Here is a 57,671-nt window from a genome sequence, read left to right on the forward strand (position 1 = left end):
TTATCGCATTACTCTTCCTCCTTTTTGGTATTCTCTTTGGATTCCGTTTATAATATATTCTTGATACATTGTTTTTTTATGGGCTCCTAATGCGGATAAGCATGCATATTGAACTACATTCATAATCTCTGCACCAGATAATTCATACCGCTGTGCAATAGCCTCTAGATTAACACCCTGATGGATTCTTATTTTAGAAGGAAACGCATTTTTCCATAGTATTAGTCTTTCTGATGCCTTAGGAAGTGGAAAGTGTACAATCGACTGAAAACGTCGCACAAATGCATCGTCTATGTTACTTTTTAGATTAGATGCTAGAATAACTAATCCTTTATAGCTTTCTATGCGTTGTAAAAGATAGGAGACTTCTTGATTTGCATACTTATCGTGGGCATCTCTAACATTGGTACGTTTACCAAATAGTGCATCTGCTTCATCAAAAAAGAGGATATTTTCTGTTTTTTCGGCTTTAGCAAGAAGATTCGCTAAGTTTTTTTCGGTTTCACCGATAAACTTAGATACCACCATAGAAAGATCTATCTTATACACATCCTTACCTGTATGTTTTCCTAATAAACTTGCTGTTAATGTTTTTCCAGTTCCTGGTGGGCCATAAAATAATGCACTATACCCTGGTTTTAATTTTTTATACATTCCCCAATCATTAAGCAAAGTGTCTCCATGTGTAATCCAGGTTTGTAATTCTTGGATTTGCTGATGTGTTTCTTCACCCAATATCAGGTCATCCCACTCTAGTTTGGTTTCTATAATCTGAGCAGGAAATTTCATGCTAAAAGCGGGTTTACTGACCTTACCTAATACGAATAGCTCTGCATACTCCTGCGAAAGTACTATTTTACCACTCATCCAAGGTTCTCCATTAGGGGATTCTTCTAACCATAGGATATGGTTTTTTGCAAAAAAATGATCTGGAGTAAAGAATTCTAGAATCTCTTTTCTTTTTATAAAATCTGTTCCTGTTAGTACAAATAATGCGGTTTCTCCTGTGGGGAGAAATCCTCTAAAATTTTTACCTCGTGATCCTCCCAATTGTGGAAAATCTCCTGTAGATTCTAATTTATCTTGTATAATTCCGTCTAAAAATCCGCTATCAATATGTGGGCTTACTGCAAGGAGTAATAGTGTATGTTCCTCGGTACTTAGATTAGCGTTTTTTATTACTTCTGGAACAATAATATCCCAATGATCTAAAGAAGGAATCTTAGGCAGCTCTACATCTGATTCTTGATTAAAATAAGTCTCTAAACGGTATTCTATGAGCTCTCTGAGATAATTGAATTCTGGTAAGTTGGTCATGTATACTTGTTAGTTTTGTTTTACTGTAAGATCGTGAAATTATAGTGATAATTCATATATAGTTTATAAATTAGATTACATTCTATTTCTTATATATGGTATATTCTTGTATTATTTTATCTATTCGTATTTGAGTTTAAAAATTTATCTAATCTGGTTTTAGAGGATAACAGCATTTATATGTTGCTTTAGCTAAACAGTCATGTAGCCATTTTTTTAAATCTTCTTTTGTTTTATACTTGTATGAAAAACTACCTAAATTCATAAAAGAAACTGTGTATCTATTATCGGTTCCTTTTTTCTTTATCATTACTTTTAAATTCACTTTCTGTATACCTTCCCTCTTAAGTGAATACACAATCGCATACCTACATTCCTTTTTAAACTCTGGAGAAACTATAATATGTGTTTTTAGAGTATCATTTTTTGATACCTTTAAAGATCGATAATATTTTACTTTTCCGGATTTATATTTTGTTATTAAATAATCTGTAAAGCCATTACTGTAAATTATATCATCTTCTTGAGCAAAGACTTTAAAATGCATCGTACCTTCATCATACTTGTTATCAGAGCATTGAAAAAACAAATTCAATAAAAGCAGTAAAATTCCTATTTTATAAAATACCTTAGTCATAAACTGTAATTGTTCCAACGCTTTCATTATTTACTGCAATATAAATATCATTATTGTACACAGATAGTGCAGTACTCTTACCATTAAACAATCGTAATGATGATTCTTCCTTAATATTGTAAATTCCATTTTATCAAATGAGCATTCCATTGTCCTACAGCATTATTACCATCCATATTTTTTGTCTTTTTTGAACAGGCCAAAAGAAGAAAAGAACAGCACAGCATTATAATACTCTTCATAATTAATATGTTACTTTAGTTTCAAAATTTTTCTTTTTCGGTTATAAGTAATTATTATATTTTCTTAATTTTTAATTGAATAGGGATTTTAGGGATGCTTGTACCACTAGATATTTCTTCTTTTTCGTAATCGATTTCATATTCTGCGCTGTAAATTTTATTATCTGATAGTATATACTGTTTGTTCAATTCTGAATTAATTTGTTGACTTTGCATATCCTTAAATACAGAAAGTTTAATATACCCTCCTAAATAAGCTGGCGGGAATAACACATGGAATTTCTCTTGATCAACTTGGATCGTATCAATCGATGAAGAACTCTTCAATATATTTTCATTTGTTGTATTCATCCTTATTCCTTTATTAACAAGAATAATAGTCCCAATTGGAAAGCTTGTTTTACACTTCATCTCAATTATTTCTTGTTTTGAATTATTAATAAATAAATCGAGATTGTTATCAACAATCTTAAAGTCATCAACTGTAATGTACAACTCTTTAGCTTCTTTATTACATGAATACATAAACAAAATCATTAACAATAGTATTGGATTAAAAATAATCCTGTTCGATAAATGTTTAATATGACACCCTTGGTTTGTGTTTATTTTTTTTCCCATGTGCACTTTTTGCTTCATTTCTTCTTTTAATAACATTCGATTTATAATTCACCGCTCTTGATCCTCTCCCATTGTAAGCTCTAACTGCTTCAGCCCAACTTAAAACTGATTTTCTTTTTTCGAAAACCCATCTAATTCCGGTTCTTACCCAAAAATCATAATCTATATTTCTATCTTTTCCTATTGGTTTTTTATTAAATTCTTTCCACGCTCCATAAAATCTAGTATCTGACCAATAGAAGTAATCCCAAGTTTTACCATTACCAGACCTTTTTTGAAGTCCTGATAGTTTAAGCTTTTCTGAAGAAGTTAAAGATGCTTTTTTTTGTAAATCTTTATATTCCTTTTGAGCTTTATATAAATCTTTTTTTACATCGTTTATTTTATATTTTGCTGCTAATGCAGCATCCATTTCATTCATCATTAATGTCAAGATACTACCGGAACTATCAATAGCTTGCATTAAATTAAATCGAGTCATTGGATCTCCTTCATACCTTTGAGATTCATATAAATATTGACCCGATGTTCCCATCTGAGATTCCTGAAAAATCATAGATTTCACAATATTTGGGTCAAGCTTGTCCCATTTATTAGGTGCTCCTATTTGCTTATGATAATAATCTGTCCATTTTTTAATACTTGCATCAAAAGCATTAAACATTGTTTCTTGTATAAGTTTTCTATTTAACGTTTTTTGTCTGATTTCTTGTACTCCTTTTAATCGTTTTAATTCGGCTTCATACCCTCTTAAATTATTAAACTTCTTATATTCTGGTTTCTTCTTTTCCCAATCTGCTATTTTTTGCTCTCCTTTCTCAACAGATGCTACTTGACCTTCAACCCCAGCATTATATTGATAGAGTCCTGATGTACCTCCTTTTGGTTGGATGTAAGATTTTTTTAAGATAATAGTGTGTACTTTTTTATCACTCCCTACTGCTTTTCCATGAACTACTGTTTTATTATTATCCCAGCTCGTAATAGTTAATTCTGTACCTTCAGGATATTTTACTTTTCCTCCACTAGAAATTAAACCTGTATTTAAGATAAATACCTTACCTATCATTTCTGCAGAAGCCTTCTCAGGAGTAAATTGTTGTTGTATATTAGGTTTTTCAGCATCCTTATTCTGCTGCACCACATGTGTTAACTCATGTGCTAGTAATCGTTTTCCTTGGGTGGTTTCGGGATTATATTTTCCTGAGTTAAAATACACATCTTTACCATGGGTAAATGCTTGTGCTCCTAGTTCTTTATTCATCGTTACAGCATCCTGATCGGTATGGATACTAACATCACTAAAGTCCCTCCCAAAAGAAGCTCCCATTTCTGCTTGCAGGTTTTTTGACATCTTTTTACCTCCTCCTGCTTTACTTTTGATCTGATTGGATAATCGTGTACTTGCTGTTGGTGTAGTCCCAGAAGTATGTTTTGCCTGTACCGTTTCTTCCTCTTCTTTTTTCTGTATAGATTCCTCTTCTTCTCCTTCCATCTTATTAATCATTTCTTCTTCTGGAGCTTCTTTTGTATTTACCATACCTTCCTCTTCTTCTTTTTTTTGTATGGCTTCCTCCTCTTCTGCTTCCTTTTTATTCACCATCTCTTCTTCTGGAGCTTCTTCTCTTTGGATTTCGGGTTTTTCTTGTATGAGTTTATCTTGTTCTACTCGCTGTTCTGCTGTTCCTAGTTTTTCATCTTCTTGGGGGGTTGCTAATGATTCTCGCTGTATGCTACTTATTTCTTTATTTTGTATCTCTGGTTTTGAGCTTTTACTGACTACAGCATCTGCTACACTATCTGCTTCTTTTTCATACTTATCGCCTGGTTGTCCTACGGTAAGTTTGGTCTGAACTGCTCCACCTTTTGCAATATTAAAAAAAGGGTTCTTAGTTTCTTTAGAAAAGAATGGGGTTTCTTTAGTTTCTCTCCCTTCATTATGATGTGGGCTCTTGTGACGGCGACTGGAAAATATACTTTTCATCGTTCTACATTTTTTAAATCCTAATTTATGCTACTCAATTTTTATGGAGATCTCTGCGAAATGTATACTAAGCGTAAACAAGGTGCTGAAATGAGATTACATTTCCTTTTAATCTTACTTACTACTTTACATAAACTTAGACAGAAATTCTATAGTAAACTCACTATAATCTTTAGCTCCATTGGCATTTTTATCATAGGTAAAAATATCTTTACCCTGTTCTTGAGCATTTGCCAATGCGATATTGCTTCGAATATGTGTCTTAAAGATCATTGCCTCAGAAAACTCTTCTTGGAGCTGTGACTTAATCTCTTGGTTCATTTTTTTTCTATAATCGTATTTGGTTAATACGAATCCTAATAGTTTAATTTTTTTATTTAGTTTTTTTACAAGTTCAAAGTGTTTTAAAAAACTTCGTACTCCTTTTAGAGGTAAAAATTCTGCTTGTAATGGTATCAAAACAAAATCACTACTTACCAATGCATTGATGGTTAACATACTCATTGATGGCGGACAGTCAATAAATACAAAGTCATATCCTTGTAATGGTTGTATTAATTGCGAGAGTATTTGTTCTCTACCATATACACTGGCTAACTCTAATTCTGCTCCTGCAAGATCTAATGACGAAGGGATTAGGTCTAATCCAGAAGCATTAAGTAGTACATCTGTAATATTGGTTTCTTCTCCAAAGGCTTCTTGTCTTAATATGGTATATATTGATTTTTCTATATCTTCTGTAATCCCTAATGATTGCGTAAGGTTTGCTTGTGGATCTACATCTATCAATAGTACTTTTTTGCCTTTCTTTTGTAATCCCGCAGCAAGATTAATTGCTGTAGTTGTTTTACCTACTCCTCCTTTAAAATTTGCTATTGAGATTACGTTCATAAGATTTTTATCCTTTTAAAAAAGGAATTTTTATTGTTTATCGTATACAATTTAACTATTTACACCTTTGTTTTCTAACAGTTTAACACCTCTTTTTAAAAATAATCAATAATCTCGAAACTCCGCTATTAACTTATGCTTGTAAAAGCAAAAGAGGCATTTGTTTCCATCATGGATTCCAACCTACACTGTAATGACAAACAGAAAGTATTTCTTTTTTAGTAGCCTTGTCATTCTGTTTCAGGTCAGAATCCATAATTAAGACCTTTTAGTCAATAACTTAAACCCTTAACCTAATAACATTATCCGAGTAATTAAGGGTGCTATGAATCTTTAAAAAAAAGGGCATTTTTTAGATTCTAGCCTACACTGGAATAAAGTTATAGCGTATCAAAACTTATCCAAGTTCTGCATTAAAATACTGACATACTTTGTCCCATACTTTGCATCCTATTCTATTTCCTAGTTTACGCCCTTCTAGATCACCATTTTTAAAATGGATTCCTCCGTATAATCTAGAAATCCCTGCTTCATTAGCGCAATGTTTTATTGTAGGCCATTCTATAGTTACCTCTTCTGCGGGAGTGCATCCTGGTTCTATTTTAGAACCTCCTTTAGGAATTGTTACTGATTCTCCGTATGTATTGCTATCACAAAAACAAGATAATACCTCTTCTGCTGCTGCACTAAAGGTACTATGCCCAGAGACGTATTCTGCAAATGGTGGTGTAGGAATATACGGAGTCCAATTTTCGCCTTCTATGGTTTTTGTTCCTTCGCAAGGACCTCCCCATGCTTCTATAGTCTTACCTCTATAAATATCTTGGATTACTGATATTGGTCGTATATAGTCGTAATATACTTTGCTGTCCCAAGCGGCGATTCCTGCATCTAATAGTGCATTACTTAATGCAAAAAACATTTTGATATCATATGCATTTTTATATCCATACATTTTGGATAGGTATCGGGCTTGTCTACAGCATTGTTCGGGTGGGGTTGCACTGCGCTCTCCGCCATCTTTTGGGGAGTCTACAAATTTATCTTCATGCATTCCTGCCCAAAACTCTGCCATAAGCTTTTGCTCATCGGTTAATTCTGCACTGTATTCTAATACTAGGTCTGCTTGTCGTTTATATTCTCGCTGATCACAGAATGCTGGTGATGGGGGTCTGCATTGCCCTGCCCAAGATAGTGCGAATGGTCGTACTAATCCCCAATGTGGTGTAAGAAATTCTTGTGGCTTATGGTTTACTAATTGTGGTTGCCAGTTTTCTTCATATTTTAAGGGTTGTGGTACGGGAGGATTTAGGGGGCGATAATTCGTGTAATCAGCATATCGTCCTTCTTCTAACGTAGCATATTGGTTGGCTCCATCTCCTGCACGACTTTCTATAATGAGTTTAGCGGATAGGTTTCCTAATCCTACTGCATTATTAGGTTCTAAGTCTTTGTTATCGGGATCAAAATCACAGCTACACATAAAATCTCTAAACATATTTTTTTTCTCTGGTGGTAACTGTAACCAGAATAGCTCTTGTGCTACGGTATATGCTGCATGACTGTATGCTGTTTCTCGATTTCTGGAAGTACATTCTGCTTCTGATTGCTTAAAATAGCTCCCTGTAGTAGTACTTACTTCACAACCTCCATCGTTATAATTAGTCCATGCATCATACATGGCTGTATGTACCATTGCTAATGCTCTTGCTGCTACTGTAGGTGACATCCCAACATAATGGATGGCATCACAGGTTAATCGGTTCCATTGATGTGCTTTACTAAGTGTGTGTGTGTCATTTGCTGCCATTGGTTATTATTTTTTATATATTCTTATTATGTGTTTATTTGTTTATCCTTTATAATTCTATATATCTTCTTCTTTTCCTACAAAATGTAGCTCCTATCATTCTTTTTATACTTCTGAGGTATCCATAATGCCTTTCTTTTCCTACAAACACCCTTCCCGCTCCTACACTACTACCTCCCTGCTTCATTTTTATCGACCATCGGTATGCCATATCCTTTCCCAGTCCTACAAATAGGCTTCCTTATGACTATTATACCGACCATCGGTACATTAAGTGCTTTCCCTGTACATAAAACCTTATTCCCAGCACTATTTTTATCGACCATTGGTCATTGGATATTTTATCTTTATCAAAACATACCTTTCTGCTTATTGTTTTTATCGATTATTGGTATATCCTGTTTTGTTTTTTTGTTTGCTCTTATCATTACTATCATAGACTAATGGGATCGAGTTTTCATTATTTTTTTGACAATCGTAATGATTCATACTTCTCTACAAAAATTTCCCAACTAAAATCAGAAAAAAGCTGAAGCATATCCGTTTGAAAACTTTTTATCAAATCATTCTCTAATTGATCATCCTGAATGTAAAGTAAAATTTGAGGCCAGTTCTTATATGCTTTTGCTTCATAAAGCATTGTAATATATCCTTCAAAATTTACATCGAGATACGATAAACTAACACTACCTGAATTGTGTAAATAAATAGAATCAAAAACCTCATCTGATTTCATTATAAAACCACAAAGAATTTCTGGGCTTACTTGATCAAATGGTCTAAAAAACTTTAGATTCTCATTAATCTTCAAATCCCTATTTTCATATACAACACCTTCCCAACTCGACTGTACTACGTCTAATTCTAAAAACTCTACATTTCCATATGCTTGATCAACTTCTTTGGCTTTCCAATTTATTTTAAATCCATTTACATGTTTTAAAATATTCAAATAAGATTCATCTAACAAAGTTCCTTTTTCATTCTCTATATCTATTGAACTTGAAAACCAAAAATCAAAATCTATTTTTTTTTGAAGCTTAGACTCATAAAGCTTAACTTGTAAATTTTCATAAAACAACATATTCAAATCAATTAAATTTTATTATACTTCTATCCATTCCACTTATCTTATCAAGTGCAATTTGATATAGGATTTTTTTCTCTTCCATGTATCCGTCAGCTTTTGGTAATTTGTTTTTTATTTGCCCAATATTAAAAATAGTACCTGGAACCAAAATGGCTGAATTTTTAATCACAGAAATAATATCTCCTGCTATACCTGTTGCATCCTTTAATTCTTGAATTGAAGATGATTTGATTCCAACTGCTTTTACTATAACTCTTTTAGTTGTCTTATAACTACTTAAATTTGTATCAATTGGATTAATAATTCCTCTTCCCGAAACAATAGTCTTATCTTTTACCCATTTACCATTTGAATTTTTCTTAAGTACATCAGCACCTAACATTAAACCAGAAGGAATCTTATTCTCTATTTTTCTAATTTTTTTAACATTTCCTCTTTCTTCTTCTGGTATTCCTGCTCTTTCAAATTCATCATCAGTAATTGTCTCTGATGATATTTTTGGTCTATCATATTTAGCAGAAACAGTATATCGAACAACAGCTCCTGCCCTTACAGCTATCTTTACGGGGTCTTCTGCTGCTTTTAAATGATTTTTATTCCCTTTTACTGACAAAGGAGTTAAATTTTTCAATTTACCTGGACCATGAAGATGTTCATTTATCATATGCCCTCTAACGTAATAAATACCATTGCCTAGCTTTCTCATAAATAAGGTTTCGTAAGCTGTATTAGTTTCTTGTGGAGTTGATCCAGGTTCTCCTTCTCTAGATAATGTTCTTCCTTCTACTCTTTTTGCAAATCCTTCACTTGTTTGACCATTATACACAATGATAGATTTAGGCAACTCACCTTCTTGTATTCCCATCAAAATAGCTGTCAATGGGGCAAGCTCTGTTAAAAACGCTTTAACTCTAAATTTCTTTTTCTTACTATCTTTTTCTTTTTCTTTTTCATTAGCTCCTTTTAGAGGTCTTTTAGATTCTTTATCAACCTCAACAGCCTTTGCTTTAGCATTTATTTTGGTATTTAAGGCAGATTTATTCTCTTTAGGTATCTTAATTCTTTTAATAAAATCTAAATAATTTTCAGGAGTACTTGCCACCATAAGTACTGCGCTTTTCTCAGAACCTTTAAAGAACAACTTATGCTGTTTTCCATCTTTACCTTTAAACTTCTTCTTAGCTTTCCACCACTTGATAATTCCTGCAACAGCTCCTTTCACCTTTGCTTTTCCTTTTCTTACTAATTTTTTAAAGGCTTTTTTAGCTTTTAGAAGTAGTTTATTGATCGCCTTATCGATACGCTTACGTACCTTTTTAACGATCTTTTGTACTTTGGATGCTATTTTACTAATCCCTAATAATGCGGCTAAGAATCCTATCACTACAGGAAGTGCGGTTGCTAGTGCTTTTTCTATGGTCTGAGCTACTTTTTGTACTGATCCTGAGGCCACGGCTTTAATACCTGCTATAAAGGCGTTAACGAGTTCTAAGATCTGACTCCCTCGCTCTACAAAGAATTTAACGATCTCTATAATTGCCATGGCTGCTTTTACAAAGGCTCCTGCTGGATTCATTAAACCTAATACCCATTTGATACCTGCTTCAATCACTGTGGTAATCACCATACTCTTTATCGCATCGAGAACTGTTTCTTTAAGATCCTGAAATTCTTCTTTGAGGTGTTTCCACAGTCCTGAAATCCCTTCGTTTTTGAGCACTAAAAATAACTCAAATCCTGTCTCCATAGCGGATACCATTTTCTCCCCCATTACCTTAACGGCTTTTCTGCGTATAAAATCCCAAGTCACTCCTAATATCTGACTGACAAGGCTGAAAATCCCTTCGAGACTAAAGAGGTTTTCGGGCATGGTAATCCCCACTGGTCCTAATGTACCTGTAAGCCATTTGATTAATCCTGATTGTAGGTGGGCAAAGATATTTTTTCCAAAATTGGTAAACCCTAGGCTAATTCCTGAAATTAGATTGCTTAAGAATCCTATAGGGTCCCTGATAATAGCGCCTATAGCTTCTAATGCTGTGCTTAGTAAGTTGGTCAATACGTTTTTGATCTGCATGATCACTTTGATCACTGCTCCAATCGCATCGAGTGCCATATCGATAAGCCCTCGGTTGGCGGATTTCATCTCTTCGATACGAGCGTCTACGACTTGTAATTGCTCATTGTATTGTTCTGCCAGACTATCAATCAATTCTTCTTGCTTACTATCTACGGATTCTGTTAATTCATCAAACTTATTTTGTATCCCATCTGCGGCTTCTTTACCTATATTTTGTAATTCTTGTGGTAAGGCAGTTACATACTCTTGGACTTCTTGCTGTCCTTTAGTTATTCGGGTTTTGGCTTCGGTTAGTTTATCTGCCACTACAGTAGCAATGGTCGTAATAACCGAATCCATCTTATCTATAAATACTTGTCTTCCTTCTACAAAAAATTTATTTACCTCATCGGGTAATCCTGTAAATACGTCTCCTATCCTACGGAAAAAACCGCTTACTCCTCCGTATCGCTCCTCGCGATACTTATCCATTTTCTTTTCTATAAAATCTTCGAATGCTTGCTTGGCAAGAGAGGCTCCTGCTTTAAACAAAAGGTGAACCTTAGAATCAAGATCACTAAGAATGGTTTCTACATCGGTTTTGGTGGTTTCGTACAGGGTATTGATTTCATTGGCTATACGAGTACGTTCTGCTGTATCAGTTTGGCTGGTTTGCTGTTGATTGCCTTGTACTTGCCCTAAGACTTGTGTTCGATCACCATGCATTCCTACTATGGCTTGCTGACCTTTATTTTCTGCAGTAACACGGGCATTGGCTAATATTCCTTGCTCTTGTTGTCTAAATTGATTTGGTGCGTTTTGGGTATGGCTTTTTGCTTTTTGTTTTTCGCCTAATGCTCCTGTAAATTGTGGCTCATTAGAGTTTGCCAATTGCTCATCTGTAATCTGATTATCAGACATCTGCTGATCTACCTCACTCATGTTATCGGTAAGCGGTTGATTAACCTCTGCATTGCCTCTGGAGGGGGGCATGGCTTGATTGGCACCTACACTTGCTGGTAATCCTCCTGATTGCTCTGCTTGGAGTGGTGTGATCTGTCGTTCTGGTACGGCAGATGTATTGGGTGCTGCCTGGGTTGTCGATGCTATAGCGCCTGCTGCATTATCGCGCTCTGCTGATGCATCTTGGGTTCCTTGTTCGACAACTTCATTGATGTTATTATTGTTTTCAAAATCATCTGCCTGATCTTCATCTTTAGGCAATTCCATGCTTTCTATACGTTGCATCAATTGTGCCTTAAAGGTTGCTGCATTAAACTCTCCTGCTTCTTGCTCCTCCATAGTCTCTACCTGAGCTGCTTGTGCTGTACTTGCTCGCTCATTGGTAGGGGATACTGCTGCTGCTTGTGCTGCTGATGATGCCGTGGTAGCTGGCTGATGTGTTTGTTGCTCTGTCGCAGTAGTGCCTACTCTATGTTCTAATTTCTTAAAATTAGGGTCTTCCTCGGCACTTCTTGGGGTTGTGGTGGCTGGTTGTTTTCCCCCCTCTGAGGGCTGTTGTGCTTCTCCTTTTGCTGGTACGACTTCTGATGCTTCTTTTTTATCTGATACTGTAGTTGGTGTAGTAACTTCTGAATCTGGTTCTACTTTACTTTGTGATGCTGGTCCTGAAGCGCCTTGCTGGATAGTATGGGTGAGCTCATGCGCTAATAATGTTTGTCCAGATTGGGTGGCTGGATTGAATTTGTTTTCATTAAAATAAATATCATTTTTATTCGTAAATGCCTGCGCTCCTAACGTTTTATTCATCGCTACGGCTTTACTATCGGTATGGATTTTTACTCCACTAAAATCTGCTCCAAAACCAGATTCCATCTGAGTTTTGGCACTACCAGATAATGCAGAACCTTGACCTTTGGAACTGCGTAAAGTTGTACTAAAATCTTCACTAGGAAGGGCTATATTGGCTGATTTAGTTTGTATTGGATCATCCTTTTTTTGTAATTCTTCATCTTCTTGCTGCTGTAGTTCCTCTTCACCTTCCTTTTTTTGGACTTCTTCCTCTTGCATCATCTGAATGTTCTCTTCATCGTCCTCCTTCTTTTGAATGTCTTCCTCTTCTTCTCTTTGTACTGGAGCTACCTCTGATAAATTACCTATGGGTTGTATTTGTGCTGCAATAGGTTTTTCCTGGATCGTATCTTCTTCAGTTTTTGTTTGTACTGGAACTGATGAACTGGTACTCCCTGATGCTCCTGTAGGCTCTGTTTTATCAATCACTTTCTCGGCTACCTGATCGGCTTCTACTTCATACTTATCATTAGGCTTACCTACTTTTAGTTTGGGTTGTACGGTGGGTGTGAAAAATGGTGTGGTAGCTTCTTTAGATTTTGAAAAAAAACTGCCTTCTCCTCCTTTGTTAAAGAAGGGTTGCCGCTTTTTCTGAATCGTATTTTTTGCGGTAGTGCTTTTTTGTACTTCTGCTACTTTCACCTAATTAAATCATTTATTTATATTATTCTCTATTCTATAGTTATTTCTTGCTTACTGTTATCGTTATTCTAGTTATAAACTAGTGGGAGCGAGGAGTAATTGTTGTTTGTTACTCTCCATCTAATCTGCCAAAAAGAATTGTGGTTTTTCTGCTTCATATAGCTTGAATCCTGTCATTCCTTCTTGCTCTAACGCCAGTTTTAAACGCTCTGAAAAAAAGAAAAACCCATTAGTACTAGTTACTACTGGATATATGTCTGGTGCTATATCAAAAACTATGATTTTCTCTTTTATATCTGCCACATTATAATGTGCTGGCCCTACTTCGTTTGCAGGATTTAACTGTAATAAATCCTGAAATTTTTTAATAGAGATTTCTTGAGTTTTATTATATCTTTCTACAAATGTGGATTGTTCATAATTAATATGTAACTCTTCTTTCGCTATTAACAAAAAGTAATATTCGTAATCTTCTTCCAATGAAATTTTTACTGGATAATACCTATGGGATGGCAATTCGAACCGTTTTAATAATTCTTTACACTTAGGACTAACAAAAAAACCTAAGGATGTATTGATTTCTATAGAACACATAAAATCATCTGGTTCATTTGAAATTTCTTTAAGGTAAAATTCATAGAACTGTATTTCTTGATCGGGTATACGTTGATCTGCACTATACTGCTCATTGTTTTTTGGGAAAAAGAATTTGTTTTGTAAATAGTCTTTACTTTCATATTTATTCCTCATATCTGAGTACAATTTACCATCATGTAAATCATAATAACTTTTCGATTTTGAAACATTCAGTTCTGAAGGAAAAAATTCAAATTCGTAATATCGTAATTCTTTCATAATTCTATTTTGTTTTGTATAATGTAATAACTTCATCATAAAAATCATCTACATCAAGAATTCCTGTTCTCTTATGAGTTCCATGTTTGAAAAGCTCATCTATTCTTCTTGTTGATGGGATTCGATCAATAGCATTATCTAATTTTTCGGACATACTTTGTAAAAACTTCGCTGCGTCTGCATTGGCAGCAGTTATATTATAATTTTATTTATCCTCCTATTATTAATCAGCCAAAAAGAATTTTGGTTTTTCTGCTTCATATAGCTTGAATCCTGTCATTCCTTCTTGCTCTAATGCCAATTTTAAACGCTCTGAAAAATAGAAAAACCCATTAGCACTGGTCACTACTGGATATATATCTGGTGCTATATCAAAAACTATAATTTCTTCTTCAATCTCTGCTACATTATAATGTGCTGGTCCTACTTCGTTTGCAGGATTTAACTGTAATAAATCCTGATATTTTGCAACAGGTACTTCTTGAGTTTCGTCAAACATTTCAACAAATGTTGATTGCTCATAATTAATATGTAACTCTTCTTTGGCTATTAATAAGTAATAACACTCATAATCCTCTTCTAATGAAATTTTTACTGGATAATACTTATGTGATGGCAATTCAAATTTCTTTAAGAATTCTTTACACCTAGGGCTAACAAAAAAACCTAAGGATGAATTAATTTCTATAGTATACATAAAATCATCTATTCCATCACAAATTTCTTTGAGGTAAAATTCATAAAACTCTATTTCCTGATTTGGTATGCGTTGATCTGCACTATACTGCCCATTATCTTTTGGAAAAAAAAACTTCCTTTCTATGTAATCTTCGCTCTCATATTTATTCGTCATATCCGAATAAAGTTTTCCATACTGTAAATCCTGATAACTTTTCGATTTTGAATCATCCATTTCCGTTGGGTGAAATCTAAATTTGTAATACTGTAATTCTTTCATAATTTTATTTTGTTTTGTATAGTGCAATAACTTCGCTGTAGAATTTTTTTACATCAAGAATTCCTGTTTTCTCATAGGTTCCATATTTAAAAAGTTCGTCTATTTTTTTTGTTGAAGGGATTCCATTAATAGCATTATCTAATTTATCAGACATTGCCTGCAAAAATTTCGCTGCGTCAGTATCTGTCGCATTTTTAAACTGTTTTGAATACATTTCAAGCATTTCGTTTTGTGCACCTGTATAATTGGGATGACTGGCATGAATCCCACTACGGGATGCCGTTATATCTCCATCTGCATTTCTACGAGTTGTACTACTATATGTATCCACCTTCTTCCCATTTGAGGCTGCATCATTAATGTCAAAACCTCCCTTGACTCCTTTTTGTGTTACAGGGTGACGTAAATTTTCCATTGTCACTAAGTGATGAATTTGATCATCTGCATTCATTGCTCCAGTATAAGAAGTGTTAATATTTCCACGTTTCTTAAAGTATGCTTCCCATTCGGTTCCTCTTGCCCAATCCGGAATAGGATCAGACCCTGTATTTGCTGCCGCTCTTCTCCTAGCAAAATTACTATTTCTAAAAGTGTCTAAAATTTCTTTCCTTTCTACTTCAGACATTTCTTTGAAAGATTTTTCAAAAGAATCAGAAACAATAACTTTTGTAGATTTCGAGTTCTTAATTCGTCCTCCTATTTGATCTCCTTTGAGAAGTTTTTGTCTTTGTTTTTGAGTGAGCCCTGTCATTAATTCATCAAACTCTACTTCACCATCTTCTCTAATCAACATCACTTTTGCATTAAACTCTGCCCATAATTCGACATATCGGCCATGTTTCTCAAACCAGGCTCTCTTAAACTTGAAGCGATTTAAAATTCTATTGCGTAGATCATTAAGTTTCTTAATACCTCTCCCTATTCTACCTTTCATATTAACCACTAGCTTTGAATTCTTTATTCTAGCAATTCCTTTACGAATGGTTGTTTGTGCAAATCGGCGTGTTTTTAAAACCCCGGCAAGAACTTTTCGACCCGTTTTAGTGGCTTTTAAAGTAGATTTTATCGCTGCCTTGGAGGCTTTTACAATTCGTTTAAACACCTTTGCCATTCCTAGTAGAATTTTATCAATGAAGAATTCTACTACAATTACGGCGATAGCGGATGCTAGGGATTGCCCTGCTTTTTTGGTATCACCCGCCCAAGCGAACTTTACATAATCCCAAATATGGCCTACAGCTTTATAAACAGCTATTGCGCCAAAGATGACAATCATTGCCTTAACAATAATATCTACAGCCAATGCCAATCCTGCTCCACCTGTAAAGAATGCAATTACTCCTGCAGCTAATAATGCCGCTACTAATGCTGTAATAATCCATACCTTATATTTACTCCACATGACCTGTAATCCTGTCATCATTTGTTTTCCCATGAAACCTAATCGTTGCCCCACAGATAATCTGCCTGTTTTGGTAATTAATGCTTCTGGGCTATTATCGATTACTGGTTGTGCTTTGGTCGTGGTGGGGGCTGGTTGTTTGGTTGCGGCTTCTTGATTTGGTTTTAGCATTTCTCCCAAATAATGATCTAACTTTTTATCGTCGGACATATTTCTCCAATCTGGCCCGGTTCCTGATCCACTCCCACTCGTTTCTTTTTCGTTAATGGTGGTTTCTGCGGAGTCTGCTGATTCGGTAGTTTGTTCCGCAGTTTCTCCAACAATGCTATTGACATCAAATCCACTATCATCCGCTGCTGAAGCTTGGAATTGCTTGGTTGTTACGGCATCAGTACCTGCGCCTCCTAACTCCATAGTAGTCCCTGGTTGCATCATTGCGAGTTGTTCCATAATTTCAGGACTTAATTCTACAGCTGGACTTGGTTCTAGTGACACATCGCTATCTGCCAACTCTTCTTTAGTTAATACCGCCATTAATTTTTCCGGTATTTGTTGTTGCACCGCTTTTTCTTGTTTATTGTTCTGACCCTTCGAAAGTCCCATAGCACTCGCCCAACTTTCTTCTTGTCCTGTAGGTACTTCAAAATTGGGTAGTGGTTTAGATGGATCTCCTCCCATGGCTTCTTTTGCCAATGCCCCCATAAATTCTCCAGGTGCATTCCATGCGCCTTCAACGAGATTCCATAAGAATTCTAAAATCTTGATTAGTCCAACTACCAAAAATTTCATGACATCAAGGAATAAATTATATAGTGCCTGGTAGGCGGCAAGAATAGCATCTAATACGGCTCCAAGAGCATCCAATAATGCATTAACAGCTTTTTTAAGTCCTTCTGCTAATTTGTTAACTATATCAACTGCCTTATTCACTGCTCTGTCAATAGCTGCATTGAATTTATCCCGTAATTTTGGAAAAGCAGCTAGAGCAATATTTACAAACCCTTTTAGTACCTCTCCAAATGCTTTGATCATTCCAACAATAGCGTCTCGTGCCAAGTCGATAAGTTTATTTGCTAATTTCTTAGCTGCTTCAATGAGTCCTTTAACTAATTTCCTAAGTCCATCAAACAATGTATTAAGAACGTCTTTCAGAGCATCAAAGAAACTACTTACTGCATCTACCGCACGATCCCACCAGCTCTTGTTTTCTGATTCTTTTTGGGCTTTGGCCTTTTTAGCTTCGGCTTCTTTGTTGGCTTCTGAAACTTTTTTATCTCCTTCTGTTTTTGCTTTAGTATACTCCTGATCTATTTTGGTATCCGTTTCAGATACTTTACTATCTATGTCCTTATCTACTTTCTTTTTAGCTTCTGATGATTTCCCTGCAAACTCACTTTTTACTGCTTCATTTTCTTTCTGCCACTCACCACGTTGTTTAGTAACATCTACCTTAGCTTTTCGTTGTTCCGACTCCTGCTCAGATTTAACCCTAGCCGTTTCTTTTGTGATCTTTGTATCTGTTAGTTGCTGTTCTTTTTCTTGATCTGCCTCCATTTTTGCATAGGCATCGTCTTGTTTAGCTTTCTCAGCTGCTAATTCCTGATCCATATAGGCTTTTGCACTACTATCAAAACTTTGTGCTACTTCTTCAGATACATTTGGAACTTCTTTTTCTAAAACCGAATTTATTTCAATGATTGATAGTTCCGTTGACGGACTTAATAATCCTACTTCAAGTTCTGGATAAATATCGTCTTCTCCTTTATAGATTTTACTCTCTTTGAGGTTCTTCTCTTGATTTTTATTAACTGTGTTTTCGGATGTAGTTACATTCTCCTGATTTTTGGATGGGTTGGCTAATCCAGTAAGGTCTACCTCTGGAGCTATTCCTGGGTTGGTATCGACACTCTCAGAAGTTGGTAGTGTTTTTATACCTTGCTTAATTTTTAATTTTCTATCATCATCATTTCCAGATCGGGTACGTGTTTTGATTAATTTGAGTTTTTCTATAAAACTACTTGGAGGTTGCTCACTTTTTTCTTCTATATTATCTCCTTTGCTTTTCCCTTTAGGTGTCAGATCTGGCAATGATTCTTTTTTTCCTACAATTTCATTGGCTTTTTGTTGCTTCTTAGCTAAAACCATAGATTTAATTGGCACACCAGTGGGTTGTTCTATCTCAGGCAAAGATTCTTTGAGTTTGGTTTGCTCATTTTTTTGAGCTGCTAAAACATCTTGATCTGCTCTTTTTATCGATCGTGAAAAAGCAATAGGTTGTTGTGCTACAAGACTATTGGTATATTCTTTTGTATTGCCAGTAGCTAGTATTTTAGTATCGGGTTGTTCGGAAACATCAATTGCATCTAGTTTGGTTTTTAATTCTTCTTCTGGAAGTTCTTCTTCTTTTTTATCTAGTTTTTGTTCCTGTTTATTTAGTATATTCTTAGCTTGAACATTTCTTCCTGCTTGCTTCGATTTACTTACAATTTGCATTGCATCATTTTCAACCGAAGAATTTATCTTATTGGTATCCGAACTAGTCTCCAGCTGTTCGGCATTACTTTGCACAATAGATTCTTGATGCGGTTCATCAATACCTTCTGATTGTTTGTCATTATTCTTTTTTTGTAGTGCTTTTTCATCTTCCTCCTCTTGCATTATCTGCATCTTCTCTGTATTGCTCTCCTTCTTTTGAATGTCTTCAGTTTTTGTTTGTACTGGAACTGATGAACTGGTACTCCCTAATCCTACTGTAGTTTGTTTTTGATGAACCACTTTCTCGGCTACCTGATCGGCTTCTACTTCATACTTATCATTAGGCTTGCCTACTTTTAGTTTGGGTTGTACGGTGGGTGTGAAAAATGGTGTGGTAGCTTCACTAGATTTTGAAAAAAAACTGCCTTCTCCTCCTTTGTTAAAGAAGGGTTGCCGCTTAGCCTGAATTCGGCTTTGTGTAGTAGTACTTTTATTTGCTTCTGCTGTTTTCAATTAATCTAATAATTTTATTTTTTAAATATTTCTACATACTCTTGTATATCTACTTTTATTACTAATTTTTACCGGTATTTACGAAATGCTCTACAAATTTTGAGAAACAACTAATCCTAAATTTAAAGATTCATTCGAAAAATTTTGATTATAAAAAGAATTAGATATTTTCTCTTGATGAATAAGAGTACAGATAATTGCTACTAATGAAGGATTGAAAACAGGGTATTCTCCCGGAGCAAATTCATAATCCACATCATAACCTAAATGAAAACTCTTTATAAGTTCATTCAATGATTTCTCTACGTTTAAGAAATTTAATTCGGATAAATCATGAAATATCCTACTCCATAAATTATCAGAATCTTGATCCAACAACTTAGAGTAATCATTAATTTGTTCTTCATCAATCAAATACATAAATAACTTTTCTTCGTAATCACTATATGTCTCTATGTTTTTCTTTGCTTCTTTAACTAAATCCCATCTACCACTAATAACAGCATATTGACAATATCTAATGTTATCTTGTATTTTATTTGCTGCCAATGCTACTAATTCAAACCATTTTCTGCATAAATAAATACTTTGCCCAGATGCATAAAGAAAAGATCCAAATTGTTCCAAAAAATCAACTAAATATTCTATATCATTATTCTCGAATATACTGTCTACCTCTCTATTGTAAAGTCTTTTAAAGAAAGTAGTATAAGTCCCTGCTTTTAAAACTCTTTCCTTACAATTATCCCAACTTATCAATTCATATTGAGATTGTATTGTTTCTCTTAAATCATCCATTATTTCTTTATTTAGACCAAGGTATTATATCCTCTACGGCTTTATTTTTAGCAGCTTTTTCGCCCTTAGCCGCTAACCCACTAACACTATCTCCTGCAGTTGCATTTATAGTATCAACTTTATTTTCCTTAGGTATAAAACCTGGGAATGTAATTTCTTTATCCGCTTTGGAGAATCTAGCATGTGGGTAAATTTTTCCCGAATCCTTTAATGCTCTTATATCTTCTGCTTTTAATGCTTCTAAATCATCTACTTTAAACAAATAAACAAAAAGTTTCCCTACTAAAAGCGTCGAATCAAAATCTTCAAATTTCTCAATCTGATCTTCTTTTGGGCTAACTTCATTCATAGCATAAGCAGCACTTCTTGAAGCTGTCTTTGTAGTTGATATGAATGGAAGAGAAGTAAATGAGAAACCTTTATAAGAATCTCTTTTTCTTTCTTTAATTTCTTTAATAAAAGTAGCTCTTGAGTTAACAAACCTTTGTAACAATGCATAAAAATGTGAACTAACAGTTTTTCTACTTCCCCACCAAGTTTTAACATCTACTTTGGTTTTCTTTGCCATTAATTCTTCTACTACTATTTTTGCCGCAGCTAATTTTTCCTCGTAAGTAACATCTTCACTAAATCTATCTTTTCCTAAGATATCAAATACTGCATTGGAAAAATCTTGCTCAGCTGCAACATTATTTATTACTTTCTCCTTTTCTGCTTTATCATCATACAATGCATAATAGTGTATCCCTCTATAAAGAGCCAATACACCAGCAGTTCCATGTTTAGCTTTTATTTCAGAAATAAAATCGTTAGGTGCTATTCTAATCTTAAAATCAATATCATTATTTTTTTTCTCTTCACTTAAAGAGCCAGATGTGATATCAATCTTAATACCATCTTTGAGTTGTGGTTGGTATTCTTTTATTAAATCTTTTGCCTGTTTTTGTTTTTGTTTATAAAATTCTGTAAAAGAAGCATTCTTCTTTGATATAGGCTCTTGTAATTTTTTGCGTACCTGTTGCCCTATCAATTTATGTTTTTTCTCATCATTACCTTCAACATCTACTGTTTTTTCTTTCCCTTTACCAAAAAGTTTACCAAACAAAGCTTTCCCCTTGTTTACAATCCAATTGATCACCTTACCAATGGCAGTTTTTACAGGTTTAGCTATTCTTTTAATTAGGTTTTTTACTTTTCCAACAATACCACCAAGTCCAAAAATATTAGCCAAAAATGCGATTACCAATTGCATTCCTTTGGCCATGATCTTTTCTATAAATGAGGTAGCGCCTTTAGATTGCCCCAGAGCTACTTTTACAATAGAACCAAGTATTCCTGTAGCTATATCTTTGATGGTTTCCCACCAATCTATAAAGAATTTAATCACCCTATAGATCCCCAATACCAATTGTACTATAGCACCTGCAGGATTAAGCATGGATACCAGTTTAATAACTGCCTGCTTGATGATCTCAGTAGATACTAGTTTTGTTATCTGGGTAAAGATCATCGTTTTCAGATTGGCTAATGAGTTTTTTACCATTTCCCAAAGTGCTATTGGTCCTTTGATCACAAGGTCTTTGACTACACTAGCTGTTTTTTCCATATACCCTATTATTTTCTCTCCTTTAGGGCCTAGTTTTTTTACAACTTGCATCCGTATTTGCTGATAGGTAGCTCCTACTAACTGCGCTATAAAGCCAAAAAGGTTGGGGATATCAAATTTTTGAGGAATCTCTACTCCTATTTCTGCTGCTTTACCAAAAAGCCATCCAAACAGGGCATTTTTAAAATGTATCCCAAAATTGTTTTTGAAATTAGAAAACCCTTGTTTTAGTGAGGTCATAAAACCAGAAAGAATCTCCTTAGGATTATCAATGGCACGCTTGAATGCTACTTTGTTTTTCTTTAGAGTTGTTAGCAAATCATGAGCTCCAACTAAACGCAAAGCTCCTTCAAAACGGAGTTCTTTTACTTTCTCAGATACAACACGGGTAAAGGCCATGATTTTACCTACTAATCCACCAAAGTATTTTTTGAACACCTTAATATTACCACTTATACCTTTCCAAACAGACATTTCATCCCACATCGCCTTTAATCGTCTCGAAATATCATTGAAATCTATCCCAAATTTGGCGATTTGCTGTTCTACCCAAGTTCCTGCTTCTTTTAAGGTATTGGTTTCTTTAAGTTCATTGAATAAAATTTTTCCGATAATAGGAGTTAAATCCATAAAACCTTCGATAAGGTTTACTCCTGTTCGGGCTACTGTTTCATCAGTAATCAAGTTTTTCCCTAGTATTACATTGAGCAGGGTATATCCGGGGATGGCTCTTTCTGCCGCCCAATTCAATCCGCTTTCTATTTTTCTTCGCGCCCAACTTTTTCGTTGAATTACGGGTTGATTTGTATCAGAAATATTTTCTTTCTTTGTGCGTATTGCTGCACCTTGTTGTACCGTATGCGTCAGCTCATGTGCCAATAAGTGTTTCCCAGAATCTGAATTAGTATTGTACTTTCCTTCATTAAAATGAATGTCATTACCATGTGTAAAAGCCTGAGCTCCCAATTCTTTATTCATTTGAATTGATTCACTACCTGTATGAACCCTTACCTTGCTAAAATCAGCACCGAATGCCGATCCCATATCATTTTGTGTATCAATAGATAATGGACTACCTCCTCCTTTGGAAGAATTTAAGCGATTTTGTAAATCCGATGTTGCTTCCTGTGAAGTGTTTTCTGATTTGGTCTGTATACTATCCTCTTCTTCTCCTAGTCTTCCTGAATCTGCAATTTCGGTCTTGGTTTGAATTTCAGATTCTCCTTCGCCTACATTTTCTTTTTCCTGGATTTGTTCTTCCTCCCCGCTTGATAATGCTCTTTGTATTGTAGGTATATTTATGAATTTAGCCTGTAGATTGGCTTCTGGTTGTTCGGCATTGCTTTCAAAAATAGGTTTTCGTTGTACTTCTTTATCACTTTCAGATATCTGTTCTTCTTCTTTTTTTTGGAGTTTTTCTTCTTGCGAGGTATCTTTCTGAACTGTTGGGGTGCTTAGCTTTGTTTGTACGTCAGCTTCTGGGGGCTGTTCTGCATTACTTTCGAAAATAGGTTTTAGCTGTAATTCATTATCGTGTTCTGAAACTTCATCGTCTTCTTTTTTCTGTAGGTGTTCTCTTCCTACAGGGGTATGTTTTGCCTGAACTGATGTATCACTATGAGAAGGGGATGAATCCTTAGGTTGACTTAGTTTCTGTACCACTTTATCTGCCATTGCATCGGCTTCTACTTCATACTTATCATTGGGCTTGCCTACTTTTAGTTTGGGTTGTACGGTGGGTGTGAAAAATGGTGTGGTAGCTTCACTAGATTTTGAAAAAAAACTGCCTTCTCCTCCTTTGTTAAAGAAGGGTTGCCGCTTTTTCTGAATCGTGTTTTTTGCGGTAGTGCTTTTTTGTACTTCTGCTACTTTCACCTAGTTTTTTGGTTTTAGTTTGTCTTATCGCTCCGTTGTATCTATTACTTATAGTATTCTCTATTTTTAATCGTTATATAAATCTTTCTATTTTCCTACAAAATGGAACTTCTATCATTCTTTTTATACTTTCTGAGGTATCCACAACACCTTCCTTGTCCTACAAAACACACTCTCTGTGCTATGTGTATCGACTACTGGTATAGTTATATGCTCTCCGGTAGTACTTACACATAGATCATTGGTATATTTGATCTCTTCCCGGCAGTACTTTTATCAATCTCCGTGATATAAGTACCTCTCTTACGGTTATTTTTATCGATCATCGGTTCGTTGATGATGGTTTGATTGCATGTTGATGATCAAATAATATCTTGTCTAACACGCTTTTTATTACTCTTACTGCCACTAGTTGCATACTAGCGGTAGCGGGGGACTTTTCTTTTTATCATTATATACTTATCCATAGGTAAGATGTCTTTTAGGTTAATCATATAATCTATTAGACCTATTCATCAATCCTAAGGGTGTTATATAACTCATAAAACCCTTTTACAGTTATTTCTGGAAATAGTTTATTCATTTTTTCTATTGTTGGACTTGATGTTTCATCAATTATAGGTTCAATTACACTTTTCTGCCAATAGGCTGCTCCTTTGGTATATTTTAGCATTTCCAAATAACCTTTGAAATCCAGATTTAGCTTTTGTGGGTTTGCGTCAAACTCAAAATAAAAAAGTCCTTTTTCTGGCTGATCTAAATAAAACCCAACTGCTGCTTCATTATAGAAATAATCTAATAATGTAAAATTTTTCATTACTGGATATTTTTCTGGTAAAAAATCTACATCCCCAATAAGTACTTCTTCGATTGGCAAAATATTAATTGACCCTTCTATGTCTATTCCCAATTCAGGTTTTAACATCCATTTGACTTTCCAACCTTTCAATGCAGCATAAAAATTTTTAATTTCATCTTCTAAATTTAACAAAACATCAACTCCTAAGCCTTCTCCTCTATATATTTTAATGTTATTGTCAAAAACCTGAAATTTCTCTTGATTCTTCATCTCCCATTTAAACAAATGCTTATTACATTTTTCAGCAAAATATTTTTTCAATTTAATTTTATCCATAATTAATCTATATTATAATTCTATTCTGTAATCCAGAAAGTGGTATTTTTCTTTTATCCGCAGTTCCTAACATTTCAAGGGCTTTATCCTGTAAATCACCATAAGTATCAATCTCATCTGAAAAACCTTTAATAGCATTATTTATAGCAGTAGCATTATCAGAATCAAACCATCTTTTTAAGAACTCCAAATCTACTTCATCTATAGATAATTTAGTCTTTATTTCTCTGGCTGTTCCACTTATATTGTATGATCCTGGAGTTTGTTCTATAGTATTAGGTATAGTATCATTAAAAACTACACTATCTTCTACCCAATCTCCATTATCATTTGGTTTAAGTTCAATAGCTCTAATAGTTAAATGTCTTGGCACAAAAGCTTCTGCATCTATTACTTCTTTAATAGTACCAGCATGTGCCATTACTTCTGGATCTGTAGAACTATCAACAGCTTGTTTAGCTGATGTATTTACCCCTCTACCATATTGCGCTATAATTATATACTTAAATGCTCTTTGGTCTGATGTAAGGGGCTGACCATCTGATGTTAAATGACTAGTCAATTCTGATTCGATTTTATCTTTATGCGCTGTATTTGCGGTGTATGTTAATGGTGTAAGGTTTTTCCAGTCGTTAGGGCCATGTAAGTTTCCATTTAACAAGTGGCCTCTCAAATAATATGGGCGACTTCCAGATTCACCTTTTCTTAAATCCAATACTCCATGTTTATCATATGCTTTACTACTAGATTGAGCTCCTGAAGTTTTACTAGAAAGATAATTAATCGCTGCCGAAGATCCAAAAGCGCCATCAAACTTAGTACCAAATTCTTTTTGATTTTCTGGTATTCTTGCTCCAAATGCAACATTCATTAATTGTTCTGTAAAATTGGCTAATTGATCTACTTTAGTATCAAATTGCTCTTCTGTAAGTGTTCTATCAGCATTTCCTGTAGTTATTTTTTCTAATTCTACTCCTATTTCTGTGGCCAAATCTATAGCACGCTGCTTAATAGCTTTTTGCTCATTAGATGCATCAGGTGGCATTTCAAACCTATTAATAAAATCGCTATATAAAGTAGGTGTACTTTCCATAATCAACTCAAACCTACCATCACTATTTCTTAAGTAAATTTTGTGTTCTTCTCCCGATAACAAGGTAAAGTCATCTTTAATTTTAGTTGGATCAATTTCACCACCGCCTTTTTTAGGCTTCCCTGTCTCTGTATTATTCCTATCGCCAACATCGATTAGATAATCCCAGGTCTCTTTACCGTCTATTACTCTTGAACTTTCGATTACAGGATGCTCTTTTTGCCAGTTGTTTAGTAATGATTTTGCTGCGGGCTCATCGATAGTACCATCTTCTCCGGCTGCTGTTTTTTCTTTTGTACGCAAATCTGTCATTGCATCACTTAGTAGCTTAACTCTTTCTGCTGCACTCATTAATGGAATCTTTAACAAATGCCTGCTATTATCCTGTTTTGCATGTTTTACATAGACCGAAATATTATCATCTTGCTTGTCTCTAAGTTGAATTTTATCTAGTCCATACTTTGATTTTATCCTTTTTGCCTTTGCATCAACAACACCTTCTGTGGGTTTTGGCTTTGCATTTTCGAGTTTAGACATTTCATCAAGAGCTCTCATATATTTCTGCTCGTCTGGCAGGTTTTTAAGATCTTCTTGTTTTTTATTATTAGGGGGTAATCCTTTACCATCTCCTGTTACTTCTGGATTAGCATTTTGTTCTCCTCCTGGTTCTCCCGTCCATTGTCCTTCTGGATTGGCATCGGCATCTCCCATTTTTCTAGGCGGAGGATCTGCCATAACATCTGCTGTAAATTTATTAGGATCAAATTCTACAGGAGAAAATTTAAGTTCTGGAGCATCTGGTGATCCTACTAACCAATCGATATCTGCACCAATTCCCATACTATCGCCTATTGGATATTGTACTTCGCCTAATGGGGTTTCTTCTCTACCATCTGGTGCTGGTGACCACCATGGGCTATCTAACTCATAGAATAACGCTCCTGATAATTGTAAGAATAATTGCGCTGCAGCTTCAAAATGTCCTTTTAATCTAGATTCTCCTACTTTTCCACCTTCTGGTGCTGCACTTTCTGTATACTGAAATGTTGGTGTGGCTTCTGCATATGCCCTAAGTCCAGCTGCCGCGGTTACATTTACACCTGCTTTAACATCGTGGCCTAATAATGTAAGACCGACTCCTGCTTCTGCTTCTAACCCTAAAACGGCAAAGGCATTAATACCTAAGGTTCCTGTTATACTAAATTGTTGTAATACCGATGGGTCTGTAGAATAGGTTCCTGTAAATCCAACATCTTTAAGTACTAATGGTCCAAATCCTGCATTAACAAACATCCCTATGCCTGCAAATAAGAATACTTGCCCGACTAATGGGATACCATAACCTGCACGTATTTCTACATCAAAAATCTGGACTTTTTTGCCTCGTTGCTCCATGAGCTCTATCTCATCGGGCACTGCTATTTCTCCTACGATGGTTACATGCCCTTCGTGATCGATACCAATCTTGGCCGTTCCTTCTAACCAAGGCGTTATTTTAGCCTGTACCTGTCCCCAACCAGCAAGTACTTGATTATTTTTAGTTTTTGGGGCTGCCGTTTCTGGAGTTGCAGGAACTTCTGCCTGAGCATCCATTGTTTCTAATCCTAAGGCGGCATTCATCATCTGTCTTGACTTTGCCGCATCTGTTACCAATAAAGTGATTGATCCAGTAAATTTTTCAGACTGCATTGTACCAGTACCTTGTATCGTTACTGCACCATCAATATATTCTGCTATTATTGTTGCTTGTATGTTTGCAATATCACCTTGTATTTCTCCTCTACCGCTTAATTTTCCACCTTCTCCTCTAGCGATTGTAAATTGACCTTGAGCTAACCCCTGTATATCTACATTTGCGTTAAGGTTAAATGTAAATGCATCTCCTGTAATTCCTAGTCCACCTCCTGCTTCCAAAAAACCATCTACTACCGTAGTCAAAGCACTCACTTGAAAAACTAAACGACCGTTCTCAAAAGTGTTTTCTAAAGCATCAACATTTAAGGGTTCGATACCCAAAAAATCCATTGTTTCTAACTTATCATTAAGCCCTTTAATAAATCCTTGGACATCTCCTACCAAGGCTCTTTCTCCCATTTTTACACTAAGAAAACCTTTGGTTTGCTGTTCGTCTCCAAAATTACGGAGAACTAAAATGGGGTCTACTCCAGCTTCGCGCATAGGGTTTAGAAAATTCCAACCCGTTATATTCAAATACTTATGATTACCTTCAGAAAGTTCATATTTTGCTGCATCTCCCTGAATGTTTCGTGTCGTTTTATTAACCTTTATTGTTCCTCGATAACGTTCTCCTATTTTTACATCTACATCAAAAATTCGTTTTCCATCATTATACTGAGCATCGAGATAATTTGCCCAGGCCGTTGTTAAATCAAATCGATGGCTAATATCTAGAGCATCATTAGGGCGTATCGCTGCTTCTATAGCAGTAGGAGTTTCTGTAACTTCGGTCGTTGCTTCATCTACTTTTTGCACAGAAGGCTTGGATGCTCCTTGTTGGACAGTATGCGTTAACTCATGTGCTAACAGATGTTGACCAGAGGTCGAATTGGTATTGTATTTACCTTGATTAAAATAGATATCGTTACCATGAGTAAAGGCTTGTGCTCCCAAATCTTTGTTCATTTGTACTGCTTCACTACCCGTATGGGTTCGTACATTTCCAAAATCTGCTCCCATTGCTGATCCCATGCTTTCTTGAGTATTTGATGGCAATGGATTTCCTCGTCCTTTACTAGAGTTTAAGCGGCTCTGTAAGTCTGGGGTTATTTGTTGTTCTGTATTTTCTGATTTGGATTGTATTTTTTCTTTTTCATCTGCTGGTTGAGGCTTTTCTCCAACATTTACCTTAGACTGAATCTCTTCTTCAGTCTCTGTAAGTTCATCCTCTTTCTTTTGAAGTTCTTCTTCTTGCGAAGATACTTTCTGAATTGTTGGTGTGCTTAGCTTTGTTTGTACGTCAGCTTCTGGGGGCTGTTCTGCATTACTTTCGAAAATAGGTTTTAGCTGTAATTCATTATCGTGTTCTGAAACTTCATCGTCTTCTTTTTTCTGTATGGGTTCTGTTCCTACAGAGGTATGTTTTGCCTGAACTGATGTATCACTATGAGAAGGGTATGAGTCCTTAGGTTGACTTAGTTTCTGTACTACCTTATCTGCTATTGCATCGGCTTCTACTTCATACTTATCATTGGGCTTGCCTACTTTTATCTTGGGTTGTATGGCGGGTGTGAAAAATGGTGTGGTAGCTTCACTAGATTTTGAAAAAAAGCTGCCTTCTCCTTCTTTGTTAAAGAAGGGGTGCCGCTTTTTCTGAATTGTGTTTTTTGCGGTAGTGCTTTTTTGTACTTCTGCTACTTTCACTTATTACTTTGATTTTCTGATATATTTATTTTTCTATAGTATCTGTTTTTATATTATTCTCAAGGATCCTATCTCTTAAGTATTCTTTCATTTTTGGATCACTCCATTGTATTTTATTTATCTGCTCTCGTAATCGAGAGGTATCATCTGATGATAATGATCTATTGTCTAGTTTTTTCTGTATCGTAGCGATTGCTTTTATATCTTCTATGGTAAGTAGATTTTCTTTAGACTGCTGTTGTTCTAATGATTTCATACTATCAGTTAATATTTTTTTGAGGGGTTCTCCTTTATTTATTTGTATTGCTTTATTGGTTAAATCAATTGCTTTATCTGGATTTCCTAATAATAAGTTTGCTTTTGCAACAGCTTTGATATCTTCTACATTAGCGGCTCTTTTTTCTAGTTTTTCTGTGATTTTACTAAGCTCTTGTTTTGCAATTGTATCTTCTGGATTTTCTATAACTTCTTTAGAAAATTTTTTAAGAGCAACTTTATCATTTTCAATCTGTATTTCTTGGATACTTGGATATCCTATCATAAGAATGGGAATCGGAAAAAATAATAAGAGTTTCTTGATATTTTCTTTTTGAATAATGTAGTACACTAATCCTCCGCATAATAACATGAAAAGAAATACTCCTAAAAAAAGAAGTACGATCTCATATAAGTGTAGGTTCCCAAATATTTTTTCCATGATATTATTTTTCTATTGTATTATCTCCATTCTACCTTTAGCATTTCTTTCATCCAAGGTAATTTTATAAGGCTTAGATTCCAAGGAAGTTTATCCAACAGAATATCTAATGTTTTTTGTTCGACATATAGTTTCCACCCTGTTTGTTCTTTTTCTAGTTTCCCTTGTCTTATTAAAAAACCTTCGCGTAATCCATCGGCTGATATACTGCCTAATGCTCCCCAGTGTTCTACGATAACTGCTAAGAGGTCATTTGCTTCTTTTTTTTCTTCTTTGGTAAGGCATATGGTATGATCTAAGGGTATATTCACTGGCATTTCGCAAAGAAATTTTGGGAGTATCATTTCATATTCTTTAGGATCTTCTTCTCCTGTAGCTAAGTAATGTAATAGTACTACGGCTTTACTTCTGGCATTAATATCTTTAAAATCGCTATCTTCTAACAAGTTTAACCTACTAAAAAAGTTACTTAAAAAAGGGTTTAATAGTACTACTCCGGCATTATTAAAAAACTGAGGGGATTCTAATGCTGCTGCTTCGAATATTTCATCTTTAGATATTTCTTCTTTAGTTTCTTTAACGACTGATGTATCTTTTACTATAGATTCTTCTTGATGATGCTCTTGTGTTTTATTTTCAGCTTCCTTGTCTATATGTTCTCCTTTATCTTTTTTAATTTTTTTTAAATATTCTTTTTTCTTTTCTTCTGTAGTATTCTTATTGAGTTGCGTACTTTTTATATCTTTTTTATTCTCTGCTATTGTTTGCTGCTCATTTTCTATATCCGTATCCTGCTTATGATTATATATTTTACTTAAAAACGGATATGATTGTTTGTTATTTTCGTTATAGATGTTAGTGGCACTAACTATTTTTTTTATAGATACCTCGTTAATGATATTAGTTATTCTAAGATGACGAATTACTTGTCTGGCAAGGGTACTGCTATCTATTTTTTTTCGTTCTATACTAATGATCTCAAAAATCTTTTTCCATATATTAATTTCTAATGTCCTAAATGGTATAGTTATAGAAAATATAGGTATATCAAAAGATTGCTCTTTTTCCTGAATTGTTTTTATTTCTTTAAAAAAATCTAAAATACCATCCTGAGAGAATCCTGTATATAATTCTACTATTGATTTTAGGTCTTTTGGGGTATGTTGTACAACTAATCGTTGGAGTGCTATTGGGGCTATTTTCAGCTTGTTTTCTAAAACTGTTACTGCTTGTATATCTACGCCTAGGGTTTCTAAAACAAGTAACATCCAATCATCTTCTGGTGGTATTACATATGATGGTAATGTTCCTTTTTCTAGCCAATATAACCAAGCCTGAAAATAATATGCTTTTATGGGTTGTCTTTTTCTTTTGATCCCTGCCTGCTCTGAGATATTTCCTTTTTCAGAAAAAAAATTATTGTTATTAGAATTAACTTGATTTGCAGTATTGATCGTATCTTTAAAAGAATTAGTATTACTTTTATCTTTAGAACCTCTATGTGGATTCCCGTTTTTATGAATATCTGATGAATTTAAAAATTTATAGGTATTTTTATTATTTTTCTCTCTATCCCTTTTTATATTTTTTTGAAAATTGATACTTGTTAGCTCTTCTTGTAATGTTTTTTCTAAAAGCTCTATTATTTTGTCTACTATTTTACTGATATCTGGTCTATCTAGATTAATAGCTCCTATATCTATTGCTATCGTATCTAATTGTATAACCTCATCTTCGGCTACTAAATTGTCAAAAAGGTTTTCTAAAGCAGGGACTAGATTTTTCCATACCAATTGACTTATTTTTTGTTGGTTGACATAAGCATCTTTAGAAGAACGAGCTTCTAATTCTATAGTCTGTTTTCCTATAAGATGCTGTTGCGTCATAATATTATTTCAATATTTTTTTTATCTGCTCCAATGGTTTAATATTTGCCAAAGATCCTAGCTCTTTATCTTTCCATTCTGTTGCTAGCTTTTTTAATGATACTCCCTTTTTATGTATTATCTGAAGGCTAGTACTCAATTGCTTTATTTCTTTTGTTTCTATTTCTTCTTTTCTATCTAGTATCAATTTATCCAACAAGTGCCATGTTGCATTTTTTAACAGTGTTAAAAATCCTTCGATATTATTATCTTTTTGTAAACTATATCTGTTAAAAAAGTCTACTAATTTACTATAGCTAGCTATAGTTGGTGTATTCTCTATAAAAAATACGGTTCGCTCATAACTTTTTGTCTTTTTCATTTTCTCATCTCCTACAACTGCTATATTAGAAAGGTATTTTGGTTTTCGTTGTCTAATTATAGTGAGTTCATCCTTTTTTATCTTCTTAGAAGTTGGAGTTACTATTTTTTTCTTTTGTAATTTTTTTGTTGTTTTTTTACTAGTTACTTTTTTTTGTGTTGTTGTTTCTTTTTCTACTGATGTTTTATCCTTAGGCTCCTCTGGTTTTGCTATTTCTGGTTTTGCCTTTGTTTCTTTTTCTACGGGTATCTTATTCTTAGACTCTGTCTCTATTGTTTCTTGTTTCGACTCTTCAAGTTGAGTTCTCCCAACCGTAGGTTCTACTTCTATTGACTGCGCTATAGCTGGCATACTATGGTTACATAATCCTGCCCAAAAAATGCTGTCTGTAGTATTTTGAGAAAACGGAATCTGGTCTTCTCTTTGACCACAATTACAGTCGCCTTGCTCTTCTGGAGTAGACGCGCATGGCGGTTCTGATTTTAGGTTTTTGATATAATTAGATAGTAAACAGTTAGGAGAAATTCTATTAGAGTTGCATAGCTGTGATGTTGGATCTTCTTTCCATAATAACCACTGTCTATATGCATCTTCGAACTTACACATATCTCTAGGACTTAACCATAAGATATTAAGACCTACTAATGCTGGGACTTCTTTATATAGAAAATTCTCAAATGCTTGTCGTTGTTCTAAGGTTCTAAATCGCTTAGCCCAAGCTGGCAATACTAATGTTGCCCAAAAAGAATAAGGATCACTACCTGGTATATACGTGATAGTAGTAGGGTTTTCTTCTTCGCAAGGATCATTTTTATCTATATCTGGCTGCCACTCTATATAACAATCATAATCAGGACAAATAGGTAATAAACAACTTGATCTATAGTTTTCAATATAACCTTCTCCATATTCTTTTCCATACCCTCCTCCACATTCTCTATAAGTTTTTGGTCGTAATAAAATATGCTCTAATAAGTGCATTCCTACATCATTTACCTGTACTTTAGTATGCTCTATAGCGTTTTTAACTTCTTGTAAACTTTCATACTGCTGTGGATGATATGCTAGTTCTTTTCTTTTATCTATAATCTGAAATGAATATGGTCCATAATCTGTTCTAGATGTTTGTATTGTACTATATGATTTACTAATAATTAATATGCTAAACTCACTAAATGCTTGTAATGCGTTAGTACAACAGGTATAGTAATTACTACTAATGAATGGGTATGGATTGTTACAGGAGTGTTGACTTTCTATCGTTGTATCTTGTTCGCATCCACAGGGCTGTAATCCATCTGGAGTAATTATAGTATCATTCTCAGTTATATATAATTTATATTGATACCCTTTGTCTGTTTTATATACTGGAAAATAATTCGTGAGATTTTTTACAACCTCATCATCAAAATCATATCCTCTAATTAACTCATAAATTCTTCTATTGTCTTTATACTTATTTAGTAGAAATGTTTTAATAGCTTCACTTCTTTCTTCTTTTTTTATGCTATTTAAACCAACTAGGCTATCTCTTAATGTGAACATAAAATCACAAAAATCTTCATCAGAGTATCCGTATCCTATCCAATATAAAAATTCTCCTCCTGGATATGATCCTCCGCCATCGTATGGAGGACTTATAATATATTGATTCCAATTGAGGTTTTCTAATTTTGAAATCCAATGTCCCATCTCTTGATCTCTTAACGTTTGAGAATTATAATCACAATTATGATTGGTCATAAAATAGCTTGAAGATACTATTTTGAATTTCCAATAATTACGATCACATATGGGTATATAATTTTTATCTTCTTCTGCTGCATATACAAATTCTCGTACTCCTCCTGGAATACAGTTTTGACAATCATCTACCTGATGTGGGTATTGATCATCCCATGCTTCTTGCTCTGTTTCGAATTCTTGTAGGCTTTCTGCCAATACTTCTACTAAACCTGTGTAAAATAATCCTTTATCACAGAATATTTTACAATTATTAGAGGTTCCTGCAAGGTTATAAAAATGATTATATGCGGTTATCACTTGCTGAGGAGTACTATAGGATGCTACACTGATCCATACTATTGTGCCTAGATGGGTAATATCACTACTTTCTTTACATTCTCTTGATATGGAATCTTTTGTTGGGACAACTACTTTAAACCTATAGGAATCAGGTACTTTTTCTGAAGCATTTTCATTAGATTCTTTATAAATGGGGTATAAATCCGCTAGTTGGGAATAATATTCCTGAACAATTATATCTTTTTCTTCTAATTCTATTCTTATGTTTTTAGGAATTACGGCTATAAATGATGTCTCATCGCAAGTATTAGATTCTGGTTTTTTATAGGTTTCTTCAATACTTATTTTCCCTAAAGCTCCATATTCTTTTGGGTTTGCTGCTGTTTGGATGATGTCTATCCATTGGTCTTGCCATGCTTCTTCTGCTTCTTCTGCGCTATTGTATCCTATATAGCTATTTAATACAAATTGGTTGGAGTGGTCATCACTAAATACTACCTGATAATGAAATTGATTCGGATTACCTTCTGGACAAATGATTCGTTGTTGTTTATTACATTCTTTTAGATATATTGGTGGGATGGTATCGCAAATATCAGCTTTTACTTGTTTAGCAGATGATTCGTTACTACAACGGTATGGATTGATTGCTATGGGGCTATACTTTTTATAAAACCTCCACTCGTATCGTCCTCTTTGATTTTCTATCATTCCCTGGGTTACAAAATCTTCTTTTGGAGATAACTTCTTCGTATATATCTTAGTAAGGTATTTAATTAACGTATGTGCAGTTTGATCTTTGGAGGATCCTATTGCAATAGGAATCTTTGATCCTGAAGGATACAATATGGACTCGGTTTCTTTTTCTTTAGAAACTTTTAATGAAGCTTCTGGTAATTGTTTGATAAATGATGTGTATGCCTGTGAGGTTTCATTATAAGTAGTAAATGTATCTGTACTTGTTAATATAGGATTTAAATTTCCCTGAGCATCACTATTTCCATATATAAATTTATATTGAGCTGGTGTAGGGATTACAGCAAACTCATAACAATGGGGAGCACATAATTCGGTATTATGCTGTAAGGCCTCTTTAACTATAGCTTTATCAAAATCAGCTTGTGCTCTGGCTTTTGACGAAAATTCTGATGTTGCATGTAGTATTTCTTTTTCATCATGCTCTAACCTCCAAACATATCTACGTGGTTCTTCTTTTACAAAAACAGGGAGTTTATTGTTTTTGAAATATCGCATCATCGAATTTAGTGCTTTGGTACGATCTGTAGCTGTTTCGAAGTGATCTGGTGGTAGTGCTAAAAATGAGTTGTATTTATCTCGTAGTATGAAATTATACTCAGGATTTCCCTGATCTCCAGAGAGTAAATAATTGGCTTTACTTTCTCCTAGTTTAAAAACAGTTTCTATATGCTGAAGAGCTTCTTTCTCTGAATCGTAGACACAATAGCTAACAAATACTGGTGTATTGTCTTCTCCTACTATTTTAAACCCAAATTTTTCTTGTTCCTTTTCATAATCTGGTTTAGTAGTTCTATTCCCAAAAATCGATATACAATTTTCTAAAATAGTCTTTATATCTTTTTGATCAGAGTTTACTTCATTGGAAACTGCAATGATATTTCCTTTTTCATTTTTAAGATTGATTACAATTGATTCTTCTTTCTTATCAATGGTAAAGTTTTTCTCTGAACTCCCTAATACTTTTGCTTGCCTCCATGCGGCTACTCCTTTATATGCATCGGGGTAACACTCTAATCCAGTAATAAAAATATCTTCATCAATACGAAGTTTCCATTTAAGACCTACCTCGTGAATTGTAAGAAAATCATCTAGATTTGCTTCTTCGATCATATGATCCCAAGCCTGTTGGTTTGTTTCAAAAACAGGATCACACACTGATATTGGTTTTCCTCCGATCTCATTAACATGCCATTTCCAAGTAATCAATGTATCAATGGTGCAGGGTAGTGCATTTACATTTAGATATTGGTTTTTTGTAAGCGGTAATAACCGGTATTCATTATTCTTTTGGGGAGTGCTTACTACAGTTTGACTATTGATTGTTTTTATAAAGTCTTGTTCTTTATCTCTAGCAATTTTTTCGGATTTTATTTTTAGGCTTTTACTAACGGCAACTACCTCATTATCAAAATTTGCTAATTGCTGATGGTAGTTATACTTAGTAATAATGATATTTTCTTTTCTAGGGTATTCCGAGAATATTCTATGAATAGTATCTACATCGAACCCATTGAGGCTTTTCTCTAATTGTTTATACGATTCTGGATTGCGTAATTGTGTTAATATTTTCCTTGCAGCATCGTGTAATTCTTCTATTTTTTCATACCCTCTATTACTTCTAAAAAGTGTGTTCCCTGCCGAATCTTTTAGTTGTAATCTAAAACTCTGAGTTACTTCAAAATTACATAGATTACGACGGCTATCATTGGTAATTCCTGATAGTCCAGCTACTCGTTTTTCAAACCCAGATACATTATTCGTATTCCATGTGGGCATTGTATAATCAAATGCTTTACCTCTATTTCTACTTATTTCTCCAAACTTATTGACATAATTGGATTGGTCTTGTAATGTTTTAGAAGTAGTTTCTGGAGTAGTTTTATGCTGGTATTGTAGTAATGAATATTCTGTAAATTCTTCTCCAAATCTCGCTAATAAATGATCTAAAAATTGCTGACGTCGTGTACTATATTCTTCTTTATCTTCTGTTAATTCTTGAATAAGATCAATATAAGATAAAGGGGTATATATTATTTCGAAATAATGTTTATCTGGCGTGTTTGTATCTGATGCATTGGTAATCAGAGTATAGTTTTGTTGAATTGTAGCAATAAAAGCTATGTTTTTTGCTTCTTTTCTGGCTTCACTCTTAGAAGCATATCTCTTCGTACCAACAATTAAAATATCATTCGGTAATTCTGCCTGTATTACAAAAAGGAATCCTCTACGGTCTGATAGGATCTGAACTGTATACTTTTTGTTAAAGAAAGAGTCCTTTAATTGGCTTATATATATTGTACGTATTCCTGTAGAGGAAAAGCTAAATTGATCTACTAATGTATTGGTATTATTACACGAGTTTCCTATGGATAGTTCTGCTCCAGAGTTATTTTGTAATTGTGCTAATACTTGTTTTGATGTTTCGTTGTTTTCTATGATGACTGCCAATGAAGAACCTTCGGGCATTGAGGTACTAGAGTCATAGAATCTTACTAATTTTTCTATGCCTGGTATGGAGTCAGGCATCTGAGTATAATACGTTCGTTTTTCTTGTTTGGTTCTTTGCTCTTCTGTTTTTAATGAAAATAATGACCTGATATTTGCTAATTGCGAGGTATAATTGGCTAATATCTGGTCATAAAACATCAAATATCCTTTGAGCTGTAGTGCTTGTGTTTTTCTTAGTGTAGTAGCATTCTGTGGTAAGCCGTCTTCTCCGATGCCATACACAACAGGAAAATCATTCTGTATAGAATAATATTCTTCTAGATCTTCTCGATAAATTCCTAAAGGTACTTTTGTATTAAGGCTGTTCATTGGCATTCTGAACTGTCTTGTTACAGAAAGGGTTTTGTGTATTTTAATTTTATCTACTCTTAATGAACCTTGATCGTTATATAGATCAATACATGTTTTCTCTACTGAAAAAACAGGAACTTGCCCTTCTGGGATTTTATATTTCCAATCCTGAGGTACTTGATCCCTAGGATTCTTATCTGTTATGGATATTTCCTTTATTTTTCTAACTCCATCGATATCTAAAATAGTTTTGTATAGATCTGAGAGATGTATCTCCTCTCGCTTATCATAACTTTCTAACTCATTTGTATCAATAAATCCAAAACTTTGTTCTCTATAAGGTCTTCCTGCAAAAATATCTTCTATTGTTTTTTCTTTATCAAGAAGTTCTTCTAATGTATAATATCGTATATCGGGTTGGATATACTCTTTTACCTTACTAAAGATTATTTTATATATCTTCTCTGCTTGATAACCTGATTCTATTTCTACTTCTGCGCAGAGACCTATTTCTAATGGAGTTAAAATATCTACTGCTACAAAGTCTTCACATAAATTTCTATGTTGTAACAGAAGTGCAAGTACATCTTGTTTTAACTGTTTTTCTTGTTCATCTGTTTGTATAGTTTCACTGTCCTTTTCTATATATACTTTATATAATCCGTTTAAGTGAACTTTATTATCTATTAACCTTATTTTAGATGTTTCTCTTGCTCCTACTCCTCCATAACCACATGATAATGTATTTCTATATTGATTAAGGTATAAATCAATTTCTTGATTTACAGGCTCTAGCCAAGCATTACGAACTCCTTTTACGTCTAAAATTAATTTTCTATAGTCTGTAATCGTAACTGGATTATTCGTTACAATTTCTAGAGGAGTTAAAAAGTTATCGTCTTTGTCATTATTGTTTTGAACGGCTATCAGGTCTTCAAAAGGAAGATTTGTCTTATATCCTAAATCCATCAAAGCATACACAAGAACCTCTAAAATGGTAACTCCAGGATCATGTACATTATGATCTGTCCATATTTTTCCTGCAAGGTTACCTATATGTGTTAAGCCTTCTTTTCGTAGTTTTTCAAAGTCTAAATACTTCGGAAAATCCGGATCATTTTGCTTGATAACAGTTATACTATCATTTACCACTTCTGCCATATCAACTTAATTCAGATGATTGATTAATAATTTCTGTTTTATATGGAAGGTTACTTCCTTGATCAGTACTGGTACACTCTTCTTTATCTATCGATACACAAACCTTACCTGCGGTTAGGATCGATCTGGCTGTAAGAGGCTTTATTTCTGAGCCATTTTGATTGTTTTCTCCTCTTAATTGTAAGTTTGCTATAAAGTCTATATATTCTAATCGCTCTACAAAACCTACAATATCAGAAAACAAGACAGGCATCCCAAATGCAATTTTTTCTGTATCTCCTAAGTACCAAGGGGCTAAAAAATTGGTAATATCTTCTTGGAGTTTTTGCTTATAAAAGCTCTGAGGTTTTCCTCGATATAAGCGTACCTCAATAGTAACATCTACATATTCATATCTAGGGTTCATTACTTTTATTCTGGCAAAAGGTGAGGTTTTCTTTTTTAGGTGAGCTCCTATTTTTGCTAAAAGACTTACTGGTACTTTAGGTTCTAATTGATTTCCTGATACGAGTTTTGTTAAATCAGGAACTACTGCAAGCACGATATACCCTGGGGCTATTTCTAAGTCTTTTTGATATTCAACTGCAGAAAGCCCCATGGTATGGCTAATACATTTTGTTTTATAAATTTCTGGAAATCCTTCTAATACGATTTTCTCGTAATCATTAAGCATTAATGCTCTACCTTTATGCTTTAGATGTTCACTAACTCTGGTATAAAAATGTCCTGTTGCTTCTGGCTGTTTTCCTCCAGAAGAAGGATATAATTGTTCTATTTTTTTTATATTAAAATCTCCTTCTGACAACTTATTAATACTGCCTGATGCTAATGCTGTATTTAATCTGTTTGTATCATTTAATTTACTAAGTCTTGCAGAAATTTTAGCTGCTTGTGTATGAATTCCTATTGTTTCTGCAATGGCTTTTGTATTACTTAGAGCTGAGATTTTAATCCAGTATAAGTCTTCAGACATCAATGTATTTCCTTTTTTATTGATCGTATCTGGTACTGCAATAGTAACAATCCCCGAAACTGTCAATCCATCAGTTTCATCAGAGATGATGTGAAAACCTTCTTCGAGTTTTCTCCAATGGTTATTGCTTAAATAATGCCATTCTATTTTTGCTTTATTCATCTCTGAATTTGCAGTTGCTTCTGCTAATTGAAACAATATAGAGAGGTTTCCTCCAGGGGTTATATCTTTTATACCCATAAACAAAGTTCCTTCTTCTTTTATGGATGGAAAAAGAGTAGGTTTCTCTGTGATATTTTCTAATCTAGTAGTATTCTCAAAAGGATATAGGTGTATAATGTCTATTTCTTCTTTTGTTGCTTTTGCTGTATAATCTAAATATAGGTTTTTAAATGTCGGAGTCCAAGGTTCGTTTGGAATCAAAGCCTGAGATGCGTCTTGACTAAAGAATTTTAAAATATTAGATTTCTTAAAAACTTCATCAATATTGTTAAGACTGTCTTTTACTTCTGTTACTAAAACAGATACACTACCATTCTCTCCTACCTTACTCAATAATTCGGTTATAAAACTATTAAATTCTTTATCTAGATCTACTCCTTTTTGATTTAGCTCTCCTTTAAATGTTATAAATTGTCCTTTAATGGCTGTAAATCTAGATACTAAAGTTCCCATTACCTGTATTATAGAATCGTTTATATAGGTTTGAAGTTTTGTTCTAAAAGAATCGAAATCATCTTCTATATACCCTTTTATTCCATTAATAAATACTATAACGTCATTAATTTTAGAGACTAAACTATTACTATCGGCAACATCATCTGCATTATCTATTAAGGTGACTATATCATTGATTCCTGTTTTTACATCTTTTGCTGGTACTTTTATAAGGTTTATCAGATCTTGTAGAGTGCCACTAGCACTATCAATTTCATCAACGATATCTTCTGCTAGTTTCTGAATACCAGAAGTATTACCGCTTCCTAATAGTTTTGCGTTTATCTGAGAAAAAAAGGTTTGCAACGTAGTTTCTATAGCAGTTACTTTACTGATTAGTTGAGGATTATTACGGTCTAAAAGTGTATCTCTTATACTTCCTAGGGTTGTTAAAAACCCTGTTAAGCCTGCTAAATTGGTTGTATTAAAAAGATCTAAATCAATTGCAAAATTTTCTAAATCTACATCTATATAGGTACTAATATCACTAAACACATCATTTAACCCTTGGATAATTGTATTTATAGAAACCTCATTTGTATTGATATAGGTTTCTAAACTGGTGATGCTAGTTATTAAATTATCTGAGGACGTGATTGCTTTTTCTAAACTTGTAGTAATATCTTCTCCTGTAAGTGACAGGTCGTCTACGGCTCTAATAACAGTTTTATTAGAGGATACATAAATAGCATCTGTTAATTTTTCGCCCTGTGAGGATAATGCATAAGCCAACATTTGTCTGGCTAGTACGAAAGGATATTCTCTGTGTAAAAAATCCTGATCTGCTAGGGTAAATTTTAAAAAACCATTTTGTGAATTTTTAAAAAAGTCAAGCCTTTCATTAAAATCTACAAACGTATCTGTTGTCTTATTTTTAACTTCCCATCCATAGATGGTATTGTTACAATTTAATGTTTCGAAACCGTATGCCGTTGTACTAAATAGCTCTGTTCTATTAACTAATTCTTCCCAAACACCGTCTTCTAAGGAGTCTATTTTTAACTTAAACCCTTCTTCATTAAGCCCTAGTTTTTTTAAATCTGTTTGTGTATCAGAAACATCATTGGGTTCTTTTAGGTATGCCTTATAATGATCGTTAAAACTTTCGGGTTTGTCTTTCCATTCTATATTAACACGTACTGCTTGCCAATTTTTAAACAACACCTCTTTGCTACCGATGTAAAAGCTAGGTCCTAACATAGAGTTTTCATCTTGTACTCCTTCCCAATCTAATTGATTCATGGGTTCATATCCTGTTACTTCTGGACGTAATCCAAATGGGAAAATTTGACTATTTATATCTAATCTACCTTCGTCATTTTGTACAATAAGGTTTTTTACTCCACATACTTCTACATCTATATTTGCATTTTTTAGTTTTAGCTGACTTAGAATGTGGTATAATGAAAACTGTATGTTTTTTTCTGTTTTCTGTTTTCTTAAGGAGCATCTATCTGGATTAATAGTACTTTCAAAATTGATTTTTATTTCATCATTTAGTTCTATTTTAACTACAGGATGATGCTCTTTTACATCAATCTTTTCTTTTAATTTCTCTTTATCATAAAATGTAATTGGCAAAAAATCAGGGGTTACATCTACCTGAATAGCAATAGTAAGCTCGCCATTAGTAAAGGATACAAAAACAATACTATCATCCTGATTTGGAATCAACCATTCTTTTTCTCCACTAAAAGCTAACTTAAAAACTGATTGTGTAAGTTGTTTTATCGTAGATGTGGCTCCTAAAAAAGCTATAATATCATTTTTCTGCTTAACAGAGAAAAAATATGAATTTTCATCTTTTTTTAGTGCTAAAAATTCGTTTACATCATTTTCATATATCTTTTGATGTACTTTTTTACCTAGCAAAGATTTAAAGTGCTTCTCTGCTACATCAAGGAATGCTTTTTCTTTACCTAAGAAAAGGTTTTTAAAACCTTCTAACATATTGGGTACAATGGTATACATTGTATGTGTGCTAGATATTTTTTCTAACTGCTGTACTATATCGTTTACTGTTTCACAAATTAAAGATATTCGTATACTTCTTTTTCCCTCTTGCAGTAATAATATGGGAGACGATAATACAAATCCTAATCGGGCTTTTGGATATTCATCACCTATTTTTTGTATATCTCTACAAGGGTCTTCATTAGATGTATCTATTACGGTACTATTACTTTTACTATATTTAGCTCCTAAGGTTGGCCAGTTTCCTGATTGGTATTTTTTAAATTCACCTCCTTTACCATCAATAGAGTTGGCTATTGGTGCTATATAAACCCCTTCTGTATATGTTTCTTCTGTATTCTGCCCTATTGTGTAATTCGTATTCTTAAAAGTATTTATATACAGCGTTCTTAGATCTACAACCTGAGCTTTATCTATAATAATCTCATGATCTAATCCAAATTGAATGTCTTGTTTATTAGCATCTTTACCATTTTTTACTACTACATTTTTTGGTAAAAAATATTCTTCTAGATGTTTTGATATTTCAAAAATGATATGAGCCTTATCGGGTACTGCTTCTTTAGGTATAAATCGTAATACTTTTTGATAGAAAAAATCTAAATGCTTCTTTCCTAAGTTATTACTATCATCCTTAAGATGATTTAGTAATTCTAAGAACGTAAATACTAATGCTAGATGTGGTTGATGTCGTTTTTGCAACGAGGTTTCTAAGGGGCGTAAGGATTCTTCTATATAGTCTGGTGCTGTGTTTATTATATCCTGAAAACCGCTTAGTAGTTTATAAAAAATGGTATGTATAGATGTTCCTGCTCTAGTAAATGCTTCTTTTTTACCTTTTTTTACCTGTTGTATATTAATATCAATAGCATATATTTCTTCTACTTTTAACTGCCAAGGTGCTGCCATAAAAGTAGAGAAGTTTTTTTTGGTTACACATAAGAATGTGGCACTGGCATTATATAGTTTAATAAATTCTTTAAACGGTTCTGTATATGATGAATTTAATATTGCTAAAAGTGGTGTAGCAAAATTGTTTTTTTCTTTTTCTACCTTCGTAAATAATACGCTGGCAGGAGTAATACACTTATTAAAGACAAAAACCAATAGTGACTCTAAGGATTGCTTTGATGGGTTTTGTTTTAATTCAGTATATAATATAGTAAACTCATTCTCTAGATCGCTAATTGATGTTTTGCTCAAAATGGCTAACTGAAAAGGTAAGCTGTTTTGAAAAAAAGATATCCAATTATCTATATCTTGATATGCCGTTTCAGATTCGTTTTCTATATATTCATAATACTTTATTTGCTGTGCATATGTACTAATAATGTATAGTCTGTCTGCCAGCGTTTTTCCATCTACTGGTGCTGATTCTGACTGTAATGCATCAATAATTCTAGTTCTTTGACTAGTCCCTGTTCTATTTAGTAAGGGATGTGATATATTAGAAAGTTTCTTCATCTACCTTAATTATATTTATATCCCTTGATCTGCTTCTCTTAGATAGAAATCATAGACATAGTTATATTGTGTATTAGTCCCTTCGATTTTATAGTCTACTGAGATATGCAATACTCCTTCTACTAATTCTAAAGCATCTGCTTCTGTGATATCTACTCGTTCTACTATTATTCTAGACTCATAATAGAGTATGGCTCGTTCTATTAAATCTTTTAAAAAACCAATTAACGAATTATCTACACTTTCGAATTGGTAATCTTTAAGGCTACAACCATACTCTGATTGCATCACTCGCTCACCCAAGCTTGTAGAAAGTAATATTTCTAAGCTTTGCTCAATATCTTTTTCGGCACTAACCATAGTTACCGTTTTACTTTCTTTATCAAAAGCTGGTGGGAATGACCATCCTGTACCTAAATATTCTTTGTTTGTATTCATTTTTATTTTTTTATCCTCCAATCATTACTGTTGGATATCCTTGAACGATAGTTCCTCCATGCGCAGAGGTATCTCCCATTCTAGCTGCTGGTTTACCTCCTATAAAAACAGTTCCTGATCCTTTTACAATAGTATCTGGTGGACCTACGCATACACACATATCTCCTACTACTGCTGCGGGTTGTCCTCCTATTAATACAGTAGGTACTGCTGGCCCTGTTATAGGTCCTCCTACATGAGGTACTGGTCCTGTTGATGCTGGACAGGTATGCATATCTCCTATTCTCGCTGCTGCTGGCATTTTATCTTGTTCGTTAATTTATGTTTACTAAAGCTCCTTTTACTTCTGTTATTCCATCTGCTGATACTGATGTTGTTGCTCCTTTGACTTCCATACTAGCACTTGCTGTAGCTGATATTTGGGTCGCTTCTAATGTCATATTCATTCCTGCTTTAATATCTATATTTCCTGTTGCTTCAATCTTAATATCTCCTGGGCTATTTACTTCTATCCCTTCGGGGTCTAATAGTATTTTATTGTCATTTTGATCTGTGATCGTAATAGAGGTGGTATCCTCATCTACTATAATACTATTCCCTGCTGGAGTATCGATCGTAATGGTTTTGGTTTCATCATGAAAATGTAATCGCATCCCAGAACGGGTTACAAATCCTTTTTCGTGATTTACATCTTGTGCTTCTATAGGTGCAGGTTTAGCACTACTATGTACCATTCCTAATACTACAGCATCACGTGGATCATCGTTTATAAATCCTATGATTACCTCATCTTCTATTTCTGGCAAGAAAAAAGAACCTCTGTTTTCTCCTGCATCTAGGGTTGCTACTCTTGCCCAAAGCCCTCTTGCAGAATTATCAATAATCGGTAGTCTAACGAGTATTCTATTTTCTCCTTCTGGATCATTTTCTAGTTGAACTACTTTACCTATTTGTAGACCGTTAATTGCTGGTAATAACCCTGCTGCTGGTACATCCTTAATATCTTTGTTTACATGAGAAAAACAATCTGGATTCAATCCAAATTGTACTTGTGTATACCAAGCTCCATCATATACATCATGGCGCACTGCTGATACATAAGCACTACCTGTAAACCTTGTCCCTAACCCTTGCAAATCGATCATTTGCCCTGGTTTAATTTCTCCAAAACCTAAAAACTTGGCTCTTCCTCTAATTTTGGAAAGCCTACTAATCTGCATTCTGGATTTGGTCCATTCTTGTAATTCTTCGACAATAGCTTTACCTGAATGTCTAAGTTCTAATCTATCAGGACTTATAGCTTGTGCCAATTCTTGCCCTTCTACATCTCCTAGTTCTCTAATGGGTACACTATCAGTAGTATGCTCGAACATGCTTTGCCCTGAGTAATCCCAAGATTTTGCTTCTATCGATTGCCATTGATTACGGGCATCCATTTCGGCTTCAAAATCTATAAGGGTAGACCCGAATAACACTGCTATTGCAGCATCTTCATTTGTTTCTGGAGTCTTAATACTAATTTCTCCATCATCTACCACTACTAATTTTGCGTTAGCTTCAGCACGCATCAATAAAAAATCCCAATCAGTAGCATGATACTGAACCATCTCTGGATGTTTTATTGTAGTTGGCTCTACATCATTACTTAATCCAGAGTATCGACCAATAACTTCTTCCATGATTTCGCTATCCTTCAGCTCTTCATAATAAAAATTATGTCGCCCTAGTGTCATTTTTACGGCGTCATCTCTACAGTCTAGAATTAATTGTGTTTCTCCACTTTCCCTAATCTTTATAGAATGTTTAACTATAATTCCTTTAAACAACTGATTATTTGTACCATCCCTCCCTATTTTAGTAACAATTGATTTTCCTGGTAAAAAATTCTCTTTTTCACTTATTTCAAAAGTTTCTTCGGATACATTGCCATCTCTTAAAATGATCTTAGTTGTTGGGATTTTATTTATTTCTTTATGAATAGAAATAGATAATATCTCATAACCTGAATCTACTAGTTCTCCATCAATAATGATATCAAAGGTTGATACATTATGCTCTGCTCTAACTGGTATCTCTCTTTCTTTCATATTCCTGTTTTATCTAATGGAGGAAAAATTAGTTCTTTTCCTGGAACGACTTTTCGAAAAGATGTCAGTTGGTTTGCTTTTGCAATTTGAATTACATATTTAACATCATTATAGATATTGTATGCCATGTTATCTAACCGATCTCCTGCTTTTACTTGTTCTGCATGAGTCAGATCGGGAGATTTCTTTTTCTCTCTAGCAACTCTTTCTTTCTGTGATATGTACTTTACAAAACTAGCACTTGCTTTTACTCTTAAAGGATCTCCATTAGATTCGAATAATGTGTAATTTAGGTCTAGACTAGATAAGGTACATGGAAATACTAGATCTCCCCATTGTACTTTTAAAAAATTGGGACGGTGTATTTTTCCATTCATATAATAAACTGCATCCATAAAAACCTTAAGTTGCTCTTTTACAGAACGTTCCTTACTATTATTATATGAATACCCTTGGATTGTATTCGTACCATCAAAAATAAAATCTAGTTTTAATTCTTCTGGTGCAGTAGCTTTATACCCTGGTCCTGTACCTTGATTACCCTGACCTTGTTGCTTAGTTAGCTCTACTTTATAATTTTGGGTGAGACTTTCAGGATTAACTGGAAGCGAAATTGTTTTTAATGCTACTTTAGAATTACTCTGAAAGTCTTCTTCTTCGTAGATATGAATTAAAACTTTTGCTAATTTTCCGTTATTATCCATTATCGCTCTGATTTTTCTTTTATAATTTCAAAAATCTTTTCGGCTATCTCATTAATCTGAGATACTCCCATTTTACTAGTTGTAGCATTATCTGCAACTATTTTTTTACTCTCATTATTTACTGTAGTTTTGATAATCAATTCTCTGATTTCTAATGGCATTTTATCTGTTTTTAGCTTTTATCTACTACTTCAAAATAGTTGTAATTAAGTTCTAATGTCTCAATAAGTACTTCTCCTTTTTCTGCATTTAGCTCTCCCACTTTCCAACTTACTGGCCAAACATGAGAAAGCCTCCACTGTATGAGTATATTATGGTTTTCATTTAATAATTCTACATTTACAGTCTGGATAGGAGTAATTTTTAGATCATTAAAAGCTTCCTTACACCAAGTCGTTAACCCTGATTTGCTAGGTCTTACGATTCCTCTCTTTAATGTAAGTGGACTGTACTTTCTTCTCCCAGGTATTGTATGCTCAAATCTGTTTTCTCCCCCTTCTTTTAGGGTTTCTTTTTCGATTTGCACATCTAATCCTGCAACAGATTGAAACTTTACATCTTCTTTAAATTTTCCTGTTTCTCCAAATGAAACTCTAAAATGAAAACCAACTATTTGGTACATTGAAACTGAATTATATAATTATAAAAACTATTTTATTTGTCTGCTACAGTCAATCCCTCATGAACAAGTTCCATAGTTTCTATAGCTACTTCATTAGCATCTGCTTTTAGATCTGTAGATTGCACTTTACTCGGCCAAGCGTTCTCTAGCGTCCAAACAATAATAGGATCATGGTTTTCATTAAGCAGTTTAATAGTAACTGTTCTTCTGTACTTTGATCCGGTTTCATTCCCTTCTTGGAAATAATATGTTTTTTGCCATTCTTTATAGAAATCAAAATCTCCTTGAAATGTTCCTCTTTTTAATGTAATATTAGCATACTTGGTAAGGCCTGGTTGTTTTGATTTATTGTATTTTTTACTACTTCCTTCTCTATATTCTATAACTTCTGTCTCAAAATCCAATCCACTTACTTCGGTAAACCCCATTCTAAAATCGTTTCCCCATTCTACCTGAAAATGAAACTTTGGTAATGGATAATCTCCTATTGCTGCCATGTTCTATATATTTTTTATATTTATTTTTTAAAATTATTTTCCGCTTTCTGCTGCTTCTGCTGCTTTTATTGCTTCTGTAAGGCTTGTTTTATGAGATAAAATTTTATCACTCTCTTTTTTACTTGCTACCCAAATTTCTTCTAGGTCTTTTGTTTTCTCAACGGCTCTTTTTAGACCTTTTTCAATTTCTCTATAGTATTTACTGCTATTAATCGGAAATTTAGGTTTTGGTTTTACTAATCTATCATTACATGGGTATTTAGGATATCCTTCTCCTGGCATTCTCCTATCTTCTTTAGTATCATCATGAGCGTCACTAGCCATTGCTTCTGATGGGTGATGGTCTTCATGCTCACAATCCATACCGTCGTCTCCTTTAAAATCATCTAGTATTGCCTGAAGCTTGTCTTCTAACCCTCCATTACCACAGATTGATTCTGATAATAGATTTGCTTGTTTTAACGTTTCCAAAAGATGACTCAGAATTGCATCTTGCATATCACAAACCAAGATCATTTTTTGCTCATAGGTTTCTATGCATTTGATAACTTCTATTTTATCTTCATCACTAACGCTATTAAGGCATTCTACCATTTTTTTAAAATTGGTAATTTTTTCTTTTAAGCCTTCTTTGTTTTGATCATAGGTAAAAAAGCTATCAAAAATTGACTTTATCAGACCTGCAAGTTTTTCTAATGCTGATGTAGCTCCTTTAGAATTTTCGCATACATTTTTAGTCTGTTCTAAAAAGAATTCTAGTTCTTTAACTATAGTTTTGGATTTTTCATCTGATTTTTTGATGATAGTATCCCAATTTTTTAGCTTTCCTTCCCAATTCAGTGAGTTTACATACTCTTCTTTATGTTTTGATGTTCTGGCACTAGATTCTGTGTATTGATTACTAACTTTTTCTAGTTGTTCTTTCCATTTATCTAAACAATCTTTAGTTCCTGGTTCGTCATTGCCCCCATTATCGTAACAGCAGGCATTATTTATCATAAACTTTGTCATCTTTAACTTGTTCTTTAATTGCTAGTGTTTACTAATTTTGATCTGTAGATTGCTTTCTTGATCTAGGTTTTCTTTTTGGCTTATGGCCATCATCTGAATCATAACAACTTCTTATATCCTTGCATAAGTCTAGGCATTCATCTTCGTATTCTCCTTCGCATACAAAATGTTTTACACGCTCCAGTCCTTGTACCTTTATATGTTCCATTTCTTTATCACAAGCTACTTGTGCCAATTCTTCTACGATTACATTAAGCTCTTTTCTAGAGGTAGTTACATCTTCTGAAGTGGATTTTATATTGGTATCTATGCACTCCTTAAAGTCTTTTACTGCTACACTAAGCTCTGCAATAAAATCCTTAAGAATCATTGTATTAGTAAATGTTTGGATTCCTGCTATAGTTACTACAGATTGAAACGCATTTTGTCCTTTTTCATCCAATTGTTTCGTTTTTTCTGTAATCTCTTTTAACTCTTGTTCAATCTCTACTTTTTTATCATCTTTAGTTTTTTTACCTGATTTTGGTAAAATTTTGTTTTTAATACAGTTAGACATTGCACATGCTGCATTATGAGCATCTTCTAGTTTAACGCGCATCTCGTTTAAAAGCTTAGAAGAGTCTTTGATAAGTTTTTCGATCTCATCATCTTTCTTAATATACTCTCCTATATTTTTTTGTATAATCTCGGTTTTTTTAGCATTCTTGATGGTTACCCCACTCATGATCTCTTGATATACATCATTCGATTCTTCTGCTTTATTCAAGCAACATATTTTATATCCTCGAGCTATTTCTTTTGACTCTTGTAATGTTTCATTAGCCTTGTAGATACTATATGCAGTGTTTTTATCATTTTTAATGACGGTAAGGCCCTCGCAAATTACTGTATCGGCACTTCGTAAATTGCCATTGTCATTGCTATTTTTGCTTGCCATATTACTATGTTTTATTGTTATTTATTTAAAAAAAGAAATTACTCTGATAACATTTTATGACTAAATCTCAGAATGATAAATTCTGCAGGTCTTACAACAGCCATCGCTATTTCTACAATCATTCGTCCTTCTAAGACATCTACTTCATCCATGGTTTCATTAAGTCCTACTTTTACATAAAAGGCTTGTTCTGGGGTTGTTCCCATTAAGGCTCCTGCTTTCCACTGCTGAACTAAGAAATTATCGATCATAGATTTTACACGAGACCATGTATTAAGATCATTTGGTTCGAATACGAATTGTACTGTTGCTTTTTTAACTGATTCTTCGACCATATTAAAGAATCTTCTTACAGGAACATAACGCCACTCATTACTATTTCCTGCCATAGTTCTAGCTCCCCAAATCAATGCGTTACCTCTTCCTACGAAAGAACGAATAACATTTACTGATTTACCAGAGTTTACATCTACATTTAATGATTCTTGTTCTCGATCTGTTATTTTAATCATTGGTCTGATGACATAATCCATATTAACATTTGCTGGTGCTTTCCATACTCCTCTAGAAGCATCTACACTTGCATACTGTCCTACAACTCCTGGTGATGGTGGCATCTCTAAAGGTAGATTTCTTATTGAATTTTGTGCTTGGAAATACAGTGCATTATTCTTAGATTTTAGTTCTGCTAAAGTTCCGCTTAATGATCCATCTCCTCCTTCATGAACTATTGTTACGTTACTATCACCTTTACCTTCACCTCCGTAATAATAATCCAAAATTGTTTCTACATTAGGGAAATACGTGGCTCCATATTTTATTGTATTCTCTTCTGGAGATGTATTATCTCTCATGGTCTCAATATTAGCCAAAAGATTAGGTTGTGTAGGATCTTGCCATATATCCATCACTGTAAATCGATCTTTTAGTTTTTCACACATATCCATTGATTCTCCAAAAAGTGAATAAAAATCTGAGAAATTGTCCATTCCCTGAGCATCAGGATATACATATAGAGTGACTTCATCTACTTTTTCTGTAGCATCTAGTCCTGCTTTAAGATCAGCAAAACTTACGATACCAGTCGTATAATCTTTTACCGAAACTATCCAACAGGGCCCTCCGCCATTGGCAAAAAACATTTGTAATGCGTAATGCATTAAATATTTAGATCTATCATCAATAGACGCTTGTACTATCGTTGGACCACTAGTTTGTTCTTTGACTGAAACAGAAAGTTGAGTCTCCTTAAATGGATCTCCAAAAAAACGCTCATATTCTAATAAAGAACTGATTCGTTTTGGTTCATTAAGTAACGAGTTTCCTCTTTCATCTTCTGCTTTTTCTGTATATCCAATGAAAGCAGGAATTGCAGTTTCTACTTGTGCAACGGATGGTGGAAGTTTCGGAATTTCTTCTATGTAAACTCCTGGTGTTTTGTAATTCATAATAACATTTTTATAAAAGGTTCCTTTTTAATTATTTAATAATCCTATTTGACTGATTAATAAAGATTTCAGAAAAAATCTTATTGTTTTCTATCTTAATAGAAGGTATTTTGGGATATGGTAATATCTTTGATGAATTTCCTTTCTTAAAAGGTATAAGTGCTTCTGTAAGAGCTTTAGGCTGTAGTGATATTAATTTTTCTGGTTCATGATTTAGAAATAATGCGGTTGCATTTATTTCTGGATTGCTAAAATCTCCTTCTTTATTATATCGCCAATATGTTCGTCTATTTTTAAATCTAATTTCGTAAATAGGATGTGCTACTTTTTCATTAGCAGCATTAACTTTAGTTTTTAGAAACCCTTGATTATCAATAAGACTATAAGCAGAGTTTTGCTCATCCATACGAATATCTACTATTGCTAAATGATTTTTATTATATAGCTCATCATTTAGATAAATAGGATATTTAATTTCCTGATTATCGTTAATTTTTACTTTTAAAGTATAAAATCCACTAGGAATTGTATTTGTATTAGTTTTGGTAAAATCTAATACCACATCACTCAAAGCTTGTGTACTTGTTTTAGTTATTTTCTTTATTTCGTTATTATCTGTATCTAATAAGCTACACTCAATTTTTGTTACATTCTGTATTGCTTTTAATCGATAACTAAATATTGCAGGTAATACTCGACTATCAGCATCACTTATAACACGTTTTTCTGTGGTATCTTCCCAATGTGAAGGATTATTCCCATCTGTATATTGTATCGCTTCTCGAGTAGTTCCTCCTAGGTTAACTAAAGCGCCCATTTCATATAATACTCCATCTTGATGTGATTGAATTCCATTTGATAATGGTAATGATGTATATGCAGGTAAAGCAGATTCATTTAATGGAGTTTTACCTTTATTGGTCAAATAATAAATTGATGGTAATGGAGGTCTTAATGATATATTTGTTAAGCTTTTAAAAGATGTAATCTGTGATTGAATGGAAAAAGTTAAGCTTAATGTATTGACTAATTTAAAACGAGGTTTAAATACAATCTCTCCTAATTTATTTTCTGCATTTACCTCTATACCTACAATAAACCCTAAAGAGGTCTGCTTCATTAGCAGTTTATAATTTTTTAGCAGTTTTTTTGTTTCTCCTATAGGTTCTATTTTAAAGAGGCTTCTAACATCATAGATACCTTGTTCTAGTTTTTTATAGAGTAATGTATTTTTTTCAGCTCTGTTTTTATCAAAAAAAGAAATTCCATCAGCTGTTGTAAGAAAATAATCGTGTAATATCTGAACTTCAAAAAGTCTTTTAAAAATAGTTGTATTACTCATATTGATTGACATTTTTTACAAATTCTTCATTTCGTATTTCTTCAATAATTGGAGCTATAACTCCTGTTTTTTCTTGGATCTTAACAAGTCTTACTTTATACATCGCAAAAGGAACTTGTTTACCTCCTAATGAGCCCCATAAATGATTGATTTGTTCGAATGTTAGCGTATATAACTCTACATTAAGTTTAATTTCATCTTTTACTTCCTGAGATATCTCTGCTTTTGTAATATCAGTAAAAGGAGAATTCTTAATTGTGAAACTTTTTTTAGCCTGAAAAAACTGAGTAACTAATGAGAGCCTTCCTAATGCAAACTCATAATGATCTCCTGAACCTTGCTGGATTGTAGCGGATATAAGGATATAAAGATTTAAAAAAACAGGAGGTTCTACATATTTTACTCCTCTAACTGTTTTTACGACATTACTACTATTCTTTAAGGTACTTTCTTCTTCAATATTTACTAGAGTGATGACAATCTTATTATTTAAATCTGCTTGACTATCGCTCTCCATTAAAGCTATATTATGTAATATAATATCCTCTTCTTTGATAGAATCTTCTGGCTTTTTATTTTGAAAAATGTAATTGCTTAATTCATCTCTAAGCAATTTTAGTGCTAATCCAATCATAGTTAAAAATTATGTTTTAAAAAATTGATAGATTCTATCGATAGCAAATCATGCACTATTTAACGACGAAATTCATAAAACTAAATACTAAACATACTTAGTTTCATTACTAAAGATTGTGAAGGTCACAAAAAATAGGAGGTGAATCAATCCCTAAAAATGGGGATTTTAGCATCTAAATAATTAGTTAATAAGATGTTAACTAATTGTTAAACTACAAGTCTAACAGCTTAGATGCCTCTTTTATAAGTTGGGCGGTATTTTTTACTTTAAACTTCTGGATGAGATGCTTCCGATGAGATATTGCTGTGTGATTACTTATAAAAAGTTGTTCTGCTATTTGTTTTGAAGAAAATCCGTTAGCAATAAGTTTTAAAACTTCTTCTTCTCTAGAAGAAATTTGTCTGCATTGATCTTTTAAAAAATTTCTTCCTCGATGTCCCCCATTAATCTTAACACATCTTTCTATTTCTTCTTTTTCTGAAACATCAAAAAAATAGTTTAGTGCAACTATTTTCTTTTTTAATTTATAAATTAAGATTTCGTGTTTTACATAAATTTTTTCTTCTCTAAAATTCGTAATATGGTATTGTAATGTAATAACATCTCGAATCATAGGGGATTTAAAAAAATTAAATACCTTGTTCTTTATCCGACAAACTTCGCTAGGAGTGATTAAAGAAAACCAAAAATCCCAACCGCTCTCAATAAGCCCATTTGGATGAAAATCTAAAAATCTTTTTAAAACTTTATTGCAATACAAAAACCGATCTTCTTCAACAAGGTATATCCCTATCATAAGGTTCTTTAAAGCATCGCATGTGTTTAATATTTTAGAAATATCAGAATTAAAAATAGGCTCTTCGATAGTAGGGGATAAATAAAAATCGTGGGTAGGTTTCATATGAGTATGATATTAATGTGACAATATGTGGTTTAATAGATCTTCTAAAGTTGGAGATTTATTTGATTAAACACAAAAATTACATCAGGGGATTTAACCCCTTTTTTTATATTGGAAACCATCAATTCTTTATCATATGTTCATAAAGTTATAATAATCAGTATATTAAAAAATATTATTAATCTATTCTTATTAGAATGTCTAAAATTAAATAGCTATAATTTTAATAACGTTAATCATGTAATCATAAATTATGTCTTTTATTTCTTATCAATTATAGTCTCATAAAGAAAAGTAGTTAATTTTATTTATGGGAATAATTCCATTATTTATTGGAATTATTCCCATAAATATTTTACTTTTAGGTTTTAAAACCGTATAATCCTTCCGATGAACTCTAAAAGATATATAAAAGGTAGAGGTGCTCAAGAAAAAAGTCGCAATAGATTTTTACAAAATTATCATGAGATGAGAAATGATTTTCTCAATTATTGTGAAAAAGAAGGCGAACATATCAATATTGACAAAACTACATTTATCGAAACTTTTCCAAAAACTATTATTAATAAAGTAACAAGTCCTGATGTTGGCATGCTATACTCACTAAACCCATATCAAGGGTGTGAACATGGGTGTGTATATTGCTATGCACGAAATTCTCATGAATATTGGGGATATGGTGCTGGATTAGATTTTGAAAGTAAAATTTTAGTAAAAAAAAATGCTCCTGAGTTATTAGAAAAGAAGCTACAGAGTAAAAAATGGAGGGCATATCCTATTTCACTTTCTGGAAATACTGATTGTTACCAGCCTATTGAGAAAAAGCTTGAAATCACACGAAAACTTTTGGAGGTTTTCTTAAAATATAGATACCCTGTAGGAATCATTACCAAAAACGCTTTACTATTAAGAGATCTAGATCTTCTTTCTGAACTTTCTAACTATAATTTAGTATCTGTATATCTTTCTATTACAACATTAACAGAAGAAACCAGAAGAGTTTTAGAGCCCAGAACTGCAAGTATCCAAAAACGGTTAGAAACTTTAGAGAAATTAAATACTGCTGGAATCCCTACTAATGTGATGATGGCTCCAATAATCCCTTCAATCAATAGTCATGAAATCTTATCACTATCCAAAGAGGTTTCTACACGTGGTGCTACAAGTATTGGATATACGATTGTAAGGTTAAACGGTGCAATTGGCAATATATTCACTAAATGGTTAACACATACTTTACCAGATCGCAAAGATAAAATTCTTCATCAGATTATGGAGTGTCATGGAGGAAGCTTGAATAATAACGAGTTCGGAAAAAGAATGAAGGGCTCTGGCACTATGGCTGATCAAATTCATCAATTATTTGCTATCGCTCGGCAAAAATATTTTCCTAAGAATCAAAAAGTATATCTAAATTGTGAGATGCATGAATCTTATAAAGATGGGCAGTTGCGGTTGTTCTAAATTATAACTTCCCCTCCCATTCTTTATAAAATTGTTCTAAAAACTGCTCCATGAATTTGTGTCGTTGTGCTGCTAATCTTTTGCCTGTTTCTGTATTCATCCGATCTTTAAGAAGCAATAATTTCTCATAAAAATGATTGAGTGTAGGTGCTGTAGAAGATTTATACTCTTCTTTAGTCATGGTTAGATTAGGTCTTATCTCTGGATCATATAGTGCTCTATTTTTAAACCCTCCATAATTAAAACATCTTGCAACTCCTATTGCACCAATAGCATCTAATCTATCGGCATCCTGAATCACATCTAACTCTGGAGATTTAAATTTCTGATCTATATTACCACCTTTAAAAGAAATATTTTCTATAATCTTAATGACATGATTGATAACCGTTTCTTTAACCTGAAGGCTTTCTAAAAAATCTCTTGCTATCTTAGGTCCTACGGTTTCATCTCCATTATAGAATTTAGAATCTGCTATATCATGAAGCAAAGCGCCTAGAGAAACTACAAAAAGGTCAACTTTTTCTTCTTTTGAAATCAATTGAGCATTCTTAAACACTCTATGAATATGGAACCAATCATGTCCTCCTTCAGCTCCTTTCAGTTCTTCTTTTACAAAATCAATGGTTTTAGAGATCATCAAATCATCAGACATCATCACTTAGTAAGCTTATTTTATCATTGCTGGTTGTACCCACTTAAATTCAAAAATTTCTTCTGGAATAACAATTCTTTCACTAATACGTTGCATTCTTGATGGTAATTTCATCAAAAAGTCACGTGCTTTTTCTGCTTCGTCTGTAAGATCTATTATTTTATCAATCTCCCATCTATCAATCAAACGTTGTAAGATATCAACATAATCTTGTGCTGTATATACTCCTATACGCTGCGCTGCCCATGAAAACTCATCAAAAGCAGTACCTTTTGCATCTCCTGATTCTCTAAGAAAATATGCTGGCATAATAATCTTCTTTTTCATCATATCACTAAATGCAATCATCATCTGACTTGGATCTACTTCAAAAATGCTCTTTACAAACTCACTATAGGCATTATGGTGGCGCATTTCATCACCTGCTATAATCTTACACATTTTGGCTAATGATTTATTAGAGTATTGCCTTGCTAATTTGGCTACTCTATTATGAGAAATATAAGTAGCTAATTCCTGAAAACTAGTATACACAAAATTTTTATACGGATCTCTATCGGTTCCTATATCAAAGCCATCATTAATGAGATGCTGTGTAGTTCTCTCTACCTCAATCATATTTACTCTACCGGACAAATACAAATATTTGTTTAATGTATCTCCATGACGATTTTCTTCGCCTGTCCAATATCGCACCCATTTTGCCCAACCGTTATCTTTTCCTTCTTCGTGCTGATTCACTCCTTCTACATCCATCAACCAAGATTCATAGGTTGGTAATGCTTCTTCAGTAATTGTATCTCCAACCAAAACTACCCAAAAATCATATGGAAGTTCTTTTGCCAACTCTCTCAGTTCTTTTACCTCGTCAAAAAAAGTATCTTCATTCTGAGAGTTTGGCAAAAAATCAGTAGGT

At 33.6% G+C, this 57,671-nt stretch carries 38 protein-coding genes (1 of these 38 only partly in view); 1 reads left to right on the forward strand and 37 read right to left on the reverse strand.

The window, feature by feature from the left end:
- The 35 genes from N456_RS11385 to N456_RS11535 all read right to left on the reverse strand — a co-directional run bounded on the left by N456_RS11385 (position 1) and on the right by N456_RS11535 (position 54,636).
- Positions 1–1,317 carry an ATP-binding protein gene (locus tag N456_RS11385; RefSeq protein ID WP_062056974.1) on the reverse strand — a complete coding sequence of 439 codons (1,317 nt, stop codon included), beginning with the start codon at positions 1,315–1,317 and terminating at the stop codon, positions 1–3.
- A gap of 148 nt (positions 1,318–1,465) precedes the next feature.
- Entirely contained in the window at positions 1,466–1,981 is a 516-nt protein-coding gene (locus N456_RS11390) for a hypothetical protein (protein WP_062056976.1), read from the reverse strand.
- 83 nt (positions 1,982–2,064) lie between these two features.
- Complete coding sequence (locus tag N456_RS25155; RefSeq protein WP_262482834.1) at positions 2,065–2,196, reverse strand: hypothetical protein; 132 nt, start codon at positions 2,194–2,196, stop codon at positions 2,065–2,067.
- Between the two features lie 54 nt (positions 2,197–2,250).
- The gene (locus tag N456_RS11395; protein WP_148639299.1) at positions 2,251–2,721 is read right to left on the reverse strand and encodes a hypothetical protein; all 471 of its coding nucleotides are present in this window, start codon (positions 2,719–2,721) and stop codon (positions 2,251–2,253) included.
- Positions 2,722–2,776: 55 nt separating this feature from the next.
- On the reverse strand, positions 2,777–4,801 hold the full coding sequence (locus N456_RS23730) for an eCIS core domain-containing protein (protein WP_082422514.1): 2,025 nt from the start codon (positions 4,799–4,801) through the stop codon (positions 2,777–2,779).
- Positions 4,802–4,927: 126 nt separating this feature from the next.
- Positions 4,928–5,692, reverse strand: coding sequence for a ParA family protein (locus tag N456_RS11405; RefSeq protein ID WP_062056980.1), 765 nt, complete (start codon positions 5,690–5,692; stop codon positions 4,928–4,930).
- 397 nt (positions 5,693–6,089) lie between these two features.
- Positions 6,090–7,502, reverse strand: coding sequence for a vanadium-dependent haloperoxidase (locus N456_RS11410; protein ID WP_062056982.1), 1,413 nt, complete (start codon positions 7,500–7,502; stop codon positions 6,090–6,092).
- Between the two features lie 49 nt (positions 7,503–7,551).
- Positions 7,552–7,713, reverse strand: coding sequence for a hypothetical protein (locus N456_RS24435; protein ID WP_158447875.1), 162 nt, complete (start codon positions 7,711–7,713; stop codon positions 7,552–7,554).
- A 249-nt stretch (positions 7,714–7,962) separates the two neighbouring features.
- Positions 7,963–8,586, reverse strand: coding sequence for a hypothetical protein (locus tag N456_RS11415; RefSeq protein ID WP_062056984.1), 624 nt, complete (start codon positions 8,584–8,586; stop codon positions 7,963–7,965).
- 7 nt (positions 8,587–8,593) lie between these two features.
- On the reverse strand, positions 8,594–13,105 hold the full coding sequence (locus tag N456_RS11420; RefSeq protein ID WP_062056986.1) for an eCIS core domain-containing protein: 4,512 nt from the start codon (positions 13,103–13,105) through the stop codon (positions 8,594–8,596).
- Positions 13,106–13,225: 120 nt separating this feature from the next.
- The gene (locus N456_RS11425; protein WP_148639300.1) at positions 13,226–13,960 is read right to left on the reverse strand and encodes a hypothetical protein; all 735 of its coding nucleotides are present in this window, start codon (positions 13,958–13,960) and stop codon (positions 13,226–13,228) included.
- A 4-nt stretch (positions 13,961–13,964) separates the two neighbouring features.
- On the reverse strand, positions 13,965–14,114 hold the full coding sequence (locus tag N456_RS24440) for a hypothetical protein (RefSeq protein ID WP_158447876.1): 150 nt from the start codon (positions 14,112–14,114) through the stop codon (positions 13,965–13,967).
- Between the two features lie 69 nt (positions 14,115–14,183).
- Positions 14,184–14,918, reverse strand: a complete 735-nt coding sequence (locus N456_RS11430; protein WP_062056990.1) for a hypothetical protein — start codon at positions 14,916–14,918, stop codon at positions 14,184–14,186.
- A gap of 4 nt (positions 14,919–14,922) precedes the next feature.
- On the reverse strand, positions 14,923–19,308 hold the full coding sequence (locus N456_RS11435) for a hypothetical protein (RefSeq protein WP_062056992.1): 4,386 nt from the start codon (positions 19,306–19,308) through the stop codon (positions 14,923–14,925).
- A 90-nt stretch (positions 19,309–19,398) separates the two neighbouring features.
- Entirely contained in the window at positions 19,399–20,106 is a 708-nt protein-coding gene (locus N456_RS11440; protein ID WP_062056996.1) for a hypothetical protein, read from the reverse strand.
- A gap of 7 nt (positions 20,107–20,113) precedes the next feature.
- Positions 20,114–23,587 carry an eCIS core domain-containing protein gene (locus N456_RS11445; protein WP_062056997.1) on the reverse strand — a complete coding sequence of 1,158 codons (3,474 nt, stop codon included), beginning with the start codon at positions 23,585–23,587 and terminating at the stop codon, positions 20,114–20,116.
- 508 nt (positions 23,588–24,095) lie between these two features.
- The gene (locus N456_RS11450) at positions 24,096–24,722 is read right to left on the reverse strand and encodes a hypothetical protein (protein ID WP_062056998.1); all 627 of its coding nucleotides are present in this window, start codon (positions 24,720–24,722) and stop codon (positions 24,096–24,098) included.
- Between the two features lie 7 nt (positions 24,723–24,729).
- Positions 24,730–29,196: an eCIS core domain-containing protein gene (locus tag N456_RS11455; RefSeq protein ID WP_062056999.1), complete on the reverse strand. Its 4,467-nt coding sequence runs from the start codon at positions 29,194–29,196 to the stop codon at positions 24,730–24,732.
- Positions 29,197–29,221: 25 nt separating this feature from the next.
- Positions 29,222–29,893 (reverse strand): hypothetical protein, encoded by a 672-nt coding sequence (locus tag N456_RS11460; protein WP_148639301.1) that lies wholly within the window; start codon positions 29,891–29,893, stop codon positions 29,222–29,224.
- Positions 29,894–29,913: 20 nt separating this feature from the next.
- Entirely contained in the window at positions 29,914–31,779 is a 1,866-nt protein-coding gene (locus N456_RS11465) for a contractile injection system tape measure protein (RefSeq protein ID WP_062057001.1), read from the reverse strand.
- A gap of 4 nt (positions 31,780–31,783) precedes the next feature.
- Positions 31,784–38,884, reverse strand: coding sequence for a hypothetical protein (locus N456_RS11470; RefSeq protein ID WP_062057002.1), 7,101 nt, complete (start codon positions 38,882–38,884; stop codon positions 31,784–31,786).
- 1 nt (position 38,885) lies between these two features.
- On the reverse strand, positions 38,886–44,012 hold the full coding sequence (locus tag N456_RS11475) for a hypothetical protein (protein ID WP_062057005.1): 5,127 nt from the start codon (positions 44,010–44,012) through the stop codon (positions 38,886–38,888).
- 15 nt (positions 44,013–44,027) lie between these two features.
- Positions 44,028–44,450 (reverse strand): GPW/gp25 family protein, encoded by a 423-nt coding sequence (locus N456_RS11480; protein ID WP_062057510.1) that lies wholly within the window; start codon positions 44,448–44,450, stop codon positions 44,028–44,030.
- Positions 44,451–44,460: 10 nt separating this feature from the next.
- Positions 44,461–44,751 (reverse strand): PAAR domain-containing protein, encoded by a 291-nt coding sequence (locus tag N456_RS11485; RefSeq protein ID WP_062057007.1) that lies wholly within the window; start codon positions 44,749–44,751, stop codon positions 44,461–44,463.
- A gap of 13 nt (positions 44,752–44,764) precedes the next feature.
- Positions 44,765–46,537 carry a type VI secretion system tip protein VgrG gene (vgrG, locus tag N456_RS11490; protein ID WP_062057009.1) on the reverse strand — a complete coding sequence of 591 codons (1,773 nt, stop codon included), beginning with the start codon at positions 46,535–46,537 and terminating at the stop codon, positions 44,765–44,767.
- The gene (locus tag N456_RS11495) at positions 46,534–47,241 is read right to left on the reverse strand and encodes a CIS tube protein (RefSeq protein WP_062057011.1); all 708 of its coding nucleotides are present in this window, start codon (positions 47,239–47,241) and stop codon (positions 46,534–46,536) included. Before N456_RS11495 ends, vgrG begins: the two co-directional genes overlap by 4 nt.
- A complete protein-coding gene (locus N456_RS24445; RefSeq protein WP_158447877.1) occupies positions 47,241–47,402 on the reverse strand; it encodes a DUF5908 family protein in 162 nt (53 codons plus the stop codon). Before N456_RS24445 ends, N456_RS11495 begins: the two co-directional genes overlap by 1 nt.
- Positions 47,403–47,413: 11 nt before the next feature.
- The gene (locus tag N456_RS11500; protein WP_062057013.1) at positions 47,414–47,863 is read right to left on the reverse strand and encodes a phage tail protein; all 450 of its coding nucleotides are present in this window, start codon (positions 47,861–47,863) and stop codon (positions 47,414–47,416) included.
- A gap of 32 nt (positions 47,864–47,895) precedes the next feature.
- Positions 47,896–48,360: a phage tail protein gene (locus tag N456_RS11505; RefSeq protein WP_062057015.1), complete on the reverse strand. Its 465-nt coding sequence runs from the start codon at positions 48,358–48,360 to the stop codon at positions 47,896–47,898.
- Positions 48,361–48,393: 33 nt separating this feature from the next.
- Positions 48,394–49,371 (reverse strand): hypothetical protein, encoded by a 978-nt coding sequence (locus tag N456_RS11510; protein ID WP_062057017.1) that lies wholly within the window; start codon positions 49,369–49,371, stop codon positions 48,394–48,396.
- A gap of 31 nt (positions 49,372–49,402) precedes the next feature.
- Complete coding sequence (locus tag N456_RS11515; protein ID WP_062057019.1) at positions 49,403–50,308, reverse strand: hypothetical protein; 906 nt, start codon at positions 50,306–50,308, stop codon at positions 49,403–49,405.
- Positions 50,309–50,346: 38 nt separating this feature from the next.
- The gene (locus tag N456_RS11520) at positions 50,347–51,756 is read right to left on the reverse strand and encodes a phage tail sheath family protein (RefSeq protein ID WP_062057021.1); all 1,410 of its coding nucleotides are present in this window, start codon (positions 51,754–51,756) and stop codon (positions 50,347–50,349) included.
- Positions 51,757–51,787: 31 nt separating this feature from the next.
- Entirely contained in the window at positions 51,788–53,098 is a 1,311-nt protein-coding gene (locus tag N456_RS11525) for a hypothetical protein (RefSeq protein WP_062057513.1), read from the reverse strand.
- Positions 53,091–53,732: a Pvc16 family protein gene (locus tag N456_RS11530; protein ID WP_062057023.1), complete on the reverse strand. Its 642-nt coding sequence runs from the start codon at positions 53,730–53,732 to the stop codon at positions 53,091–53,093. Before N456_RS11530 ends, N456_RS11525 begins: the two co-directional genes overlap by 8 nt.
- Before the next feature lie 214 nt (positions 53,733–53,946).
- Complete coding sequence (locus N456_RS11535; RefSeq protein ID WP_062057025.1) at positions 53,947–54,636, reverse strand: response regulator transcription factor; 690 nt, start codon at positions 54,634–54,636, stop codon at positions 53,947–53,949.
- Positions 54,637–55,026: 390 nt separating this feature from the next.
- Here N456_RS11535 and N456_RS11540 point away from each other — a divergent pair, with 390 nt between their 5' ends.
- Entirely contained in the window at positions 55,027–56,100 is a 1,074-nt protein-coding gene (locus N456_RS11540; protein ID WP_062057027.1) for a PA0069 family radical SAM protein, read from the forward strand.
- Position 56,101: 1 nt separating this feature from the next.
- Here the strand turns inward: N456_RS11540 and N456_RS11545 are convergent, their stop codons facing one another.
- Together N456_RS11545 and N456_RS11550 are read right to left on the reverse strand one after the other, a co-directional pair.
- Positions 56,102–56,755 (reverse strand): HD domain-containing protein, encoded by a 654-nt coding sequence (locus tag N456_RS11545; protein ID WP_062057030.1) that lies wholly within the window; start codon positions 56,753–56,755, stop codon positions 56,102–56,104.
- A gap of 15 nt (positions 56,756–56,770) precedes the next feature.
- Positions 56,771–57,671, reverse strand: the 3' portion of a protein-coding gene (locus N456_RS11550) for an acyl-ACP desaturase (protein ID WP_062057032.1). It continues 101 nt past the right edge of the window; the window shows 901 of its 1,002 coding nt (coding positions 102–1,002); the start codon falls outside the window, past its right edge — the gene reads right to left on this strand; its stop codon occupies positions 56,771–56,773.

It is taken from the genome of Aquimarina longa SW024 (assembly GCF_001401755.1).
Taxonomy (GTDB): domain Bacteria; phylum Bacteroidota; class Bacteroidia; order Flavobacteriales; family Flavobacteriaceae; genus Aquimarina; species Aquimarina longa.

Coding starts and splice junctions, on each gene's coding strand:
- N456_RS11405 (WP_062056980.1), bottom strand. CDS start 5,692: ATGAACGTAATCTCAATAGCAAATTTTAAAGGAGGAGTAGGTAAAACA.
- N456_RS11395 (WP_148639299.1), bottom strand. CDS start 2,721: ATGTATTCATGTAATAAAGAAGCTAAAGAGTTGTACATTACAGTTGAT.
- N456_RS11515 (WP_062057019.1), bottom strand. CDS start 50,308: ATGGCAAGCAAAAATAGCAATGACAATGGCAATTTACGAAGTGCCGAT.
- N456_RS11410 (WP_062056982.1), bottom strand. CDS start 7,502: ATGGCAGCAAATGACACACACACACTTAGTAAAGCACATCAATGGAAC.
- N456_RS11505 (WP_062057015.1), bottom strand. CDS start 48,360: ATGGCAGCAATAGGAGATTATCCATTACCAAAGTTTCATTTTCAGGTA.
- N456_RS11480 (WP_062057510.1), bottom strand. CDS start 44,450: ATGAATACAAACAAAGAATATTTAGGTACAGGATGGTCATTCCCACCA.
- N456_RS25155 (WP_262482834.1), bottom strand. CDS start 2,196: ATGAAGAGTATTATAATGCTGTGCTGTTCTTTTCTTCTTTTGGCCTGT.
- N456_RS11475 (WP_062057005.1), bottom strand. CDS start 44,012: ATGAAGAAACTTTCTAATATATCACATCCCTTACTAAATAGAACAGGG.
- N456_RS24445 (WP_158447877.1), bottom strand. CDS start 47,402: ATGCCATTAGAAATCAGAGAATTGATTATCAAAACTACAGTAAATAAT.
- N456_RS11390 (WP_062056976.1), bottom strand. CDS start 1,981: ATGAAAGCGTTGGAACAATTACAGTTTATGACTAAGGTATTTTATAAA.
- N456_RS11500 (WP_062057013.1), bottom strand. CDS start 47,863: ATGTACCAAATAGTTGGTTTTCATTTTAGAGTTTCATTTGGAGAAACA.
- N456_RS11525 (WP_062057513.1), bottom strand. CDS start 53,098: ATGAGTAATACAACTATTTTTAAAAGACTTTTTGAAGTTCAGATATTA.
- N456_RS11385 (WP_062056974.1), bottom strand. CDS start 1,317: ATGACCAACTTACCAGAATTCAATTATCTCAGAGAGCTCATAGAATAC.
- N456_RS11530 (WP_062057023.1), bottom strand. CDS start 53,732: ATGATTGGATTAGCACTAAAATTGCTTAGAGATGAATTAAGCAATTAC.
- N456_RS11495 (WP_062057011.1), bottom strand. CDS start 47,241: ATGGATAATAACGGAAAATTAGCAAAAGTTTTAATTCATATCTACGAA.
- N456_RS24435 (WP_158447875.1), bottom strand. CDS start 7,713: ATGGCATACCGATGGTCGATAAAAATGAAGCAGGGAGGTAGTAGTGTA.
- N456_RS11460 (WP_148639301.1), bottom strand. CDS start 29,893: ATGGAAAAAATATTTGGGAACCTACACTTATATGAGATCGTACTTCTT.
- N456_RS11540 (WP_062057027.1), top strand. CDS start 55,027: ATGAACTCTAAAAGATATATAAAAGGTAGAGGTGCTCAAGAAAAAAGT.
- N456_RS11450 (WP_062056998.1), bottom strand. CDS start 24,722: ATGGATAAAATTAAATTGAAAAAATATTTTGCTGAAAAATGTAATAAG.
- N456_RS11485 (WP_062057007.1), bottom strand. CDS start 44,751: ATGCCAGCAGCAGCGAGAATAGGAGATATGCATACCTGTCCAGCATCA.
- N456_RS11470 (WP_062057002.1), bottom strand. CDS start 38,884: ATGGCAGAAGTGGTAAATGATAGTATAACTGTTATCAAGCAAAATGAT.
- N456_RS24440 (WP_158447876.1), bottom strand. CDS start 14,114: ATGTCCGAAAAATTAGATAATGCTATTGATCGAATCCCATCAACAAGA.
- N456_RS11415 (WP_062056984.1), bottom strand. CDS start 8,586: ATGTTGTTTTATGAAAATTTACAAGTTAAGCTTTATGAGTCTAAGCTT.
- N456_RS23730 (WP_082422514.1), bottom strand. CDS start 4,801: ATGAAAAGTATATTTTCCAGTCGCCGTCACAAGAGCCCACATCATAAT.
- N456_RS11440 (WP_062056996.1), bottom strand. CDS start 20,106: ATGGATGATTTAAGAGAAACAATACAATCTCAATATGAATTGATAAGT.
- N456_RS11545 (WP_062057030.1), bottom strand. CDS start 56,755: ATGTCTGATGATTTGATGATCTCTAAAACCATTGATTTTGTAAAAGAA.
- N456_RS11430 (WP_062056990.1), bottom strand. CDS start 14,918: ATGAAAGAATTACAGTATTACAAATTTAGATTTCACCCAACGGAAATG.
- N456_RS11425 (WP_148639300.1), bottom strand. CDS start 13,960: ATGAAAGAATTACGATATTACGAATTTGAATTTTTTCCTTCAGAACTG.
- vgrG (WP_062057009.1), bottom strand. CDS start 46,537: ATGAAAGAAAGAGAGATACCAGTTAGAGCAGAGCATAATGTATCAACC.
- N456_RS11520 (WP_062057021.1), bottom strand. CDS start 51,756: ATGAATTACAAAACACCAGGAGTTTACATAGAAGAAATTCCGAAACTT.
- N456_RS11535 (WP_062057025.1), bottom strand. CDS start 54,636: ATGAAACCTACCCACGATTTTTATTTATCCCCTACTATCGAAGAGCCT.
- N456_RS11510 (WP_062057017.1), bottom strand. CDS start 49,371: ATGACAAAGTTTATGATAAATAATGCCTGCTGTTACGATAATGGGGGC.
- N456_RS11465 (WP_062057001.1), bottom strand. CDS start 31,779: ATGACGCAACAGCATCTTATAGGAAAACAGACTATAGAATTAGAAGCT.